Annotated in this window: 63 protein-coding genes and 1 tRNA gene (1 of these 64 only partly in view); 21 read left to right on the top strand and 43 right to left on the bottom strand. The window is 55.8% G+C overall.

What is annotated here, in order from left to right; all coding sequences use genetic code 11:
• On the bottom strand, positions 1–358 hold the 5' portion of the coding sequence (locus VQ830_RS19490; RefSeq protein WP_337269807.1) for a DUF2059 domain-containing protein. It extends 212 nt beyond the left edge of the window; the window shows 358 of its 570 coding nt (coding positions 1–358); its start codon is at positions 356–358; its stop codon lies off the left edge, out of view.
• 17 nt (positions 359–375) lie between these two features.
• Positions 376–1,074, bottom strand: a complete 699-nt coding sequence (gene rpiA / locus VQ830_RS19495) for a ribose-5-phosphate isomerase RpiA (protein ID WP_337269808.1) — start codon at positions 1,072–1,074, stop codon at positions 376–378.
• Between the two features lie 137 nt (positions 1,075–1,211).
• On the opposite strand from rpiA, the gene VQ830_RS19500 reads away from it, so the two are divergent.
• The gene (locus tag VQ830_RS19500) at positions 1,212–1,898 is read left to right on the top strand and encodes an HAD family hydrolase (RefSeq protein WP_337269809.1); all 687 of its coding nucleotides are present in this window, start codon (positions 1,212–1,214) and stop codon (positions 1,896–1,898) included.
• A 46-nt stretch (positions 1,899–1,944) separates the two neighbouring features.
• Here VQ830_RS19500 and VQ830_RS19505 read toward each other — a convergent pair whose 3' ends face one another.
• Together VQ830_RS19505 and VQ830_RS19510 are read right to left on the bottom strand one after the other, a co-directional pair.
• A complete protein-coding gene (locus tag VQ830_RS19505) occupies positions 1,945–2,472 on the bottom strand; it encodes a BA14K family protein (RefSeq protein ID WP_337269810.1) in 528 nt (175 codons plus the stop codon).
• Positions 2,473–2,544: 72 nt separating this feature from the next.
• Entirely contained in the window at positions 2,545–2,832 is a 288-nt protein-coding gene (locus VQ830_RS19510; RefSeq protein ID WP_337269811.1) for a hypothetical protein, read from the bottom strand.
• Positions 2,833–2,951: 119 nt separating this feature from the next.
• Between VQ830_RS19510 and VQ830_RS19515 the strand changes: the two genes are divergently transcribed.
• The 7 genes from VQ830_RS19515 to mobA all read left to right on the top strand — a co-directional run bounded on the left by VQ830_RS19515 (position 2,952) and on the right by mobA (position 8,752).
• Positions 2,952–3,026, top strand: a tRNA-Asn gene (locus VQ830_RS19515).
• Between the two features lie 482 nt (positions 3,027–3,508).
• Entirely contained in the window at positions 3,509–3,988 is a 480-nt protein-coding gene (locus tag VQ830_RS19520) for a hypothetical protein (protein WP_337269812.1), read from the top strand.
• 341 nt (positions 3,989–4,329) lie between these two features.
• On the top strand, positions 4,330–4,707 hold the full coding sequence (locus tag VQ830_RS19525; RefSeq protein WP_337269813.1) for a hypothetical protein: 378 nt from the start codon (positions 4,330–4,332) through the stop codon (positions 4,705–4,707).
• 148 nt (positions 4,708–4,855) lie between these two features.
• The gene (locus VQ830_RS19530; protein ID WP_337269814.1) at positions 4,856–5,887 is read left to right on the top strand and encodes a GGDEF domain-containing protein; all 1,032 of its coding nucleotides are present in this window, start codon (positions 4,856–4,858) and stop codon (positions 5,885–5,887) included.
• A gap of 75 nt (positions 5,888–5,962) precedes the next feature.
• On the top strand, positions 5,963–6,988 hold the full coding sequence (gene moaA, locus VQ830_RS19535) for a GTP 3',8-cyclase MoaA (RefSeq protein ID WP_337269872.1): 1,026 nt from the start codon (positions 5,963–5,965) through the stop codon (positions 6,986–6,988).
• 222 nt (positions 6,989–7,210) lie between these two features.
• Positions 7,211–8,125 carry a DMT family transporter gene (locus VQ830_RS19540; RefSeq protein ID WP_337269815.1) on the top strand — a complete coding sequence of 305 codons (915 nt, stop codon included), beginning with the start codon at positions 7,211–7,213 and terminating at the stop codon, positions 8,123–8,125.
• 9 nt (positions 8,126–8,134) lie between these two features.
• Positions 8,135–8,752, top strand: a complete 618-nt coding sequence (gene mobA, locus VQ830_RS19545; protein WP_337269816.1) for a molybdenum cofactor guanylyltransferase MobA — start codon at positions 8,135–8,137, stop codon at positions 8,750–8,752.
• Between the two features lie 37 nt (positions 8,753–8,789).
• On the opposite strand, the gene VQ830_RS19550 is transcribed toward mobA, so the two are convergent.
• A complete protein-coding gene (locus VQ830_RS19550; RefSeq protein WP_337269817.1) occupies positions 8,790–11,114 on the bottom strand; it encodes an OmpA family protein in 2,325 nt (774 codons plus the stop codon).
• A 337-nt stretch (positions 11,115–11,451) separates the two neighbouring features.
• On the opposite strand from VQ830_RS19550, the gene VQ830_RS19555 reads away from it, so the two are divergent.
• From VQ830_RS19555 to VQ830_RS19575, 5 genes are all read left to right on the top strand, one after another.
• Entirely contained in the window at positions 11,452–12,225 is a 774-nt protein-coding gene (locus tag VQ830_RS19555; protein WP_337269818.1) for a transporter substrate-binding domain-containing protein, read from the top strand.
• A 162-nt stretch (positions 12,226–12,387) separates the two neighbouring features.
• Positions 12,388–13,191 carry an ABC transporter permease gene (locus VQ830_RS19560; protein ID WP_337269819.1) on the top strand — a complete coding sequence of 268 codons (804 nt, stop codon included), beginning with the start codon at positions 12,388–12,390 and terminating at the stop codon, positions 13,189–13,191.
• Positions 13,188–14,018, top strand: a complete 831-nt coding sequence (locus tag VQ830_RS19565) for an ABC transporter permease (RefSeq protein WP_337269820.1) — start codon at positions 13,188–13,190, stop codon at positions 14,016–14,018. The genes VQ830_RS19560 and VQ830_RS19565 overlap by 4 nt, the downstream gene beginning before the upstream one ends.
• Before the next feature lie 191 nt (positions 14,019–14,209).
• Entirely contained in the window at positions 14,210–14,476 is a 267-nt protein-coding gene (locus VQ830_RS19570; RefSeq protein ID WP_337269821.1) for an usg protein, read from the top strand.
• Positions 14,477–14,515: 39 nt separating this feature from the next.
• On the top strand, positions 14,516–15,334 hold the full coding sequence (locus tag VQ830_RS19575) for a class I SAM-dependent methyltransferase (RefSeq protein WP_337269822.1): 819 nt from the start codon (positions 14,516–14,518) through the stop codon (positions 15,332–15,334).
• A 92-nt stretch (positions 15,335–15,426) separates the two neighbouring features.
• On the opposite strand, the gene VQ830_RS19580 is transcribed toward VQ830_RS19575, so the two are convergent.
• The 4 genes from VQ830_RS19580 to VQ830_RS19595 form a co-directional block, all read right to left on the bottom strand.
• The gene (locus VQ830_RS19580) at positions 15,427–16,245 is read right to left on the bottom strand and encodes an ATP-binding cassette domain-containing protein (protein ID WP_337269823.1); all 819 of its coding nucleotides are present in this window, start codon (positions 16,243–16,245) and stop codon (positions 15,427–15,429) included.
• A 15-nt stretch (positions 16,246–16,260) separates the two neighbouring features.
• Positions 16,261–17,094 carry an aliphatic sulfonate ABC transporter permease SsuC gene (gene ssuC / locus VQ830_RS19585; protein ID WP_337269824.1) on the bottom strand — a complete coding sequence of 278 codons (834 nt, stop codon included), beginning with the start codon at positions 17,092–17,094 and terminating at the stop codon, positions 16,261–16,263.
• Positions 17,095–17,198: 104 nt separating this feature from the next.
• Positions 17,199–18,371, bottom strand: coding sequence for an FMNH2-dependent alkanesulfonate monooxygenase (gene ssuD, locus VQ830_RS19590; protein ID WP_337269825.1), 1,173 nt, complete (start codon positions 18,369–18,371; stop codon positions 17,199–17,201).
• A 19-nt stretch (positions 18,372–18,390) separates the two neighbouring features.
• On the bottom strand, positions 18,391–19,356 hold the full coding sequence (locus tag VQ830_RS19595) for an aliphatic sulfonate ABC transporter substrate-binding protein (RefSeq protein WP_337269826.1): 966 nt from the start codon (positions 19,354–19,356) through the stop codon (positions 18,391–18,393).
• 241 nt (positions 19,357–19,597) lie between these two features.
• Between VQ830_RS19595 and VQ830_RS19600 the strand changes: the two genes are divergently transcribed.
• Positions 19,598–20,476 (top strand): NAD(P)-dependent oxidoreductase, encoded by an 879-nt coding sequence (locus VQ830_RS19600; protein ID WP_337269873.1) that lies wholly within the window; start codon positions 19,598–19,600, stop codon positions 20,474–20,476.
• 75 nt (positions 20,477–20,551) lie between these two features.
• Here VQ830_RS19600 and VQ830_RS19605 read toward each other — a convergent pair whose 3' ends face one another.
• From VQ830_RS19605 to VQ830_RS19615, 3 genes are all read right to left on the bottom strand, one after another.
• A complete protein-coding gene (locus tag VQ830_RS19605; RefSeq protein ID WP_337269827.1) occupies positions 20,552–21,040 on the bottom strand; it encodes an Lrp/AsnC family transcriptional regulator in 489 nt (162 codons plus the stop codon).
• 68 nt (positions 21,041–21,108) lie between these two features.
• The gene (locus VQ830_RS19610; protein ID WP_337269828.1) at positions 21,109–21,750 is read right to left on the bottom strand and encodes a uracil-DNA glycosylase family protein; all 642 of its coding nucleotides are present in this window, start codon (positions 21,748–21,750) and stop codon (positions 21,109–21,111) included.
• Positions 21,741–22,283, bottom strand: coding sequence for a thermonuclease family protein (locus VQ830_RS19615; RefSeq protein ID WP_337269829.1), 543 nt, complete (start codon positions 22,281–22,283; stop codon positions 21,741–21,743). The genes VQ830_RS19610 and VQ830_RS19615 overlap by 10 nt, the downstream gene beginning before the upstream one ends.
• Before the next feature lie 105 nt (positions 22,284–22,388).
• On the opposite strand from VQ830_RS19615, the gene VQ830_RS19620 reads away from it, so the two are divergent.
• Positions 22,389–23,924, top strand: coding sequence for a sensor histidine kinase (locus VQ830_RS19620; RefSeq protein ID WP_337269874.1), 1,536 nt, complete (start codon positions 22,389–22,391; stop codon positions 23,922–23,924).
• On the opposite strand, the gene VQ830_RS19625 is transcribed toward VQ830_RS19620, so the two are convergent.
• Together VQ830_RS19625 and cobT are read right to left on the bottom strand one after the other, a co-directional pair.
• Positions 23,921–24,358 carry a diacylglycerol kinase gene (locus VQ830_RS19625; RefSeq protein WP_337269875.1) on the bottom strand — a complete coding sequence of 146 codons (438 nt, stop codon included), beginning with the start codon at positions 24,356–24,358 and terminating at the stop codon, positions 23,921–23,923. The two genes, VQ830_RS19620 and VQ830_RS19625, sit on opposite strands and share 4 nt — an antisense overlap.
• Before the next feature lie 97 nt (positions 24,359–24,455).
• Complete coding sequence (cobT, locus tag VQ830_RS19630; protein WP_337269830.1) at positions 24,456–25,472, bottom strand: nicotinate-nucleotide--dimethylbenzimidazole phosphoribosyltransferase; 1,017 nt, start codon at positions 25,470–25,472, stop codon at positions 24,456–24,458.
• Between the two features lie 117 nt (positions 25,473–25,589).
• Here cobT and VQ830_RS19635 point away from each other — a divergent pair, with 117 nt between their 5' ends.
• The 4 genes from VQ830_RS19635 (at position 25,590) to VQ830_RS19650 (ending at position 27,859) form a co-directional block, all read left to right on the top strand.
• Positions 25,590–26,375 carry an adenosylcobinamide-GDP ribazoletransferase gene (locus tag VQ830_RS19635; RefSeq protein WP_337269831.1) on the top strand — a complete coding sequence of 262 codons (786 nt, stop codon included), beginning with the start codon at positions 25,590–25,592 and terminating at the stop codon, positions 26,373–26,375.
• A gap of 18 nt (positions 26,376–26,393) precedes the next feature.
• A complete protein-coding gene (locus VQ830_RS19640; protein WP_337269832.1) occupies positions 26,394–26,597 on the top strand; it encodes a DUF1289 domain-containing protein in 204 nt (67 codons plus the stop codon).
• On the top strand, positions 26,594–27,295 hold the full coding sequence (locus VQ830_RS19645; protein WP_337269833.1) for a TIGR02281 family clan AA aspartic protease: 702 nt from the start codon (positions 26,594–26,596) through the stop codon (positions 27,293–27,295). Before VQ830_RS19640 ends, VQ830_RS19645 begins: the two co-directional genes overlap by 4 nt.
• Positions 27,296–27,538: 243 nt before the next feature.
• The gene (locus tag VQ830_RS19650; protein ID WP_337269876.1) at positions 27,539–27,859 is read left to right on the top strand and encodes a lysozyme inhibitor LprI family protein; all 321 of its coding nucleotides are present in this window, start codon (positions 27,539–27,541) and stop codon (positions 27,857–27,859) included.
• Between the two features lie 61 nt (positions 27,860–27,920).
• Here VQ830_RS19650 and ilvD read toward each other — a convergent pair whose 3' ends face one another.
• Positions 27,921–29,756 carry a dihydroxy-acid dehydratase gene (gene ilvD / locus VQ830_RS19655; RefSeq protein WP_337269834.1) on the bottom strand — a complete coding sequence of 612 codons (1,836 nt, stop codon included), beginning with the start codon at positions 29,754–29,756 and terminating at the stop codon, positions 27,921–27,923.
• 288 nt (positions 29,757–30,044) lie between these two features.
• Here ilvD and msrP point away from each other — a divergent pair, with 288 nt between their 5' ends.
• Together msrP and msrQ are read left to right on the top strand one after the other, a co-directional pair.
• The gene (gene msrP / locus VQ830_RS19660) at positions 30,045–30,992 is read left to right on the top strand and encodes a protein-methionine-sulfoxide reductase catalytic subunit MsrP (protein ID WP_337269835.1); all 948 of its coding nucleotides are present in this window, start codon (positions 30,045–30,047) and stop codon (positions 30,990–30,992) included.
• Positions 30,992–31,630, top strand: coding sequence for a protein-methionine-sulfoxide reductase heme-binding subunit MsrQ (msrQ, locus tag VQ830_RS19665; protein ID WP_337269836.1), 639 nt, complete (start codon positions 30,992–30,994; stop codon positions 31,628–31,630). Before msrP ends, msrQ begins: the two co-directional genes overlap by 1 nt.
• A 73-nt stretch (positions 31,631–31,703) precedes the next feature.
• Here the strand turns inward: msrQ and VQ830_RS19670 are convergent, their stop codons facing one another.
• The 28 genes from VQ830_RS19670 to rpsJ form a co-directional block, all read right to left on the bottom strand.
• Positions 31,704–32,147, bottom strand: coding sequence for a ribosomal maturation YjgA family protein (locus VQ830_RS19670; protein ID WP_337269837.1), 444 nt, complete (start codon positions 32,145–32,147; stop codon positions 31,704–31,706).
• Positions 32,148–32,584: 437 nt separating this feature from the next.
• Positions 32,585–33,007, bottom strand: coding sequence for a 50S ribosomal protein L17 (rplQ, locus tag VQ830_RS19675; protein ID WP_337269838.1), 423 nt, complete (start codon positions 33,005–33,007; stop codon positions 32,585–32,587).
• Between the two features lie 127 nt (positions 33,008–33,134).
• Positions 33,135–34,145 (bottom strand): DNA-directed RNA polymerase subunit alpha, encoded by a 1,011-nt coding sequence (locus VQ830_RS19680; RefSeq protein ID WP_337269839.1) that lies wholly within the window; start codon positions 34,143–34,145, stop codon positions 33,135–33,137.
• A gap of 97 nt (positions 34,146–34,242) precedes the next feature.
• Positions 34,243–34,632, bottom strand: coding sequence for a 30S ribosomal protein S11 (gene rpsK / locus VQ830_RS19685; RefSeq protein ID WP_003547577.1), 390 nt, complete (start codon positions 34,630–34,632; stop codon positions 34,243–34,245).
• Between the two features lie 128 nt (positions 34,633–34,760).
• The gene (gene rpsM / locus VQ830_RS19690) at positions 34,761–35,129 is read right to left on the bottom strand and encodes a 30S ribosomal protein S13 (protein ID WP_029620145.1); all 369 of its coding nucleotides are present in this window, start codon (positions 35,127–35,129) and stop codon (positions 34,761–34,763) included.
• Positions 35,130–35,387: 258 nt separating this feature from the next.
• Positions 35,388–36,038: an adenylate kinase gene (locus VQ830_RS19695; RefSeq protein WP_337269840.1), complete on the bottom strand. Its 651-nt coding sequence runs from the start codon at positions 36,036–36,038 to the stop codon at positions 35,388–35,390.
• Positions 36,035–37,375, bottom strand: coding sequence for a preprotein translocase subunit SecY (gene secY / locus VQ830_RS19700; protein WP_337269841.1), 1,341 nt, complete (start codon positions 37,373–37,375; stop codon positions 36,035–36,037). Before secY ends, VQ830_RS19695 begins: the two co-directional genes overlap by 4 nt.
• Before the next feature lie 223 nt (positions 37,376–37,598).
• A complete protein-coding gene (rplO, locus tag VQ830_RS19705) occupies positions 37,599–38,072 on the bottom strand; it encodes a 50S ribosomal protein L15 (protein ID WP_337269842.1) in 474 nt (157 codons plus the stop codon).
• A 16-nt stretch (positions 38,073–38,088) separates the two neighbouring features.
• Positions 38,089–38,298 carry a 50S ribosomal protein L30 gene (gene rpmD, locus VQ830_RS19710; protein WP_337269843.1) on the bottom strand — a complete coding sequence of 70 codons (210 nt, stop codon included), beginning with the start codon at positions 38,296–38,298 and terminating at the stop codon, positions 38,089–38,091.
• A gap of 15 nt (positions 38,299–38,313) precedes the next feature.
• Positions 38,314–38,883, bottom strand: a complete 570-nt coding sequence (gene rpsE, locus VQ830_RS19715) for a 30S ribosomal protein S5 (RefSeq protein ID WP_337269844.1) — start codon at positions 38,881–38,883, stop codon at positions 38,314–38,316.
• A gap of 132 nt (positions 38,884–39,015) precedes the next feature.
• On the bottom strand, positions 39,016–39,378 hold the full coding sequence (gene rplR, locus VQ830_RS19720) for a 50S ribosomal protein L18 (protein WP_337269845.1): 363 nt from the start codon (positions 39,376–39,378) through the stop codon (positions 39,016–39,018).
• A gap of 12 nt (positions 39,379–39,390) precedes the next feature.
• Positions 39,391–39,924: a 50S ribosomal protein L6 gene (gene rplF, locus VQ830_RS19725; protein ID WP_337269846.1), complete on the bottom strand. Its 534-nt coding sequence runs from the start codon at positions 39,922–39,924 to the stop codon at positions 39,391–39,393.
• 40 nt (positions 39,925–39,964) lie between these two features.
• Positions 39,965–40,363 (bottom strand): 30S ribosomal protein S8, encoded by a 399-nt coding sequence (gene rpsH, locus VQ830_RS19730; RefSeq protein WP_337269847.1) that lies wholly within the window; start codon positions 40,361–40,363, stop codon positions 39,965–39,967.
• Between the two features lie 12 nt (positions 40,364–40,375).
• A complete protein-coding gene (rpsN, locus tag VQ830_RS19735) occupies positions 40,376–40,681 on the bottom strand; it encodes a 30S ribosomal protein S14 (RefSeq protein WP_337269848.1) in 306 nt (101 codons plus the stop codon).
• Positions 40,682–40,713: 32 nt separating this feature from the next.
• Positions 40,714–41,271 (bottom strand): 50S ribosomal protein L5, encoded by a 558-nt coding sequence (rplE, locus tag VQ830_RS19740; protein ID WP_337269849.1) that lies wholly within the window; start codon positions 41,269–41,271, stop codon positions 40,714–40,716.
• The gene (rplX, locus tag VQ830_RS19745; protein WP_337269850.1) at positions 41,264–41,572 is read right to left on the bottom strand and encodes a 50S ribosomal protein L24; all 309 of its coding nucleotides are present in this window, start codon (positions 41,570–41,572) and stop codon (positions 41,264–41,266) included. The genes rplE and rplX overlap by 8 nt, the downstream gene beginning before the upstream one ends.
• 12 nt (positions 41,573–41,584) lie before the next feature.
• Positions 41,585–41,953 carry a 50S ribosomal protein L14 gene (gene rplN / locus VQ830_RS19750; protein WP_003573790.1) on the bottom strand — a complete coding sequence of 123 codons (369 nt, stop codon included), beginning with the start codon at positions 41,951–41,953 and terminating at the stop codon, positions 41,585–41,587.
• Between the two features lie 268 nt (positions 41,954–42,221).
• Positions 42,222–42,461, bottom strand: coding sequence for a 30S ribosomal protein S17 (gene rpsQ, locus VQ830_RS19755; protein ID WP_337269851.1), 240 nt, complete (start codon positions 42,459–42,461; stop codon positions 42,222–42,224).
• Between the two features lie 12 nt (positions 42,462–42,473).
• A complete protein-coding gene (gene rpmC / locus VQ830_RS19760) occupies positions 42,474–42,674 on the bottom strand; it encodes a 50S ribosomal protein L29 (protein WP_337269852.1) in 201 nt (66 codons plus the stop codon).
• 11 nt (positions 42,675–42,685) lie between these two features.
• Positions 42,686–43,099: a 50S ribosomal protein L16 gene (gene rplP, locus VQ830_RS19765; RefSeq protein WP_004118395.1), complete on the bottom strand. Its 414-nt coding sequence runs from the start codon at positions 43,097–43,099 to the stop codon at positions 42,686–42,688.
• Positions 43,100–43,134: 35 nt separating this feature from the next.
• Positions 43,135–43,989 (bottom strand): 30S ribosomal protein S3, encoded by an 855-nt coding sequence (gene rpsC / locus VQ830_RS28830; RefSeq protein ID WP_438618292.1) that lies wholly within the window; start codon positions 43,987–43,989, stop codon positions 43,135–43,137.
• Positions 43,989–44,378 carry a 50S ribosomal protein L22 gene (gene rplV / locus VQ830_RS19780; RefSeq protein WP_337269853.1) on the bottom strand — a complete coding sequence of 130 codons (390 nt, stop codon included), beginning with the start codon at positions 44,376–44,378 and terminating at the stop codon, positions 43,989–43,991. The genes rpsC and rplV overlap by 1 nt, the downstream gene beginning before the upstream one ends.
• 1 nt (position 44,379) lies before the next feature.
• Positions 44,380–44,658 carry a 30S ribosomal protein S19 gene (gene rpsS, locus VQ830_RS19785; protein ID WP_337269854.1) on the bottom strand — a complete coding sequence of 93 codons (279 nt, stop codon included), beginning with the start codon at positions 44,656–44,658 and terminating at the stop codon, positions 44,380–44,382.
• A gap of 15 nt (positions 44,659–44,673) precedes the next feature.
• A complete protein-coding gene (rplB, locus tag VQ830_RS19790; RefSeq protein ID WP_337269855.1) occupies positions 44,674–45,510 on the bottom strand; it encodes a 50S ribosomal protein L2 in 837 nt (278 codons plus the stop codon).
• Between the two features lie 11 nt (positions 45,511–45,521).
• The gene (locus tag VQ830_RS19795; RefSeq protein ID WP_097593483.1) at positions 45,522–45,815 is read right to left on the bottom strand and encodes a 50S ribosomal protein L23; all 294 of its coding nucleotides are present in this window, start codon (positions 45,813–45,815) and stop codon (positions 45,522–45,524) included.
• Positions 45,812–46,432 carry a 50S ribosomal protein L4 gene (rplD, locus tag VQ830_RS19800; protein ID WP_337269856.1) on the bottom strand — a complete coding sequence of 207 codons (621 nt, stop codon included), beginning with the start codon at positions 46,430–46,432 and terminating at the stop codon, positions 45,812–45,814. The genes VQ830_RS19795 and rplD overlap by 4 nt, the downstream gene beginning before the upstream one ends.
• A gap of 13 nt (positions 46,433–46,445) precedes the next feature.
• On the bottom strand, positions 46,446–47,087 hold the full coding sequence (gene rplC, locus VQ830_RS19805; protein ID WP_337269857.1) for a 50S ribosomal protein L3: 642 nt from the start codon (positions 47,085–47,087) through the stop codon (positions 46,446–46,448).
• Positions 47,088–47,121: 34 nt separating this feature from the next.
• On the bottom strand, positions 47,122–47,323 hold a 202-nt coding region (gene rpsJ, locus VQ830_RS19810), incomplete at its 5' end, for a 30S ribosomal protein S10 (RefSeq protein ID WP_337269858.1).

Here is a 47,323-nt window from a genome sequence, read left to right on the forward strand (position 1 = left end):
AGAAATCTGCGATTTGCTTCAGCTCATCCTCGGAGAAGGCCTTGGCATAGGTTAGCGCGGCTTCCTTTTCTAGGTCGGCACGGCGCGAGGCAAGGGCAAGAGCCTGCTTATCAACCGTCGCGATGATCACGTCTTCGTAGTTCGGAGAATCCTGAATCAGGCCGGACTTCAACCGATCTGCCAGTCCCGGAAGAATGTTGTCGAACTGGTTCGTGGCACCAATCGCCTCAATGGCAGCACGCGCAGCCTTCAAATGCGACTCGGTTATTTCCTGAGCGAATGCAAAACTACCCATTGAAAGGCTTGAAAAAATAACTGTCGCAGCGGCGATGCGGCCAAAGCCTGCAAATCTCATCATATGTGTCATTGCTCCTGTCAAATGTTCGCCCTTAGCATACGCGCGCCGGTAGGACCTGCAGCGATCGCCATTGAGGCCATGTGGATGAAAAGCCCGTGCTCTACGACACCGGGTATCGCATTCAGCGCGTTTGAAAGCGCCTCTGCATCAGGAATGCGGCCAAAAGATGCATCGAGGATATAGTGGCCACCGTCTGTCGTGAAAGTTTCACTGTTGGATTGGCGCAAAACCAGATCGCCGGTTAATCCGAGGTGAGCGGCCTTCTGTTCAACGGAGTGCCGTGTTGCGACGAGACCAAAAGGATTCACCTCGATTGGCAGGGGAAAAGCGCCAAGCGTATCGACAAGTTTGGATTCATCGACGATCACGAGCATGCGCGCCGCGGCCGCAGCCACGATCTTCTCACGCAGCAAAGCGCCCCCGCCACCCTTAATCAGATTCAAATCGGGATCGACTTCATCTGCGCCATCGATGACGAGATCTAGTTCGGGCAATTCGTCAAGCGACCTAAGGGGAACACCGAGCTCGACGCAAAGCCGTGCTGTGCGCTCTGAAGTCGGCACGCCCTCAATTCGCAAACCATCGGCTACTTTTTCGGCTAAAAGATGGACAAAAGCCTCAGCTGTGCTGCCGGTGCCGATGCCAAGCCGCATTCCATCTTCGACGTAAGCGAGGGCCGCAGCTGCCGCCATCGACTTTAACTCGCGGGCATCCATGCTCCGCCTTCTCCCTGATTTAACTGGCTGCTGTTTACACGTCTCCCAGCATAAACGAAAGCCAAAATAAGGCGCATTGCTTTCATTCCATCAATCACATAAGCCAAAATCGACACCATCAATGAAGGCGAAACGACGTGATCCCTACCCTTGTAGTTTTCGATCTGGATGGAACCTTGCTCGATACGCATGTCGATCTTGTCGACAGCCTCAACCATACCATTAAGGCTCTCGAGCTGCCTCCTGTCACCTACGACGACCTCACGCATCTCGTCGGCCACGGTGCAAAGGTGATGATCGAGCGGGCCTGCGCGCTCAGCGGCTACAAGCTGGAGGCGGACCAGCTGCCCATGCTTCTGGACCGATTCATCAAACATTATAAAGGCAACATGCCGGGCGAAACGAGGCCATATCCTGGTCTTATCAATGCAATGGACCGGCTGCGCGCACATGGAATGGAACTTGCTGTCTGCACCAATAAAATGGAAGGACTGGCTGTTCCGTTGATCAGCGGCCTGAAGCTATCCGGCTATTTCAAAGCCATCACCGGAGGCGATACCTTCGAGGTTCGAAAACCGGATGCGCGCCACCTGCTTGGTACTGTGGAAAAAGCAGGCGGAAGTGCCGAGCGTTGCGTCATGATTGGTGACAGCGTCAATGATATCTTGGTCGCTAAAAATGCAGGCGTTCCGTCGATTGCCGTATCGTTCGGCTACTCCGATGTTCCGGTGACGAACCTCGAGCCGTCCGTGATCATCGACCACTTCGATGAACTAAGGCCGGAGCTTGTTGAAGAGCTGCTCGCTAGGGAAAAGGCCATGTAAAAAGCGGCGCTCAAAAGCGCCGCCTCCTGACTTCATGTATACTTTTTCAGTACGGCGAGACACACTGACGACGTGGCCCGCTATTCGGCTGAAACGTGTTATCGGACGCACGATAGCTTCTGTAGCGGTTGTAGCACCAGCTCGTGTGACTATTGACTGGCGGACGATAGCTCGGGCGAGCGGATAGAGCGCCGCCAATGATTGCACCGGCTGCTAGGCCGCCAATGATGGCGCCGGCATTGTTGTGGTGACGGTAGCGGTAGTAGTCGCGGTCCCGATAGTAGCGGCGACCATGCCAATCGCCTCGCCCGCGCCAGTCGCCGCGATCTCGCCATCCATGGCCTCGCCATCCTCGATCACCGTTCCAGCCGCCATTTTGCTGATTCTCGCGAAGGTACTTCGGCTTCGGCAGGCACGGGCCGTTACAATAAACTTTCGTGACGTCACCACTAGCCGCACTCGGCACATCGGACGCGGTAGAACCAACGGCGTTGACGAAACCCGGGCCAGCATATGCAGGAATACTCGTGAACGCAGTTAGAGCAGACAGCGCAATGATCGCAATCTTTTTCATTTCCTCACCTTCATCTTGTTATAGCGGTGTAACGCAGGAAATGCGTTCACGTTCCGTATCGTTCGAACGCAGCTAGCGTCGACGGCGATGCCACCAGATCGTTGAACGGCGGCGCCACCTTCTTGCGATGGCCAGATCGTAAGAAAGAACGATGAAACCGAGTGGCAGCATCCAAAATCCGAGGATTGGGAGAAAGCCCAACATTCCCCCGAAGACCAACCCACCCCCCAGCGCAATACGTCCTGCCTTGGAACGAGGCATTGGGATCCGAAGAGAGCCCATGACCAGATGTCCGGTGCGATGGTCGATACCAAACCGGGCGCTGCGCGGCGTTTGTGAAGATGTTTGGGTCTGTGTCATGTTGTCCGAGATGGGGATAAACATAAAGATTGCAAGCGAATGTAATTTTTTTGAAAAAATCGCTTGGCAAATCGAGGCAGCATTTGTATTAGGCCACTCACGCCGCAGCGAGCGGCTGATCCCTGGTAGCTCAGCGGTAGAGCATTCGACTGTTAATCGACAGGTCGCCGGTTCGAATCCGGCCCGGGGAGCCAGTTTCAAGGGGTTCGCTTTTATCGGCGGACCCCTTTTCGTATCAAGCTATCAGCTTCGTCTGTGCAGCCATGCCGCCTCGAGCATGCCATTGAGCGAATTCTTCGTCCACCTCTCTCGTTGTTTCCACCTCTGCCCTGCTGTATGGGGAACGTGACTTCCACCGGTTTCAAAGGACAAACATGCCCCGCGAAGAAATGAAAATCACGCTTACCTGTTCAACGTGCGGCTCTACGGACATTGCTAACTTGACTGGTCCCGATGATGCGATCGTAACTTGCAATGGCTGTCAGAGAAAATTCGGCACATCTGCCGAAGTTCGGGAGAAGGTGGCAGCAGGCGCCAGGGCGCGGATGAGACAGATCCGAAGCGCTGGCGCGCGGAAGGCCAAAACGCTCCAATAGAATATGTGATCATTCTGGGTTTCTTGAATTGATCAGTCCGCATGCGCACTTGATCGCAAAGAGTCAAAAGGTATGATCGGTTGCGCAGAAATTGGCTGATATCCCTCGTCACATTGCCGCTTCGCATCGTCATTATTGCGGTGTCGATCATCGACTTGATTTTGCGGCCCCTTTATCGGCCCTTCATTCGAGCCGTCCTTTCACTCAGAATTTTTGCACAGGCGGAAAGATGGATCGCAGGGTTACCGCGCCTTGCGATCTTGGTCCTCTTCGCTCTGCCATTTGCCATCGCCGAGCCCATGAAAGTCGCCGCTTTTGTGATCATGGCAAAAGGCTATTTGAAGGCAGGCGTCGTTCTGCTTGTGATCGCCCACCTCGTCACATTTCTTGTCGTGGAGCGGATTTATCATGCTGGGAAAAGTAAGCTTCTGACCTATCCCTGGTTTGCCTGGGTCATGGGGTATGTGGCAAAAGCAGAAGCCTATTTTCAGCATGCGAAAGAAGTCGTGCTAGGGCCTGCTAAAGCATTCTTTTTATGGCTGCGGCGCTTGGCGGAATAGGACGATCCGCGGACACTTGGCGAAACGTCTCTGCGCAAACACTGTGATCATGATGTGCGTTCGCACGCGGTGTGGCGACATGCTGTTCCCTCCCCGGCGGCTGGAACTCAGGCCGTGTGTTGGGAATTGAGAGAAATGGCGTTTGTTTCGGATGCCATATGCCGGTCTTCAGGATGTGTGGGGGTGCAGACCGATTGATCTGCCAATGACTTATTTGTGCAAACATGTTTGACGGAAATGAAACCGCCTCTTCAGGGATGCCGACAATATCCTGGTAAAAATCTAATTATGCCGTTGAAAGCGTGACGCTCGGTGTGAACTAGATAGGGCGCCTCTACCGGATGGGTGACGCGCTGGAAAGGTTGATCGACATGGATGATGTTCTCAAAATCGATGGCAGGCAACTGGCTGCAGCGCGTGCTCTGCTAGGCTTGAGTCAAGCCGATGTGGCGGCCCACACGGGCGTCCCGGTCTCTGTCGTGCAAGAACTGGAAGTTGCTGGAGAACCGGCAAACCAACCCTCAGGCAGCCTTGAAGCAGTTCTTGCAGCCTTAGAAGACATGGGCGTCTTGTTTTTTGACGGCAATTATTCCGGGGCTGGAGGTCCGGGCCTGCGATTGAAGCAACCCAAGACCAGCTCGCTGGATGTCAACGAACAAGAGACAGTTCAATATCGCGAGTTTCTTGAGAACGATGCGCCTCCCGGTGCCGGCGGCTGAAATGGGACAAGGTAAGGTATCTGAGACCTCCTCCTCCTTCATTTCTATTCCTCTCCACACCATCTTCAATGACAGGAAAACGGCCTTGCCAGGATCTATCCGGTGAGGAAAATAGAACTCAAAGAATTGACGTGAGAGAAAATCGATTATGACCATCAATGAGGCTGAGCGGATTATCGCGGTCCGCTCACTCGGGACATTAGGTTCTGGCCCAACGGAAGAGCTGGCTGCGATCGCAGATTTGGCTCGGGAACTTCTGAAGATCCCGCGAGCCGCTGTGCATATTGTCGATGAGGATTGGCTAAGAATTGCCGTGCAGGCCGGAATTCAGGTCGATGAGTGCAGCCGTGACAAATCGATCTGCACGAGGGTTGTAGAAACGGGGAAAATCCTGGTCATAGAGGATCTGAAAAGCGACGTTCAGCTTTGCAGCCTGCCCTATGTCGCCGGCACACCGGGCTTTCGCTTCTATGCTGGTGTTCCCCTTGAACTTGAGCCCGGCCTGATTGTCGCAACCTTCTGCGTTCTCGACGTTGTGCCGCGCAGTTTCTCGGATGACGAACGCCGCCTTTTGCAGAAATTCGGGAAGGTCGCCAATGGTCTGCTGCGGCTGCAACGCTCGAACTCGTTGATGAGCCTTAACGAGCGTAATTTGCGCGAGGCGGTTCAGACAGATCCCTTGACGTTAACATATAACCGTTTTGCTTTGGACGGCATGGTGCCGGAAAGGCTCTACGAGGCACTCGAACAGAAGAAGCTTTTTGGGGCCCTTTTAATCGATCTTGACCGGTTCAAATCAATCAACGACACACATGGCCACGCCATTGGTGACGCCATTCTTCAGGAGGCTGCACATCGGTTTCGCTGCTTGACCGAGGAGAGCGACATCATTGTGCGGATCGGCGGTGACGAATTTGCGATTTTCATGCCGGACATCGAAGACGATGCGGACCTGGCGAAGCGGGCAGGATCTCTCGTGGACGCGTTTCGCGCACCCATCAAGCTCAGCAGTGAGAAAGCGCTCCCCTTGACGCTCAGCATTGGCGGTGCGCTTGCTTCTCAGGGCGAAGAGCCCATATTGGATTTACTCGCGCGTGCTGACAAAGCGCTTTACGAAGCCAAGGCAGGCGGGCGAAATCGTTTTGTTCTTGATGATACATCTGAGCTGGTCAAAAACTGATCGGGTGTTCCTCAGGAAGCATGCTCCGCTAGCCGGATAAAGATCGGATACGTCTTGAACACCATCATCCGCCCAATGGCAGAATCAAAGCCTCTTCAAGGTTCCGTCGGACCGATGGTCGACCCCTTCGGCCGGAGCATCGATTACTTGAGGGTTTCCGTCACCGATCGATGTGATTTCCGCTGCACCTACTGCATGTCGGAACACATGACCTTCATGCCCAAGCAGGATCTGCTGACGCTTGAAGAGCTTGCTCGTCTCTGTTCCGCCTTCATTGAAAAAGGCGTGAAACGAATCCGGCTTACGGGCGGAGAGCCGCTTGTGCGCAAGAATATCATGTTTCTGGTCGAACGGCTTGGCGAACGGATCGGGCGCGGCCTCAACGAATTGACGCTTACCACCAACGGATCGCAGCTCGCGCGCTATGCGAAAGAGCTTTATGCGGCGGGCGTGCGCCGCATCAACGTTTCGCTCGACACGCTCGATCCAGACCGCTTTCGCGCTATCACGCGCTGGGGCGATTTCGATAAGGTGATGAGCGGTATTTCAGCTGCGCAGGATGCCGGACTGAAGATCAAATTGAACACAGTCGCCCTCAAGGACTTCAACGAAAGCGAAATTCCGTCAATGATCCGGTTCGCACATGGTCGCGGTATGGACCTGACCTTGATCGAGACCATGCCGATGGGGGAAATCGAAGAAGACAGGACGGATCAATACCTGCCATTGTCGCAACTGAGGACCCGGCTGGAAAGCGAGTTCAGCCTGAAGGATCTTCCTTTCAGAACTGGCGGTCCGGCGCGCTATGTCGAAGTCTTGGAAACTGGCGGAAAGCTCGGCTTTATCACGCCAATGACGCATAATTTTTGCGAGAGCTGCAACCGCGTTCGGCTTACGTGCTCCGGCACGCTCTATATGTGCCTCGGCCAGGAAGATGCAGCTGATCTGAGATCTGTCTTAAGGGCGTCTGATGAGGACGATCTGCTTTTTAAGGCTATTGATGAGGCGATCCTGCGCAAACCCAAGGGCCATGACTTCATTATCGACCGCCAGCACCGGCGTCCGGCGGTCGGCCGCCATATGAGCGTCACGGGCGGCTAGTGAAGTCTTGCCCTGGTGCATTCACTGAGCACAGCTGAGCTATCGAAAGTTCCTGACGGAAAACTGGTTTCGCAACAGGCCAGAGAATCCGCACGCCATCATCCTGCTCTAAACCTTGTCCAAAGCCCCTCTAATGCTCCGATGCGTACCAATTTGCGAGAATGTCGCTCCCGCCCTCAACTTTGATGATCTACAACATCGTTGAGCGAATCGGGGGGAGACATGTCGCTGTCACGGAATACACAGGGCAGCCTTTACATGTGCATGGCCATGGCTGGCTTCTCCTGCGGAGACGCATTGTCAAAATCAGTGGTTCAAACAATCAATGCGGGCGAACTGATTTTCGTCCGCGGCCTTTTCATTAGCATCTTTGTCTGGATCCTGGCGTGGCGCCTCGGCGCGCTAAAAGACTGGCGAAAGCTTTTCTCAATGCCCGTCCTCGTCCGTGTCTTGGGAGAAGGAGCGGCGGCGGTCACCTACATCACAGCGCTTGGTCTCATGCCGATTGCGAACGCTTCGGCGATCTTTCAGGTCCTGCCCCTAATGATCACCCTCGGCGCCGCGTTGTTCTTTAACGAACCGGTCGGCTGGAAACGCTGGACGGCCATCTTCGTTGGCCTCACCGGCGTTTTGATCATCATCCGGCCCGGCACCGACGGCTTTACCCTCGGCGCGCTTTTGTGCGTTCTCGGTGTTCTTGCCACGACGGCGCGCGACCTCGCCACGCGCAAGGTCGATCCCAGTGTGCCTTCCTTGGCAGTCACCGCGGTCAACGCACCCATCGTTGCAATCTTCGGAGCTGCTTTTACGCCGGTTCTCGGTGAGTGGAAGCCAATCCCTCTAGCAGATATTGTGCAATTGCTGGCAGCGGCCCTGGTTGTCTTTGCCGGGTACCAGTGCTCGATCATGGCGATGCGACACGGCGAAATTTCCTTTGTTGCGCCCTTCCGCTATACGAGCCTGATCTTTTCCGCGACTTTCGGATTGATTTTCTTTTCTGAAGTCCCCGATCATTGGGCAGTGGTCGGCGCTGCGATCGTTGTTGCTTCAGGCATTTACACATTCTACCGGGAAGCCAAGCGGCGGGTAGAACCGCTGGCGAGCACGAGCCCGCTCGGCACTGGCACGAGTATTTGAGAACGGACCATGACTGGATTTAACTCCGAAACTATCCCCGGCGTGGTTCTGGCAGCAGGGCGTTCGTCTCGAATGGGGCAGGACAAAGCGACGATCCTCCTTCGCGGTATAACGCTTTTGGACCATGTGATCGGCCGCCTGCGTCCACAGGTCAGCCACATAGCGATCAACAGCGATGTCGCGCCAGCGCTACCGCATGTCCCTGATATCATTGCTGGCAAGCTTGGCCCTCTGGCAGGTATCCACGCGGCGATGACGCATGGACAATCGGTTGCAGGTGTCACGCACGTCGCCACCGTTCCGGTGGACACGCCTTTTTTCCCCTCGGATCTCGTGTCCTGGCTCTCGGGCGCAATCAAAGGAGAAACCGGGATGGCTGTGGCAGCATCAGAAAGCGGCCCTCACCCGGTATTTGGACTATGGCCGGTTGGCTTGGCAGACGATCTTTCGCATTGGATGCAAGCGGATGATAAACGAAGGGTTCGCGACTTTTTGAAACGACATGATGCAGCAGTCGTGCGCTTTCCCCTTCAGCCGACAAGAGCGACTCTTCTCGATCCCTTCTTCAACATCAACACACCAGACGATCTCGCCGAAGCAGAACGCTGGATCGCGATGCTGACCTGAAAAGGGCCGCGTCATCCGCGGCCCTTTTCATCAGTCCTTACTGGTTTGAAGCCATCGGGCGTACGAGCGGAGTGATACGGCGAATTGTGACACGCCGGTTCTCCTGGTTGGGACCAGACGTATTCACCTTTAGGTATTGCTCGCCATAACCTTGCGTCACCATGTTTTCAGCCGGAATGCTGTAAGCATCCGTCAGAACGCGGGCCACCGATTCAGCGCGACGATCTGATAGAACAAGGTTGCTCTGAGCGCTTCCCACTGCATCCGTGTGACCTTCGATCAGGAAGCTCTCACTCGGATTCTTCTTGAGCAGCTCGTTCATCGCATCTGCAACGCGGCGCAGCGTGCTCGCCTCGTTCATAGGGATTTCCCAGCTGCCGGTGGCAAAGGTCAGTGTATCAAGGTCGATACGCCGAACTTTGTCTCGCAAGCGAGCGGAATAGCGAACCTCATTCAACGAATAGACGCGCTCCACAGGCTCTACCGGCGGTTCACTCAAGAACTGGTAGTAATCACGGTCCGGATCGCTGCTTGTGTCGATGATGTAGTCGTTCAGCGGAACGCGCAGATGCATGGGTGGCAAATCGTCGCCGGGATCACGGAAATAGTTCTGATCCGGGTTTTCGGCCAAATCCGGCGAATAGAACAGAACGTATTCGCGGCCGCTGCGATCGACACGCGAACGCTGGATGATGTCACCATAGCGGTTGCGGATCGTGACGATTCGCCAGCCGTCCGGACGCTCGATCACTTCACGATAACGGTCATCCGGCAGACGGTCATAAGTTGGGCGATACCCATCATCAATAAAGCGGACGTCGTCATCGTGGCGGACGTAGACGTTATCGCCAAACTGAATCACTACGCGGTTACCGTCATCGCGGCTTGGACCTTCATCGACCCTTACACCGTCATACTGATCGAAGCGCGGACGCCCATCCAATCGCTCCCCTCGCTCCCGGCTGAGGGCTTGGTAATCAAGCGGTGGCGGGAAGTTACGGTCGCGCGGCATGCGCTGCGCGTCGGCATCCGACTTTGGCATGACGTAGTTGTTGATCTGCACGTTTGTCTGAGGCGCAGGTGGCGGAGGTACCTGCTCCCCGGCAGCACGAAGCCGGTAGGCCCGCTTGTCGCTGTCGAGAACTGGCGCGCCATTTTCAACGGGCAGAACGATGGTCTGGTTCTTGGCTTTCGCCGGATCTTCCGCAAGCTTCTGACGCTGCTCCAGCTCCTGCTTCGTCACCTTTTCCGGTGGAGGAAGAACCTCGGCGGGCGCCTGACCCGGTGTAGCTGGCTGGGCGGCCTGCTGAGGCGCGGCGCCATTTGGCGCGGGTGCGATAGGCTGCGCCTGGTTCACACCTGGTTGGGCTGGCTGGCCTGGTTTTGGCGGCTGCGGTGCACCCGGCTGTGGCTGCGCTGGCTGTGCTACGTTGCCGGGCTCTTCCGGTTGACCTGGCTTCGGTGGTTTTGGCACAACGCGTTGCGGCTCTGCAGCATTCGGCTGCGCGGCCTGTCCCTGAGGAGCGGCTTGCTGGCGTAAATTCTGCGGCTCAGCTTGATTTTGTCCAGCGGGAGCGGGCGTAGCGGGTTTCGTCGTGGGAGCCGGAGCAGGCTCGTTGCCTTGCTGCGGCTGCGCCTGACGATTGCGTTCGCCGGCCGGCGGAACTGGCTTCCCTTGTTTTGGCGCTTCAGTTTCCGCCTTTGGCTGCGCGGGTTCCTGATTGGCGGGCGCAGGTGGTGCCTTGGGCTCAGCAGAAGGCTCAGCACGCGGCGCAGGCGCGGCAGGCTTCACCTCCTCGGTCGCCGGATTTTGGTGTTTCGGCGCTTTTCCAGGCGCTGGTTCGCCCGCAGGTGGCCGTGGCTGCTCGGGTTCAGGCTGCTGAGCCTGCTGCTTCCTGTTCTGCTCCGGCTTTGGCTGTTCAGCCTGTGGCGCTTCCTGTGCTGACGGCGCACGCGCACCGCCCTTTCCAGGGCGTGGCTGCCCTTCCTCTGGCTGGGCAGCTTCAGGATTTTGACGCTGAGGCTTCGGAGCCGGTTCCATTCCAGGCTCTGCGCCGCGCGGCTTGCCGGCCGGTGCTTCACCTTCCGCTGGCGGACGCTTGCGCTCACCTGGCGCCTGTTCGCGGCCTGGCTCAGGTGCGCGCATTTCGCCTTCCGCAGCGCCTGGCTTTCTCTTTTTCAGCTCTTCGTCGTCCGGCGCAGCATTCTGGGCAACTTCAAAGCTTCCCGAAACGACAACAGATGCATCTGGCGACGTCGTTTTTTGTTCAAATTGCACGGCAAATGCGTGATTGGGTAAAACTAAAGAAATGGAAAGCAAAGGAAATGCGGCACTGGCAAAAAGTCTAGATCTCGTGCTCATTGGGTTCCTCGGGTTGTTCTCGTTCTTCTCAAGTGCCGCGAGCGGCACATGCGGTGTTTGTAGGCGCTACCCCGCCGGGACCAGAAATGTCCCGCCCATCGTTTTGTTCCATCGAGACTTTTTAAAGGTCGGCCGGTGAACTTGCCGTGAATGATCGATTCAACTGCGCTTCATCTTTGTTCTTTGTGCGCTGCGCAAAGTCATTTCTCAATTCCAGTTGCATTTCGGAAAAAAAAGGTTTGATTATCTGCGCAAGATGCCGGCTGGGCTGCCGCGCGTCCCCCGCCGACGGAAAACTGAAAAGACATCCAGCGGTTTACCAACAGAGAGGATCAATATGCGTATCTCAACCCGGTTCATCGCCGCAGCATCGTTAGCAGCGATGGCATTGTTCGCCGGTTCCGCCATGGCCGACGGCGAAAAATATGTCATCGGCACAGACTCTACTTACCCGCCTTTCGAATATGTTGACGCGAGTGGCCAGTTTCTCGGATTTGACATGGACATTGCACGCGCCCTCTGCGTCGAGATGAAGGCCGAGTGCACGATCGTCAGCAACGACTTTGACGGCATTATTCCTGCCCTGCAGGCGAAGAAGTTCGACATGATCGTTTCGTCCATGTCGATCACGCCGGAGCGCGAAAAGCTCGTCGATTTTACCAATAAATACTACAACACGCCTCCGGCTATCGCCGTTCCGAAGGATTCAAAGGTTACCGACGTCGCCGGCCTCAAAGGCAAGACGATCGGCGCTCAAAGCTCCACGACGCACGCAAACTATGCCGGAAAGCATCTTCCAGACACCGAGCTGAAGCTTTATCCGACCGCTGATGAGTATAAGCTGGATATCTCCAACGGGCGTATCGATGCAGTTATCGATGACGTCGTCGTGCTCTCCGAATGGGTCAAGTCTGATGCTGGTTCATGCTGCAAAATCTTGACCACCCTGCCCGTCGACAAGGAAATCAACGGCGTAGGGGCCGGTATTGCAGTTCGCAAGGGCGATCCACTGAAGGACAAGCTGAACAAGGCGATCGCAGCGATCCGCGCGAACGGCACCTATAAGAAGATTCAGGACAAGTATTTCGACTTCGACGTTTACGGCGACTAAGAAACGCGTTAAAGCGCGCCGCATTGAACTTATGCGGCGCGCTTGCGCTTTATCCTGTCTATTGTACAGGGAAAGCAGCCCGGCCAAACGTCTCGCTGCATGACGACTGTCGGATAACAATAAAGAAAGCTAAGCGGCGAAGCCGCACGGGGAAAAATCAGTATGGGCGGATTGTTTTCCGCACTAGGCTCTTTTGTAGCCTGGCTTGGATATGTCTTCGACCCACTATGCGGTCCTGCAGGTGTTTTCACTTGGTTTGCGAATTCCACCGTGCTCGCCTGTGGCGACACGGGATGGGGCGATAAGATCGGCGACGGCCTCAAGATTACGGTTGCCGTGTCTCTGGCGACGCTGCCCGTGGGACTTTTCATCGGTTTCATGGTAGCGCTTGCACAGCAGTCGAGTGAAAAGACGCTCCGTTTGGCAGCCGGAATTTACACGACGATCTTTCGCGGTCTGCCGGAACTTCTCACACTTTTCATCATCTATTACGGCGCGCAGATCCTGATCCAATCGGTTTTCGCTTCCGTTGGCTATGACGAGCGTATTGAAATCAATGCCTTCGTCGCTGGGATGATTGCTCTTTCGATCGTCTTTTCGTCTTACTGCGCTGAGGTGCTCCTCTCGGCGTTCCGTGCGATTCCCCGTGGACAATACGAAGCGGGAGATGCCCTTGGCTTGAGCCGGGCAAGAACCATGGTTCTGATCATCTTGCCGCAACTCGTGCGCATTGCGCTTCCCGGCTTGGTCAATCTCTGGATGATCCTCCTGAAGGACTCTTCTTATGTCTCGGTCATCGGGCTTGCCGATATTCTGCGTCAGACGAACGTCGCCGTCAGAGTGACGAAAGAGCCTTTCCTTTTTTACGGACTTGCCTGCATCCTTTATCTTGGGCTGGCGATATTGACCTCCCTGCTCCTTCGCTATGTTGAACGTTGGGCCAAGCGCTCAGAGGTCGTCCGATGAGCATATCCGAAACGCTCATTCCTCCTCAGCCTGCCCCGCGTGAAACGGCAAAGGGGATAACAAAGGCCAAAGCTCTCGGCATCGGTCTTCTGACCCTATGGGCTCTGCTCGCCGCGGGTCTTGCAACCTTGATGATCACGGGCTGGGATCAATCGAAATTCGTGACATACGGTCCACGCTATCTCCACGGGCTGTGGACAACGCTCAGTCTCGTTCTGCTCTCTCTCGCGTGCGGAGCCGTTCTTTCGCTGCCCCTGGCGTTCGCACGGATGTCAAAACGAAAGATCATCAGCTGGCCTGCCTATTGTTACGTCTATGTGTTCCGTGGCACGCCTTTGTTGGCACAGCTCTTTCTGATCTATTATGGACTGGGCTCCTTCCGTCCGCAGCTTGAGGCTGTCGATCTCTGGTGGTTTTTCCGTGAAGCTTGGTATTGCGGACTATTCTCCCTGACGATCAACACGGCTGCCTATCAAGCAGAAATTCTTCGTGGCGCCATCCAAAGTGTCCCATTCGGGCAACGAGAAGCCTCCGCTTCCCTCGGTTTGCCGCGCGGCGTCACGTTCTGGAAGATCATCCTTCCGCAAGCCCTTATTGTTGCGCTTCGCCCCTACGGGAATGAAATCATCTTGATGATCAAGGGATCTGCCGTCGTCTCCATCGTCACGGTGTTGGATCTGATGGGGGAAACTCGTTTCGCGTTCTCCCGCACATTCGATTACCAAAGCTATTTGTGGGCGGCGATTTTTTACCTTTCCATGGTCGAGGCGCTGAGACACCTCTGGGGCTGGATCGAGCGCAGGCTCACTCGCCATCTGGTGCGATGAGAGAGGAAGCATCTGGCAGCACTCCTGCTGCCTTGCTGCTAATAACTTGAAATATATTGTCTTTTCCTGCCACCGCTGCTTTTGGAAAGCTTCGGTTAACCCTGTCATGTTTCCATCATAAAGCGGCACTCAGACGACTTTGTATGTGCTCCGACGTTTGCCGCAAGGGAAACAAGAACGGGGAATAGCGCATGCATATTGATATGGAAAAGCAGTTGAAGGGTTACGGCCTGACCACTGCGCAGATCCTGTATCGCCTACCGGACCATCCGGCGATCCTGCAAACCTATATTTGGCAAGACTACGATCTTGCTCCCGATTTTCCAGAGATGACGGGATTTCTGAATTTCTGGAAGGAGAAGCTCGATGGCCCTCTGCACTCCGTTCGGTACACCCACAGACGGTTGATATCGGCAACAGAGTGGCGTGCTTTGAAGGGCGAGTTCATACTTCATTGATGGGGTTGCGCAATTGCAGCCTCAGCACTAAAAGGCCACATGAGCAAAAAGATCGACGAAGAAGCCCTTGCCGAGGCCTATAATCGTGCTCTGTCGCTTGAAAAGGCCGGCGAGATCGACGCCGCTGTGAAGGCGTATGACGAGGTTTTGGCAATCGATCCCGATGACCATGGCGGCGCCAGCGTGCGCATCGCATCGTTGGGGCGCGGTGAAACGCCGACCAAAGCGCCCGATGCCTATGTCGAAACATTGTTCGACCAGCATGCTGAGATGTTCGAGGATGTTCTTGTCGACCAGCTTGGCTACCATGTGCCGATGCTCGTGCGTCAGCGCTTGCAGGCGTTGGAGTTGGGACCCTTCAAGAGATTGCTTGATCTTGGCTGTGGTACTGGGTTGACGGGTGGCGCCTTGCGCGACATGTGCAAGGATATGACCGGCATCGACCTGTCGGAAAACATGGTCGAAATCGCTCACGAAAAAGATCTCTATGAGACGCTGTTCGTCGCGGAGGTCGAAGATTTTCTGGATGATAATGACGAGGATCCGTTCGATCTCATCGCGGCAACGGATGTTCTACCTTATCTTGGCGCGCTGGAGCCGCTGTTCTTCGGTACTGCCGAAAACATGGTCGAAGGCGGCATTTTCGTCTTTTCCTCGGAAACGCTTCCCGATGAGAGCTTTGCAGGAAGACCCTATATGGTCGGCCCACATCAACGCTTTGCCCATGCACAAAGCTACATCCAGGAACGCTTGGCTGATACTGGTTTTGAGCTGATCGAATTCAGCGACATCAACGTCAGGATGGAAGAAGGCCAACCCACCCCAGGCCATCTTGTGATTGCTCGCTACCGAGGATGAACGAAAGCCTGCGTTCAAAAGCGAATGCAGGGCTGTTACCAGGTCCGACCGCACGGAAGTGGGAACAAGATATGTACGCCCCTGGTCGGGTCTTAATTCGCACACTGTCCCCCTAATATGGCGGCGAGGAGCTGAGCTTCCAAGGAAGCAAGGTCCGCGTCACCATAACGGCGTGGATGCGGCTCGCGGACGGCCAAATCGAGCGCGACTTTTCCTTGGTCGAGAACGATGACGCGATCGGCAAGATGAACGGCTTCGCCGACATCATGGGTGACGAGGACGGTTGTAAAGCCAAGTTCACGCCACACTCTGCTGACGAGTTCTTGCATACCAATGCGCGTCAAGGCATCGAGCGCGCCTAGTGGTTCGTCGAGCGCCAAGACGCCCGGACGGCTGACCAGCGCCCTCGCCAGGGATACCCTCTGGCGCTGGCCGCCTGAGAGGTTCGCCGGCCATGCCGAGGCCTTGTCAGCAAGCTGGACATCTTTGAGCGCGACTTCGCTTTCTCGTCTAGCGTCGTCCGCACGTACCCCCTCGCCCAACCCTACGCCAACGTTATCAATTACGGAAAGCCATGGCAGCAGCCGCGGCTCCTGGAACACGATCCGCGTATTAGGAACAATGTCAGCGTTGTTCTCATCATGAAAGCGCATCTGGCCCGAATCTGCCGTCTCAAGACCGAGGAGAATGCGCAGCAACGTGCTCTTGCCGCATCCACTTTTCCCGATGATGGCAACGAACTGGCCAGCCGGAATATGAAGATCAATGCCGCGTAGCACGCGGTTCGTGCCGAAGCTCTTTTCAATAGATTTTAGAGTGATGGCAGCAGGCTGCGCAGCATAACTCAGCGGCTGCGGCGAATTCCGTGAAGGCGACGTTTCTTTAAATCGGGTTCTCAGGGCGGCAATCATGAAGCTTCTCCTGGATTATCTCTGATAAACGGGGTTCCAGCGAAGCGCGCGACGCTCGAGAGCTCGAGCGACGATGTCAGCGAGCTTGCCAAGCACAGCGTAAAGAACGAGCGACAGGACAACCACGTCGGTCATCATAAATTCACGCGCATTATTCGCCATATAACCAATGCCAGACGATGCCGCGATCGATTCAGACACGATCAATGTGAGCCACATGATGCCAAGGGCGTACCGCAAACCGACAAAAATCGAAGGTAGTGCACCGGGAAAAATAACTTTGCGGAAAAGTGTCCAGCGGCTCATTCCGTAAACGCGGCCCATTTCGAGCAAACCAGGGTCGACATTTCGTACGCCATGGTAGGTGTTCAAATAAACCGGGAAGAGCACACCCAGCGACGTCAAAAAGAGTTTGGCTTCTTCTCCAATTCCGAACCAGAGGATTACCAGAGGAATCATCGCAAGGTGCGGGATGGTTCGAATCATTTGCAGCGTAGTGTCAGTCAGTTGCTCGGAGAGACGCGACACACCATTAGCAACGCCAAGAAGGAAACCAATCAGTCCGCCAATCAAAAGACCAGAAAACGCGCGCGCAGCACTGACGCCAAGGTTTCGCCAGAGGTCACCGGTTGATGACTCAGCCCAGAATGCCCGAAGCACCGCAAGCGGTGACGGCATTACGCGATCTGAAATGAGACCGAAAGACGAGCCGACCTGCCAGGAAAGGACGATCAGGATCGGAACGAGGAATGGCACAAAGTGCACCTTTTTCAACTGCGGGAGGTGAAATTGTATCTGGCGGCGCTCGCCTAGTTCGGCTTTTGAAGACCGCAACTCCACAACTGCCATGATATTTCCTTTCCCTGTCGGCCATGTCGGTGGGCAGCCTTTCTAGGCTCGACCAAAAGATGGAGGAGGCTGCTCGGTTTGAAGCTCCAATCCGATGATTCAGCCTACGAAGTTGCGGCTACCTTCAATGTCTGATGGCCGCCACCGCCAAAGAGCCGCTTGCCAGCCACTTCCGTCTGGAAGGTCGAGCGCTGTTCCGTTTGAGCAATGCCAAGTTCAGGGAACAGGAGTTCGGCCACTCGATAGGCTTCCTCGAGGTGCGGATATCCTGATCCGATTACGGTCTCGATGCCAAGATCCTGGTACTCCCTGAGACGAGCGGCGATTGTCTTTGGCGACCCCACCAGGGCGGTACCGGCGCCGGATCGAACAAGGCCGATGCCTGCCCACAAGTTCGGCGAAACCTCGAGTTTATCGCGCCGTCCACCATGCAGCGCTGCCATTCTCTGCTGACCGACAGAGTCCGATTGCGAGGTGAGGTGCTCCTGCGCTTTTGCTATAGTATCGTCCGAAAGTCGCGAGATCAGGCGTTCTGCTGCCTCCCAAGCTTCGTCGTCCGTTTCGCGAACAATAAAGTGCAGGCGAATACCAAAAGAGACATCCCTTCCCTTGGCTGCGGCCGCCTTCTTGACCTTTTCAATTTTCTCCGCGACCTGCGCCGGAGGCTCACCCCAGGTCAGATATTTGTCGGCCCGGCCTGTTGCGAAATCGATCCCAGCATCCGACGAGCCGCCAAAGTAGAGCGGAGGCCTGGGCGCCTGAATGGACGGGAAGCCGAGCTTGGCACCTTTGGCTTGGATATACTTTCCATCAAGCGAGGCTTCTCCCTTTGTAAGAAGCTCTTCAAAAACGTCGAAGAACTCCTCAGCATGGCTATAGCGCTCGTCATGAGGCAGGAATATTCCATCGCCCGCCAACTCAGCTGGATTTCCACCAACCACAATGTTGAGGAGCAATCGGCCGTTGGAAATGCGGTCAAGCGTTGTGGCAAGACGCGCATAGTAGGCGGGTGAAGCCGTGCCAGGACGGATCGCCACGAGGAAACGAAGCTTATCCGTAAAAGGCGCCAGTGAGGCAGCCGTCACGAAACTTTCCTCGCAAGAGACGCCCGTCGGAAGTAAGACGCCGGAATAGCCCAGCCGGTCGACGGCCACTGCAATTTCCCGCAGATAGCGATTATCAGGCGCACGATTAAGATCGGAGGCGCCGAGATAGGCTCCGTCACCACTGGTTGGTATAAACCATAGAAAATCGATTGGTTTATTGAGATTGCTCATCGGACGATCCTTTTTCTTATCAGCTTGCTTTGGCGCGCCAGACGATGTCGCTGACAGCGAGTTTCCGCGGCAAAATCTTCAGGTCGTAAAACTCGTCGGCAAGCGCCTGCTGGTAAGCAACAGCGTCATCCGAAATGGCGGCGACGTCGCCGAGGTCGAAGCCTTTGCGCGTCAAGGTGACACGCGTAATGTCTTCCGGCACGCCGGTGATCTTCGCAAGCGCCGGAACCGTCGCGTCAAGATCGGCCTGAGCCGCTTTCCCGGCCTTTGCTAATTGCTGCAAGAACTCAGGAATGAGATCTGCGTTATCTGCGGCAAAATTTCCGTTGGCGAGGAAGTAACTCCAGGAATCGACAATCCCCTCAGCGGTCGTCAGTATCCGTGTCTGCGGGTCAGCCTCCGCAACAGCTGTATAGGGATCCCAGATCGACCAGGCATCAATGCTCCCATTTTTAAATGCGGCCGCAGCATCGGGGGGCGAAAGATCAACCAAGGTCACTTCAGACAACGCAATCCCCGCCTTGCGTAATGCCTTGACCGCAACGTTATGCGCGCTCGATCCTCGCTTGAAGGCGAGCTTTTTGCCCTTCAAATCCTCGAGTTTTTGAATGAGCGATTCTTTTCGAACGAGGATTGCCGATCCTTCCGAACTGCCCTTGTAGGTGCCGACGTAGAGAATGTTGCCACGCGCTGCCTGTGCGAAGAGCGGTGGGACGTCTCCAGTCGGCCCAAGATCGAGGGCACCGGATCCCAAAGCTTCAAGAAGCGGTGGGCCGGATGAAAACTCAGCCCAGGTAAGCTTTATCCCTTTTGCGTCGAAATACCGGTCCAGCGAGCCATTGCTTTTGGCAAGCGCCAGGACGCCGCCTTTCTGCCAACCTATCCGCAGCTGACCTACCGCCGCATGCGCGCGCCGAACAGATGGCAGCGCCATTGCTACAGCGCCGGCCGCAAGAAATCCCAAAGTCTGTCTGCGCGTTACCATGAGCTTTCCTTCTCGTAGGCCGTTCAAGGCCTTCTTCGATTGGTAAACTCTTCCACGTCGGATAAAATCTATAAACAAAGTAGAATTCTATTTTCTGCGAGTTGAGAGAGAATTCGTTTTTAAAATTGAAGCGCAGCGCAATATTCATCCGGTCGCAGATACCTGATGCATTGAAGATGAAATGTCAGTGCTTGGCCCATCCGCTTGTTTGTTCTAATCCTGCAGCGGACAGCAGCAGGAGATATCAATGGCAAAAGTGGCGTTCATCGGTCTCGGGGTCATGGGCTTTCCCATGGCCGGCCATCTCAAGAATAAGGGCGGACATGACGTAACGGTCTTCAACCGCACGACAAAGAAAGCAGAGGAATGGGTCGAGCAGCACGCGGGTGCGATGGCCAAGACACCGGCAGAGGCCGTTCGCGATGCCGATTATGTTTTCGTCTGCGTCGGCAATGACGATGATCTGCGATCTGTAACGATCGCAGAAACCGGCGTTTTTTCAGGTATGAAAAAAGGCGCCATGCTCATCGATCACACGACGGCGAGTGCGGAAGTTGCCCGTGAGCTTGACGACATCGCACAGGAAAGAGGATTTCGCTTCATGGATGCACCTGTGTCCGGCGGCCAGGCCGGTGCTGAAAACGGTGTATTGACTGTGATGTGCGGGGGGGAACAAGCCGACTTCACTGAGGCAAAACCTGTTATCGAGTCCTACGCGCGGATGGTGGGATTGATGGGACCGGTCGGATCAGGCCAATTGACGAAAATGATGAACCAGATCTGCATAGCCGGCGTGGTGCAAGGCCTCGCAGAAGCCGTTCACTTCGGCAAAAAGGCCGGTCTCGACATAGAGCGCGTCATCGAGGTGATTTCGAAAGGCGCGGCGGGTTCGTGGCAGATGGAAAACCGGCATAAGACCATGGCTGCCGGCAAGTATGACTTTGGCTTTGCGGTCGATTGGATGCGCAAGGATCTCGATATCGTCCTGACTGAAGCGCGCCGTAACGGAGCAAACTTGCCCCTCACCGCACTCGTCGATCAATTCTACGGCGAGGTCCAGAAACTTGGTGGCAATCGGTGGGATACGTCCTCGCTGCTGGCGAGGCTTGAAGCCAAATAACGCGCGTAAAAAAGCCGGCGCTCTTTGCTAACAGAGCGCCAGCGCAACGATATGCAACCATCTGGCCGCTAATTCTCAGTCCTCGTTGGACTTGGCGTTTTCCAAAATCATGTAATCGAGGGGAAGCTGTGTCGTGTACTTGATTTGCTCCATGGCGAAGGCCGAGGAGACGTCACGAATTTCGATCTTGGCAATCAGACGTTTATAGAACGCATCGTATGCCGCAATATCGGGAACCACGACGCGCAATAAATAATCCACATCGCCGCTCATGCGATAAAATTCCACAACCTCTGGAAACTCGGAAACAACTTCCGAGAAGCGGCGCAGCCACTCGATCGAATGGGACGAAGTCCGGACGGAAACGAAGACTGTCACCTTGGTATTGATCTTAGCTGGATCAAGGATGGCGACACGGCGTTTGATCACGCCATCCTCTTCCATTTTTTGAATTCGGCGCCAGCAAGGTGTCGTCGAAAGACCCACTTTCTTTGCCAGATCTGCGACCGCTAAAGTCGAATCCTCCTGCAGGAGGCGCAAAATTTTCCGATCGAGACGATCCATGCCTTACATACCCTTTGAAACTATATTCCCTCTATAGTCTGATTCCAGCGCTCAGGAAAAATTTTGTTTCACGATATCAGCAGTTTTATGCGCGACTGCAAGACAGGCAGCAGGTCTCTTTCAAAAAATGGATTGCGCTTCAACCAGCTTGAGTTGCGCCAGCTGGGATGTGGCAGCGGCAATAATTTCGGCGACGCGGACGCATCGAGAATAGAACGCCAGTCTGCAACCGTCTCCGTCATGCTGCGGACCGCACCATTTCCGAAATGCCATTTTTGGGCAAAAGAGCCAATGGTCAGAATAAGCTGCACCTGCGGCATGAGACTGAGCGCCCTCTCCCGCCATGCCGGAGCGCATTCGCGCCGCGGCGCCATATCCGAACCATGAGCATCATAGCCGGGGAAACAAAACCCCATGGGTAGAATGGCAAAATTGCGCGGATTGTAGAAAGTATCCCAATCGACGCCGAGCCATTCACGCAGTCTTACGCCCGACGCGTCGTCAAAAGGCACTCCACTTTTATGCGCGCGCATACCTGGAGCCTGACTTGCAATGAGAACACGCGCCTGATCGGAGAGCACCGCGATGGGGTGAGGTTCGTGCGGCAGCGATGCACTTCCGGGCCGAGGACAGTCACGACAGATACGGCAATCGGCAATCTCTTGAGCAAGCTCGTGAATTGCACCAGCTCCCGACCAAGTCACCACCATGGGACAATATCCCTGAGCCAACGCGCTGCCTGTCCGTTGTGCCTTTCCTCGCGCACATCTTGAGGATATTCAAAACTTCCAGCCCATATGCCGCGATGCGCGCTACGCGCGGCGCCCTCCTCCGCTTTGTAGCCACCATAAGCGACGGCCATTCCCTCCTTGACCATAGTGGCGTTGATATCTTCGTCTCCCTTGCGGCAAACGACCAGCAACCGCTTGTAACGATCCGGCTGCGCGCCGGAACATTGAACGGTCTGGCTGGATACCAAGCTTGCGAGGAAATCGCGTGCCTCGCGTCCGCACGACCATTCCTGTTCGTTTCGCCTGCAAGTCTGCGTCAGCTCCGGTGCATCGATGCCCTTCATGCGCAGTCTCGTACCATCAATTGTAAGACTATCACCGTCGATAACCCGGAAGCGGCCGCTGAAATGAGTCTCGTTTTGACGGTTCAACCCTTCGCCAAACAGCAAGAAGACGCCGAACAAGGCCAAGACCAGAAGGCCGTCGCGAATGTGCTGCGGATTTCGCCTCACGATTTTGCCTTCTTCAAAAACAATTGGTTGGGAAAAATGGCAAACACCTTCTTAAGGTTTGGCAGGTACGGTGCTGAAATCCGCGGATCAAGCATCAACTACAAAATGAAGAGCGTCGCCAGCAACTCGACCGACAAAAATATCGTTGATAAGTCTCGCAGCCATCGTAACCGACCCGTTTCGAAGGCCGTTCGGCAGACCCGCGACCGCTTGCAAAACGGACATGCGTCGAACCTTATCTTCGACAGAGATGGCTTGCGCTCCTATATAGACGCTGTCATCCACGGCGCTTCGATCGCTCCTATCTTCATCATCGCTGTTACGGTCATTGGCGTTTATTTCACTGCCGAGACCTGGCTCATCCTTTGGGCACCGTTGATGCTTCTTGCGCACGCCATCAATATAGGCGTTGCACGCCATGCCCCCAAGGACCAGTTGAACGCGGAAAGCGTGCGCAAGTGGAGACGCATCTTTTTGTGTATCCAGGTGGTGATCGGCTGCATCTGGGCAATGTTCGCCATGCAAGGCTGTGTCGCCTGCGCACCCTCGATCTTTGTCTTCTATAAGGGCGCAGTGCTGCTAGTTGCCTTGTCGGTTACGGCAATGTCCGGCTTCATGCTGGCGCGATCGGTTCTGGTAACCTTCGGCCCAGTGACGATGGCCCTCGCCCTGAACGCCTCCTTGTCGCATAACGTTCTCGATATCGGGCTGATGGGGGTCTTTACGTCAACCCTGATCTTCTTCCATTACATCAGCGACCGTCTTCTTCGTTCGAACCTAACCATCTTTTCCTACCAATCGGAGAAGGATGATCTGATTGCGGAGCTGGAAGTTGCGAAGTCGATGTCGGACGAAGCCCGGCGACGCGCCGAAGAAGCGAACTTGGCGAAGTCACGTTTTCTCGCTTCCATGTCGCATGAACTGAGGACGCCCTTGAATGCTATCCTCGGGTTTTCGGAAGTGATGGCATCGGAGGTGATGGGGCCTCTCAATAATCCGGCCTACAAGGAATATGTCGGCGATATTCACCGCTCAGGCCAACATCTTCTTAATCTGATCAATGAGATCCTCGACCTTTCCCGCATCGAAGCCGGGAAATACGATCTTCACGAAGAGGCTGTTTCACTGCCAGATGTCGTTGAAGATTGCATTGGCATGGTGCAGTTGCGGGCACGTTCGAAGAATATCAGCATCGCCTCGCAAGTCGAACAGAAGCTTCCGGCTGTCTGGGTCGATGAAAAGGCTATTCGACAGGTCATTTTGAACCTTCTCTCCAACGCCGTGAAATTCACGCCTCAGAATGGGGATGTCATGATCAAGGTTGGCTGGACAGCAGGTGGCGGCCAGTATGTGTCCATAAAAGACAACGGACCTGGCATACCGCAAGAAGAAATACCAATCGTTCTTTCAGCCTTCGGCCAAGGGTCGGTGGCAATAAAGAGCGCCGAACAGGGGACCGGTCTTGGCCTGCCGATCGTGCAGGCCTTGCTGTCTCAGCACGACGGTCAATTCGTCTTGAGGTCGCAGTTGCGTGAAGGCACCGAGGTCATTGCCATCCTCCCTGCGACGCGCGTTTTGGAACCAGTAACCCCGGTCAAACCGTCCGACGCTTCTCCAAGAAAACGCCGAAGCTTTGCTTAAACGAGCAAGGGTGCGTGACGGATCGCCACCACGAGCATGTAAAGACCACAAGCACACAACATGCAAAAGACGGCAAACGACCCGAGATCTTTTGCGTGTTTCCCAACCGATGATATTTCAGGCGAAATGCGGTCGATGACCTCTTCGACGGCAGTATTCAATGCTTCGATCGCAAAGAGCGCCAGGAACAGAATGCCCCCCGTGATGAATTCATCGATGCTCGCTCCCAACACGGCAAACAAACCAGCGGCAGCGCCGCACATCAGCAATTCGTGACGAAAGGCTGCCTCTTGCAGGAGGCGCCGAAAACCCGCCCACGAATAACTCGTTGCTGCGAACAAATGGCGCAGTCCCGTGTGTTTCGTGACGACAGGTTTCGTCTGGCTTCCTCTGGATCGCGTTTCGGCGCCTACGGGGCCCTTGGTGTGCTTCATACGTGTCTTGCCCAAACGGATCCAACTAGCCGACATGCATTAGCGCCTTGGCAGATGCACAACAAGTCGGCTCAGCAAAATGACGTCCCTTACGGGACTAGTTTCCCTTCGAAACGCCGGCCTGTTCAAAAGTCGCCATGCCTGAATGGCAAGCAGCGGCTGCTTTGACGATGCCGGCCGCGAGCGCTGCACCCGTGCCTTCGCCAAGCCGCATCCCAAGGGCAAGAAGCGGCATCTTTCCAAGTTTCTCGATCGCCTTTAGATGCGCGGGCTCGGCGGAAACATGCCCGATCAGGCAATGATCCAAAGCCGATGGGTTCGCTGCTTTGAGGATCGCCGCAGCTGCCGTCGTAACGTAACCATCGATAAGAACCGGAATACGCTCCACTCTCGCCGCCAAAATTGCACCTGCCATAGCAGCGATCTCGCGGCCACCAAGGCGACGCATGATTTCAAGTGGATCTGACAGATGTGCGGCATGGAGTTCCACTGCCTTCTGCACGACAGCAATCTTTCTTTCCAGCATATCGCCGGCCGATCCTGTTCCCGGCCCTACCCAATCACTTGCATCGCCGCCGTAAAGGGCAAGATTGATGGCAGCGGCAATGGTCGTGTTTCCGATGCCCATTTCGCCAATGGCGAGGAGATCTGTACCTCCTGCAATCGCTTCCATGCCGAAAGCCATGGTTGCCGCGCAGTCGCGCTCAGAGAGCGCCGGCTCTTCAGTTATATCGGCGGTGGGGAAATCCAGAGCCAGGTCGAAGACCTTCAAGCCAAGATCATAAGCCACGCAGATCTGATTGATGGCCGCTCCGCCGGCCGCGAAATTTTCGACCATCTGCTGCGTCACGCTCGGTGGAAACGGCGTAATGCCTTGACGCGCAACGCCGTGATTGCCTGCGAAGATCGCAACCAGCGGCCGATTGACAGCAGGAACACGTCCCGTCCAGGCGGCCAGCCAAAAAGCAATCTCTTCTAGTCGTCCCAGAGAACCAGGAGGCTTCGTCAATTGTGCATCCCGCTCTCGCGCTGCTGCCAGCGCGCTGCTATCTGGTCCCGGCAAATCGCGAAGGAGGGTGCGAAAATCGTCGAACGGCATTCCTGAAACGCTCATGAAGCGGCTTCCTTGTCTTTTCTGTGCAAATCGCTTTGTCTTGGCGACATTCTCTTAATCGCAGAGGATAAGAGGAACAACGCCAAAAGAGCCTTATAAGACGGGAGAGCAGCGGAAGTGGGAACGCCTGTCGAGATTTTGACCCATCTGGCGCGGACGATGGGGTTCCTGAGCCGAATTCCAATGCCGGCAGCGGCATTTAAGAACGACGACGGCAAAGTATCAAAGCTGGCGCACTACTTTCCTATAGCAGGCCTTCTCCTTGGTCTGGCCCCCGCACTAGTTTTCTCCATCCTGCTCGCCTTGCATACTGATGCGCTGATGGCAGCCCTCATCGCCCTGCTCGTCCTCACGCTACAGACGGGGGCACTTCACGAAGATGGCCTTGCCGATGTTGCGGACGGAATTGGCGGCGGAAGCTCACGCGAGAAGCGCCTCGCCATCATGAAAGACAGTCGGATCGGAACCTATGGCGCGCTCGCGCTGATCCTTTCCCTTGCCCTACGCGCTGCAGCCTTGGCTGCTATCGCGCGCGAAACATTTCCCTTTCTCGCCGCAGCAGCTTTTCCTGCCGCAGCATGCCTTAGCCGCGCGGCGCTCGTCTGGCATTGGCAAAGGCTGCCGGCCGCCAAGCCTGAAGGCGTTGCTGCTTCGGTCGGTCAACCTGACGAAAAATCCTTGCATGCCGGTCTTTTGTCCGCCTGCCTTCTCGCAGCGTTTCTCCTATGGCCCAGCCTTGGCCTCCAGGCTCTGGTTTCGAGTGTCATTACCGTGGGAATCGTCGCGATCGTGTTCACACGCTACATCCGCGCGCGACTTTCCGGTCACACCGGCGATACGCTTGGTGCATGTCAACAGATTTGCGAAACGGCCTGCCTTTGCGCTCTTGCCATGTCTGTGTGAAGCATCGATATAAGCAGCATGCTCACACCTTGCATTCAAATCTGCTCCATCCAACCCGAGACGGGTCTTTGCATCGGATGCAAAAGAAGCCTTTCAGAAATCGCGGCCTGGAGCAGCTATAGTGATCTCGAGCGTCAGCATATCATGGATCTTCTGGAACTGCGCGCCAGGCCGGAAGAGACCGCAGTAAATGAGGCCTCGTCGATGGAATTGGCCCTATGAGCCGTGGCCTTATCTGTCTGCTGATACTCGCAATCGGCCTTGCCGTTTTGCTTTCAACAGGTGAGAATCAGCATATCCTTGGCATGCCCAAGGACGATTTCGCAGATTTGGTTTATCTGGTTCCGATCGCACTCCTGCTATCGGCGGGCATATGGCGAAGCCGCCATCGAGTGAGTCAGTCCATCCGTTATCTTCTGACTTGGACGATCATTATCCTGGGATTGGCTTCGGCCTACATTTATCGCAATGACTTCGCATCGGTCGGAAACCGCGTCTTTGCCGGCCTTGTTCCTGGTCACGCAGTGGTGACAACCGCCAGTGACGGCCAGCAAGAGGTTATCCTGCAAAAAGCGCGAGGCGGCCATTTCCAGGCGACCGTGAACGTCAATGGCGTTCCGATCCCGATGATGGTCGATACTGGCGCAAGCTTGATCGCTCTATCAAGAGAAGACGCGAGAACGATCGGTATCGATCTCGATAATCTGCAGTATACGATGTCCGTGCTAACAGCGAACGGCCGAACTATGGTTGCGCCGGTCCGGTTGGCGGAAGTCTCCGTTGGGCCGATCATACGCAAGGATGTCCAGGGCTCTGTGGCCATGGACGATTCTCTTGACGGTAGCTTGCTTGGGATGAGCTACCTTGGCACGCTTGGATCATTGCAGATGCAAACAGACGAGCTCAGGCTCCGGAATTGACGAGGCGACGCTTTTGTCGCTCACATGTGCTCGACGTTATCCGGCCTGCCTTAAACTCACGACTATCGGTTCAGTCTCTCCTCTGTCGCTCGCGGCTTCAGGATCAACGCCTAGGCGCCGCATTGTGCGGTCGACATCTTGGAAAGAGCGAGCGCTGTATCAGTTATAGGTTCGACAATCGCTTCGCTTTCACGAGGACTTTGCATGAGAAGAACATCTTGCTTGATCGCCGTTTGCCTAACTATGGTCGGGCTGCTGCCGCTAACGACGCTAAAGGCGCATGCAGCCAGTTTCGATTGCGATGCAAAAGAGCTGAAGCCGGACGAAAAGGCAATTTGTGACAACAGAGCCTTGAACGATGCCGATGTGAAGATGGTGACCACCTTCGACCTGTTGAGTGGATTGATGGCGATGGGCGCCCGAGGCGATCTTCAGGAGGCGCAAGCTGCGTGGTTGAAGAAAAGGCAAAGCTGCAATGGTGACGTCGCTTGCCTGAAGGCGGCGTATGAAGAGCGTCTCGCGCAATTGGCCGAGAGTTACAAAAACATCAACCGGCCGCTTTAGACGCTATTCGTTTTTGTCTGCGCGGCCACAAGTGCCGCGCAGAGTGACACGCATCACGCTGCTATTCCGGGAGAATGCGCACCGCGCCCTTGTCAGCTGATGTTGCAAAGGCCGCGTAGGCCTTTAAGGCGGTCGTCACATTTCGCTTCCGCGGCTGCGCAGGCTTCCAGCCTGCGACATCCTGCTCGGCGCGACGTGTTGCAAGCTCCTCGTCTGAAACGGCAAGCGTGATCGTCCTGTTCGGGATGTCGATCTCAATCGTATCGCCCTCCTTCACCAAGCCAATCGTTCCTCCATTGGCCGCCTCCGGCGAAACGTGGCCGATAGACAAGCCCGATGTGCCGCCGGAGAAACGCCCGTCGGTAATCAAAGCGCAAGCCTTTCCAAGTCCTTTCGACTTAAGATAGCTCGTGGGATAAAGCATTTCCTGCATTCCGGGCCCGCCTTTCGGCCCTTCGTAGCGGATCACGACAACATCGCCCGCCTTCACCTCATTGCCTAGGATTGCCTTGACCGCCGCGTCCTGGCTCTCGAAAACGCGGGCCGGCCCCGTGAACTTCAAGATGGACTCATCGACGCCAGCCGTTTTGACGATACAACCGTCAACGGCGATATTGCCGGTCAGAACAGCCAATCCGCCATCCTTGGAAAACGGATTTTTGACCGACCGGATCACGCCGTTTTCCCGGTCGGTGTCCAAGTCATCCCACCTGGCTTCCTGGCTGAAGGCAACCTGAGTGGGCACGCCGCCGGGGGCCGCGCGGAAAAACGTCCGAACTGTTTCGGAGTTGGTCCGGGTGATGTCCCAGCGGTCGATAGCCTCTCCAATCGTGGCGGCGTGAACAGTGGGGCAATCGCGATTGATAAGGCCTCCACGCTCCAGCTCGCCCAGAATGCGCATGATGCCGCCTGCCCGGTGAACGTCTTCCATGTGAACGTCGCTCTTTGCAGGAGCCACTTTCGACAGGCACGGCACCTTTCGAGACAGGCAATCGATATCATCCATCGTAAAATCGATGCCGCCCTCATAGGCAGCAGCAAGGATATGAAGCACGGTATTGGTGGAGCCACCCATCGCGATATCTAGTGCCATGGCATTTTCAAAGGCGGGCTTCGCAGCGATCGATCGTGGAAGGACAGAAGCATCCTCCTGCTCATAATAGCGGCGCGCAAGATCGACGATCAGATGACCAGCCTCGACAAACAACCGCTTGCGGTCTGCATGGGTTGCCAGCGTGGAACCGTTGCCTGGAAGTGAAAGTCCAAGCGCTTCGGTCAGACAGTTCATGGAATTGGCCGTGAACATACCCGAACAGGACCCGCAGGTCGGGCAAGCAGACCGCTCGATAACCTGGACTTCCTCGTCGGAAACCTTGTCATCGGCAGCGGCAACCATTGCATCGACAAGGTCCAGCGCATGCTTCTTGCCATTGAGAACGACCTTGCCGGCCTCCATCGGTCCGCCGGACACGAAGACGGCCGGGATATTGAGGCGCAAAGCAGCCATCAACATGCCGGGCGTGATCTTGTCGCAGTTCGAAATGCAGACCATTGCGTCCGCACAATGAGCGTTGACCATGTATTCGACGGAGTCGGCGATGATCTCGCGCGATGGCAGCGAATAGAGCATCCCGTCGTGGCCCATGGCAATACCATCGTCGACAGCGATCGTGTTGAACTCCTTGGCAACACCACCGGCGGCTTCGATCTCGCGCGCGACGAGTTGACCAAGGTCCTTGAGATGCACATGGCCAGGCACGAATTGCGTGAACGAGTTCACCACCGCAATGATGGGTTTACCGAAATCGCCGTCTTTCATGCCGGTGGCGCGCCAAAGCCCGCGGGCGCCGGCCATGTTGCGGCCATGAGTGGTAGTTCTGGAACGATATGCGGGCATCGTGTTCTTCCTCGGTAGAATGGGAATAACAAAGTGGAGGTGGCAGCAATCTCGGTGCCACGGCTCGCTTTGTTTCCAATTGTCCTAAATCAATCGTCTGATGCTGTCACTACCATAGCATAGCAAAGTGGTACGCCTGCGTTCAGCCGCCAATGAGGCTTTGGTAAGGACGAAAGCAGAACACAAAAAGTTGCCTTTTCGGATTTACTCAATAAGGCATAGTTTTAATCCATACCAAGCTACCCTACGTAGACGTCATCACTGAAATTTACTGACAGAAGGTTTGCCATGCCGGCCTATCGTCCTCCAAAGATCGCATCTTCCGAAATTACGCCGCTGTCGGCCTATCAAAGCAGACGGCAATTCCTTGCGGGCGCGGCGGGAGCGGGTCTTGCCGCACTCTCTTTCGGTCAGGCGCAGGCAGCCACGCTATCAACAGTGGATTCAAAGTATAAGGTCGACGATAAGCCTACCGCTTTGAAGGACGTTACATCTTACAACAACTTCTATGAGTTCGGCCTGGACAAGTCAGACCCCGCAGCCTTGTCAGACAAGTTCAAGCCCTTGCCCTGGACAATCCAGGTCGATGGGATGGTCAACAAGCCCGGTACGTTTGACATCGAAGCACTGATGAAGGGCTTCCCGATCGAGAACCGAGTCTATCGCATGCGCTGCGTCGAGGCCTGGTCCATGGTCATCCCTTGGGACGGCTTTCCGCTTGCCTCGCTTTTGGACAAGGTCGAACCGCTCGGGAGTGCCAAGTACGTCGCATTCGAAACGGTGGTTCGCCCTTCCGAGATGCCTGGACAATCCGGCACGTTTCAGTCGCTTAACTGGCCCTATGTCGAAGGTCTGCGACTGGATGAGGCTCGTCATCCTCTCACGCTCCTGGCAGTTGGCCTTTATGGAGAAACGCTTCCCAACCAGAATGGGGCACCGGTTCGTCTGGTTGTGCCTTGGAAATACGGGTTCAAGGGAATCAAGTCCATCGTCAAGATTACGCTGACGGACAAGCAACCAGTGAACACTTGGCAAGCCACAAATCCACAGGAGTATGGCTTCTACGCCAATGTGAATCCAGAGGTCGACCACCCTCGCTGGAGCCAGGCTACAGAACGGAGAATTGGCGAAGGCGGTTTCTTCGGGGGAAGCCGTCATAAGACATTGATGTTCAATGGCTACGCCGATGAAGTGGCCAGCCTCTACTCCGGAATGGATCTCAGGAAGAATTTCTGATGGCGACGACCGGTTTGGCCAAACGCTGGCAATCCTCATCCGTTTGGCTTCTTTACGCCGTGGGTCTCGTTCCTGCGGCGTGGACATTCTATCTCGGCGTGTCGGACCAGCTTGGTGCTGACCCCGTCAAGACCTTCGAGCTCTTCTTGGGAACCTGGACGATCCGGTTTCTCATCATAACATTGATGATCAGCCCTTTGCGCGAACTTCTCGGGGTCAACCTTATTCGCTACCGCCGTGCCCTTGGCTTGCTGACATTCTATTACGCCGTCATGCACTTCACGGTCTACCTAGTGCTTGATCAAGCCATGGATATTAATGCCGTCATAGAGGACGTTTTAAAGCGGCCGTTCATCATGTTTGGTATGGCAGGGTTGGTTCTCCTGATACCCCTCGCTGTGACGTCTAACAGCTTTGCGATCCGGCGTTTGGGCGGCAAATGGAACCAGCTCCATCGACTGACTTATCTCGTGGCGGCTCTCGGAGTTGTTCATTACGCCCTCTCGACAAAAGTCTTTGGCCTCGAGCAGTCGATCTACATCCTCATGCTGATTGCCTTGATCCTCTACCGGTCCTATCGCCCAATCGCGAAAAGTCGAAAGAGGTCACGAGGCCGTTTACAGGCAAGAACGGCTTAGAAACGGAGCGCAGCGCGGATCCGCGTTGACAAGATCTGCATTTTCAAGACGGATAGCGACCGCTTAGAGGGTCCTATTGCGGGGTGTTGCTTGCGCGGACTTCCACCTCGGCGCTGGATTGATTTGAATTGTACCCTGTGCTTGACGAAGACGGAAACACCAGCCGGTCAAAACCGGCTGCCACGACGATGCCAGCCGTATAGGCGAGCAGATTCCACGGCGAGAACACGCGTCCGAGCAAAAGCGCCCCTGTGGTCGTCAGTCTAAAACTGTCCAATCCCGGCGTGTGATATAGCCTGCTGAACTCTACAAGGCAGGCAAGCGCTATTGCCATGAGCACGACATGCGATCTCCTCCACCCCAACACGATGCTGGCGAGCAGAAAGTAAACCATCGAGCCCCATAGAACAGAGCCGCCATATTTAACGACGGGAAACGTCAGACCCAGTCGATAACCAACCGCGCGCAAGCCAAGGCCCAAAAAGATGACGGTAATCGCTATAATGACCAGAGCCACGCGTGGTCTGGCATGAGCTTTTGTATGAGAAGCTTTATAGCTTCGCGTTGAACGTCCTTGATCTACCATAAATATAGCCTATCCAATGGTGACCATGGCTTAAGGATGAAGACATGTCCTCCGGCTGTCATGACAGGACGACGATCTCCTGCGCACTCGGTGCCTTCATCACAGTGCGCCGACGCTGCGTATCGTTACCCTGATTGCTCTTCTCATCACAATCGCAGACGGATCACTCTACTTTGCGTCTCGCCCCGAGCCAAACCAATTATGGCTATAGGCACGCCAGCTTCGGCAGATGGAGCGCTTTCTTGTTGTTTCCGCCCAGCCTGATCTTCGAACTATCAAGACACAGATAAAGCCGCGGCCTTAAATGCAACAAACGAAAAAAGCCGAGCACATGATGCCCGGCTTTTGTCGATACTCCCAAAGTCGACTTAAGCGGCTTCAGCAGTCGCCTCAGCTTCAACGCGAGCCTTGTCGCCTGCGCCCTTTGCATGAACGTCGCGATCAACGAACTCGATAACGGCAAGCGCTGCATTGTCGCCCTGGCGGAAACCAGCCTTCATGATACGCAGATAGCCGCCGTTGCGCGTTGCGTAACGCGATGCGATCGTATCGAACAGCTTGGACACAACAGACGCGTCACGAACCTGTGCAATTGCCTGACGACGCGCATGCAGATCGCCGCGCTTGCCAAGCGTTACAAGCTTCTCGACGATCGGACGCAGGTCCTTCGCCTTCGGCAGAGTCGTAACGATCTGCTCGTGGGTGATCAGGGATGCAGCCATGTTCGCAAACATTGCCTTGCGGTGGCTTGCAGTTCTATTCAGCTTGCGGCCGGACTTTCCGTGGCGCATTGCTACTCTCCTTCACTTGCAGGCATTCGCCCACAGTTTGACTGGAGCGCATGTCCTCGCAGGATGGGAAGGACATACGCAGTTAAAGGTATGAGGCTGGCGGCTCCTTTGGAACCCTCTATCAGCCTCAATACTGGTCTTCGTAACGCTTTGCGAGATCTTCGATGTTTTCAGGCGGCCATGCAGGCACTTCCATCCCCAGATGGAGCCCCATGGAAGCGAGAACTTCCTTGATCTCGTTAAGCGACTTGCGACCGAAATTCGGCGTACGAAGCATTTCTGCTTCGGTCTTCTGGATCAGGTCGCCAATGTAGACGATATTGTCGTTCTTCAGGCAGTTTGCCGAGCGAACAGACAGTTCGAGTTCGTCCACCTTCTTGAGAAGTGCCGGGTTGAAGGCGAGTTCCGTAACGGCCTCTTCCTCGGCTTCCTTCTGGGGCTCCTCGAAGTTCACAAAAACGCCGAGCTGATCCTGAAGGATACGCGCAGCGAACGCTACCGCATCTTCACCAGAAATCGAGCCGTCCGTTTCAATGGTCATCGACAGCTTATCGTAGTCGAGAACCTGACCTTCGCGGGTATTTTCAACCTTGTAGGACACCTTCTTAACCGGCGAATAGAGGCTATCGACCGGTATAAGACCGATCGGCGCATCTTCCGCACGGTTACGCTCGGCCGGGACATAGCCCTTGCCGTTGTTCACAGTGAACTCCATGCGGATCTCGGCACCCTCGTCGAGCGTGCAGATGACATGCTCGGGGTTGAGGATTTCGATGTCGCCGACCGTCTGAATGTCGCCTGCCGTTACAACGCCAGGGCCCTGCTTGCGCACGACCATACGCTTGGCATCATCACCATCCATCTTGATGGCGATTTCCTTGATATTGAGCACAATATCGGTGACGTCTTCGCGAACGCCAGGGATAGAGGAAAACTCATGCAACACGCCGTCAATCTGCACGGCGGTGACAGCAGCACCGCGCAGCGAGGACAACAATACGCGCCGCAGCGCATTGCCGAGCGTCAGGCCGAAGCCGCGCTCCAAGGGTTCTGCAACGAGCGTCGCCTTTGTACGGGAGCTCGAAGAAAACTCGACCTTGTTTGGCTTGATCAGTTCCTGCCAGTTCTTCTGAATCATTTCTTTGCCTTCCGTTCGTTACCACTATCCAATCGTGGCAACCGAGCCTGAAAAACGCCGGTGCAACGAAGCGCCGACGTCCGTTTCGTGGCGATGATCAGACGCGGCGCTTCTTGCGCGGACGGCAACCATTGTGCGGGATCGGCGTAACGTCACGGATCGACGTAATCATGAAGCCAGCAGCCTGAAGCGCGCGCAGAGCCGATTCACGGCCGGAGCCCGGACCGCAGACTTCTACTTCGAGCGACTTCATGCCATGTTCTTGCGCCTTCTTCGCGCAATCTTCAGCGGCAATCTGCGCTGCGAAAGGCGTAGACTTGCGCGAACCCTTGAAGCCCTTAGCACCGGCGGAGGACCAAGCAATTGCATTGCCCTGCGCGTCCGTGATGGTGATCATCGTATTATTGAAGGTCGAGTTTACGTGAGCAACACCCGACGAAATATTCTTACGCTCGCGACGACGAACGCGTACGGCTTCCTTAGCCATGGTATCCCTTTCATTGATCTCTGCACCGCCGTAACACCAGCGGCTACACCTTCGAGCCAATAAGACTTAGGCAGTAGGCAATAGGAGGACCCTAGCGCCTACTGCCCATAGACTTACAGTCTCAAAAATTACTTCTTCTTACCTGCGATCGCCTTTGCAGGACCCTTACGGGTACGAGCATTAGTGTGCGTGCGCTGACCGCGAACCGGCAGACCGCGGCGATGACGAAGGCCACGATAGCAGCCAAGGTCCATCAAACGCTTGATGTTCATTGAGGTCTCGCGGCGAAGATCACCCTCAACCTGATAATCGCGGTCGATCGTTTCGCGGATCTGCAGAACCTCGGCATCCGTCAGCTGGTGAACGCGGCGCTCAGCCGGAATACCAACCTTCTCAACGATTTCCTGTGCAAACTTTGGTCCGATCCCGTGGATGTAGGTCAGCGCAATAACAACGCGCTTTGCCGTCGGGATGTTGACGCCAGCAATACGTGCCACGCCTATTCTCCTTGCGTTCCTGTTGCCGTCCGGCAAGAGGCTTTTCGTTATGCGGCCAAATCGGCCACTCGTTCAAGTTCCCGTTCACAACATGTCAAAACGATCGAACACGGAACTCCGTTCAGGAAGTCCGCGCCGATCGCTTAAATGTCGCGAGTTGGCGCGGTCTTTAGCGGAATCACGGGTGAAATGCAACCGTTCAGCCACGTTTTTCTTTCCCACCAGACGGCAGGAAACCAGACAGCGAAGCTGCCTATTTCAAAGGCCGGCAAGGATCCTATCGACCTCAGCCGAAACCTTATCAATGTCGGCCATGCCATCGACCGTCTTCAGCTTTCCCTTGGCGTAATAGTAGCCAATCAAAGGTGATGTCTCACGGTAATAAGCAGACAATCTCGTCACCACGGTCTCACGCGTATCGTCAGGACGCCGCTTGAAATGGGTCGAACCGCAGCGATCGCAAACGCCTTCCACCTTCGGCTTCAGGTTCACGTCATGATAGCCCGCGCCACAATTGGCACATGTATAACGACCGGACACGCGATCGGCGAGAATCTTGTCATCGACTTCGATCGATATGACGGCCGAAAGGTCGATTCCCTTTTCTTTCATCATAGCTTCGGTCGCATCCGCCTGGATCAGCGTCCTTGGAAAGCCGTCGAGGATAAAGCCGCCTTTGCAATCATCGGCGTCGAGACGCTCCGAGATAATGGCGTTCACAACCGAATCAGGGACAAGCTTTCCGTCCCGCATCAAAGCTTCCGCCTTTAGGCCAACTTCCGTCTTCGCAGCAACTGCCGCCCTCAACATATCGCCGGTAGACAATTGTGGAATTCCGTACTTCTCCACAATCCTCTGGGCCTGGGTCCCCTTACCCGCTCCTGGCGGCCCCAACAGTATGAGTCTCATCTCCCCCTCTTTCCTCCGCGCAACTTCGATTTCTTGATCAGACCCTCATATTGCTGAGCAATGAGATGGCCCTGGATCTGAGCGACCGTGTCTAGCGTTACGCTAACCACGATCAAAAGCGAAGTACCACCAAGGGATAATGGGATACCTGTTTCGGAGACCAGAATTTCAGGAAGGATACAGACAAACACCAAGTAAATCGCGCCAATGACGGTGATGCGCGTCAACACGAAGTCTATATATTCCGCCGTCCGCTCGCCCGGGCGAATACCAGGAATAAACCCGCCATGCTTCTTCAGATTGTCGGCCGTGTCCTTCGGATTGAAAACGATCGCGGTGTAGAAGAAGGCAAAGAACGCGATAAGCAAGGCGTACAGAACCATGTAGAGCGGCTGGCCATGACCGAGCGCTGCCACGATAGATGTAGCCCAGGCAGGCATCGACTGATTATTGGCAAATCCCGCAAGGGTCGCTGGCAAGAGCAGCAGAGACGATGCAAAGATGGCCGGGATAACGCCCGATGTATTGAGTTTCAACGGCAAGTGAGATGTGTCGCCCTGGAACATCCGGTTGCCGACCTGGCGCTTAGGATACTGGATCAGAAGACGACGCTGCGCGCGCTCAACGAACACGATGAGTGCGATGACGCCGATCGCGACAACAATAACAGTCAGGATCAATGCTGTGGATAAGTCGCCTGTCCGACCCAGCTCCAGCGTGTTGCCGACGGCAGAGGGAAGACCCGCAGCGATCCCGGAGAAGATAATCAGGGAGATTCCGTTACCGATGCCGCGCGACGTGATCTGCTCACCAAGCCACATCAGGAACATCGTGCCGCCGAGCAGCGTGACAACCGTCGAAATCCGGAAGAACCAACCTTGATCGACGACAAGCCCGTTGCCGCTTTCGAGGCCAACCGAGATTCCATAAGCCTGAAGCAGACCAAGAATCACTGTTCCGTAGCGCGTATATTGGTTGATGATCTTGCGCCCCTGCTCACCTTCCTTCTTGAGATTTTCAAGAGAGGGAACGACTGACGTCATCAACTGAACGATAATCGACGCGGAGATATAGGGCATGATTCCCAGAGCAAAGATCGCCATTCGCTGAACGGCGCCGCCTGAGAACATGTTAAACAGACCGAGAATACCGCCTGCTTGCCCGCGAAACGCTTGCGCATAAGCTTCGGGATTAAGACCCGGAAGAGGAATATGGGTTCCAAGGCGATAAACAAGGAGAGCAGCCAGTGTAAACCACAAGCGCTTCTTAAGATCCTCGGCTTTCGCAAAGGTGGAAAAATTCAGGTTGGACGCCAACTGTTCCGCAGCAGAAGCCATTCTTAACTCCGCTACCGATTCGCCTCGCTCGGGAAGAGCCGGCCGAATGCGGTATTTTGATATTCATTAAACGGGGCTTTGGAACGATTGCGGATGCAACTCATGCCTCACCCTGTTTCCCTTTACCGCCAACCCGCTGTGCGCGTCTAGGCAGCTTTTCGTGAGGCCCACATATGCGAGCAAAATCGCCCGGTGTGAAGCACCCCGGGCGATTTATTATCAGTTATTCTGCGGAAGGAGCCGCTGGTACCGTGATGGAACCGCCAGCCTTTTCGATCTTCTCGATGGCTGCCTTGGAAGCCCCGGCAACATCAAGCTTGACCTTTGCCTTCAGCTCACCGTCGGAAAGGATACGAACGCCATCCTTGATACGGCGGATAACGCCAGCAGCCTTCAGAGCGGATGCATCGACCGTCGCACCGGCATCGAGCTTTCCAGCGTCGATGGCGGTCTGGATGCGTCCGAGCGATACCGTTACGAAATCCGACGCGAAGATGTTGTTGAAGCCACGCTTAGGAAGACGACGGTAGATGGGCATCTGACCGCCTTCAAAACCGTTGATCGCAACGCCCGAACGGGACTTCTGCCCCTTCACACCGCGACCGCCGGTCTTGCCCGAGCCGGAGCCGATACCGCGGCCAAGGCGCTTGCGCGAATGCGTTGCGCCTTCATTGTCTTTAATTTCGTTGAGTTTCATGAACCTGTCCTCCGGCTTACTTCTCGTCGACGACGCGAACGAGATGTTGCACAGCGCGGATCATGCCACGAACAGCCGGAGTATCTTCCAGCGTGCGGCGCTTGTGCATCTTGTTGAGACCCAAGCCGATCAGCGTGCTGCGCTGAACGCCAGGGCGGCGGATGGGGCTGCCGATCTGCTCGACGGTAACCGTCTTTGCTTCAGCCTTCTTAGTAGCCTTTGCCATCTAGTCAGACTCCTCTTATTCTTCCGAGGCGTTACCAGAAGCGGCACGGCGCGCCTGCAGCGTTGCGTACTTAATGCCGCGCTGAGATGCGATGTCCTTCGGGTGAACCTGGTGCTTCAGGGCGTCGAACGTGGCGCGAACCATGTTGTATGGGTTCGAGGAACCGGTCGACTTTGCGACGACGTCGTGAACGCCGAGCGTTTCGAAAACAGCGCGCATCGGGCCGCCGGCGATGATACCGGTACCGACCTTTGCAGAGCGCAGAAGAACCTTGCCGGCGCCGTGGCGGCCATGAACGTCATGGTGCAGCGTACGTCCGTCACGCAAGGGAACGAAAATCAGGTCGCGCTTGGCAGCTTCCGTTGCCTTACGGATGGCTTCCGGCACTTCACGCGCCTTGCCATGACCAAAGCCAACGCGGCCCTTCTGGTCGCCTACAACAACGAGAGCAGCGAAGCCGAAGCGACGGCCACCCTTCACAACTTTCGCGACGCGGTTGATCGCGACCAGCTTGTCGACGAATTCGCTATCACGCTCTTCACGGCTCTGACGCTCTTCGCGCTGGCCTCTTCTTTCCTGTGCCATTGTCCTCTTCCTTTTTCTTTTCCGGGTGCAATCGGCAAACAAAACGAGGACCGCAAAGGCATTGCGTCAGCAAAACCTGCGGCCCAGTGAAATTCCGGCTGGAGAAGTCTCCAACTCCAGCCGGAAATCTTCTTAGAAGTTCAGACCACCTTCGCGGGCGGCATCGGCAAGAGCCTTTACACGACCGTGATAGATGAAGGCGCCACGATCGAACACCACTTCCTTGACGCCGGCCTTAGCCGCACGCTCTGCTACGAGCTTGCCTACGGCAGCGGCCGCGGCGGTATCGGCACCGGTCTTCAGCGAACCGCGCAGGTCCTTCTCGAGCGTGGAAGCAGCAGCCAAAGTCTTGCCCCCCACATCATCGATAACCTGAGCATAGATGTTCTTCGAAGAGCGATGAACCGACAGGCGCGGACGACCGTTGGCCACCGACTTGATCTGGCGACGCACGCGGTTGGCGCGACGCGCAAGTGCTTCTTTCCTGCTAGCCATTTCGCGTGATCCTTACTTCTTCTTGCCTTCTTTGCGGACGATCCGCTCTTCGGCATACTTAACGCCCTTGCCCTTGTAAGGCTCAGGACCGCGATATTCGCGGATTTCTGCAGCTACCTGCCCGACCTGCTGCTTATTGATACCCGAGATGACGATTTCCGTCGGCTTCGGAACAGCGATCGTGATGCCCTGAGGCGGCTCGTAAACCACGTCATGCGAAAAGCCGAGAGCAAGCTGCAGGTTTTTGCCCTGCATGGCAGCGCGGTAACCAACGCCGTTGATCTCGAGCTTACGCTCGTAGCCGTCCTTGACGCCTTTCAGGATGTTTTCGATCATCGTGCGGGACATGCCCCACTTCGAACGAGCATCCTTCGTCTGTGCGCGAGGCTCAACGTGCACAGCATTATCTTCGAACTTCACGCTGATTTCGTCGTTAGCAACGAAAAACAGCTCACCCTTAGGACCCTTCACGGCAACCTTCTGGCCTTCGACCGATGCGGTCACTCCAGCAGGCACCTGAATGGGCTTCTTACCGATACGAGACATTGTTTTACCTGTCTGTTCGCTATGGAGATCTCTGTCGGCCTTAGAAGACCGAGCAGAGAACCTCACCACCAACATTCTGTTCGCGAGCTTGGTGATCGGCCATTACGCCCTTCGGTGTCGAAAGGATCGTGATGCCGAGGCCGTTCGCGACCTGCGGGATGGACTTAACCGAGACATAAACTCGGCGGCCCGGCTTGGAAACGCGTCCGATCTCACGGATCACAGGCGCGCCTTCGTAATACTTCAGCTCGATGTTGATCTCGGACTTGCCATTGCCAAAATCGACTACGGAGTAGCCGCGAATGTAGCCCTCAGACTGCAGAACATCGAGAACGCGCTCACGAAGCTTCGAAGCCGGCGTCGAAACCGACGACTTACGACGCGAAACACCGTTGCGGATGCGGGTGAGCATATCACCCAATGGATCACTCATTGCCATCAGAACGCTCCCTTACCAGCTGGACTTGACGACGCCCGGCACTTTGCCGAGGTTGCCCAGTTCGCGAAGCGCGATACGCGACATACGCAGTTTACGGTAATAGGCGCGCGGACGACCGGTGACTTCGCAACGGTTGCGGATGCGCGTCTTCGATCCATCACGGGACATAGAAGCCAGCTTAATTGTGGCCTTGAACCGCTCTTCGATCGGAAGCTCCTGGTTCATAATGATCGCCTTCAATGCAGCGCGCTTGGCTGCATGGGTGGCGACCGTTTTACGGCGGCGCTTGTTCTTTTCAACTGCGCTTGTCTTCGCCATGTCAGGTTCCTTTTCTACGCTCGTCGTTACGGTTACTGACGGAACGGGAAGTTGAACTCTTTCAAGAGAGCTCGAGCTTCGTCGTCGGTCTTAGCCGTCGTGCAAACGATGATGTCCATGCCCCACATCTGATCAACCTTATCGTAGTTGACCTCAGGGAACACAATGTGCTCCTTGATGCCCATGGCGAAATTGCCACGGCCGTCAAAGCTCTTCGGGTTCAGACCACGGAAGTCGCGAACGCGCGGAAGCGCGATGTTGACCAAACGGTCCAAGAACTCGTACATGCGCGCGCCGCGAAGAGTAACCTTTGCGCCGATCGGCATGTTTTCGCGGACCTTGAAGCCAGCGATCGAATTACGAGCGCGCGTGATAACCGGCTTCTGGCCAGCAATCGCAGCAAGGTCGGCAGCAGCAACAGTCGGCTTCTTCGAGTCAGCCGTTGCTTCGCCTACGCCCATATTGATCACGATCTTGTCGAGCTTCGGGATCTGCATTTCGTTGGCGTAAGAAAACTTCTCCTGCATCGCCTGGCGAATGCGAGAGACATATTCCTTCTTAAGCCGCGGTTCGTACTTTGCCTCAGCCATCGATCACATCCCCCGAACGCTTGGCCACGCGGACCTTCTTGCCGTCAACGACCTTAAAACCAACACGTGTCGGCTTGCCATCTTTGTCGACAATCGCAACGTTAGACAGATGAACAGGAGCTTCCTTGCTAATGATGCCGGCTTCCTGGCTCTGCGTCTGGCGCTGGTGGCGCTTTACAACATTGACGCCGCGGATGACGGCGCGATCTTCCTTTGGCAGGACCTGGAGGACTTCGCCGGTACGGCCCTTGTCCTTGCCTGCAAGCATGACGACCTTGTCGCCCTTACGAATCTTTTGCATCTTTCCCGCTCCTTACAGCACTTCCGGAGCCAGCGAGATGATCTTCATGTGGTTCTTGGCGCGAAGTTCGCGCGGAACCGGTCCGAAGATACGGGTGCCGATCGGCTCTTTCTTGTTGTCGATAAGAACTGCTGCATTGGTGTCGAAGCGGATGACAGAGCCATCCGGACGGCGAATATCCTTGGCGGTGCGAACAACAACCGCCTTCATCACGTCGCCCTTCTTGACGCGGCCGCGCGGGATAGCTTCCTTGATCGAAACAACGATAACGTCGCCGATGGATGCATATTTGCGCTTCGAGCCGCCCAGAACCTTGATGCACATGACACGACGTGCGCCGGAATTGTCCGCCACGTCGAGGTTTGTTTGCATCTGAATCATATCAGGTCGCCTTCTTGTTATAACCGAGATGGTTGGGCTGACGCCCCCTATCCCGGCCTATGAAAATGTCAGCCGCCCTGCCCGCCCATCATAAACGGACGCGAGAGCGGCAATAGCTTGAATAGCGCGGGATCGATCGTGCCAGGGTGGTTTCCCAAACGGGACCTTCCATGCGCTCAAAGCAAAAAGAACGCTCGAACTGGCGAGCGTTCCGACGCTGCTAAATACAGGATTCTCCGCGGGACGCAAGACCCCGCAGAAAAATCTCTTAGTTACCCTGGGCGGCGACAACCGTCCAACGCTTGTCCTTGGAAATCGGCGCGCACTCCTCGATGGAGACGACATCGCCGACCTTGTATTGATTGTTTTCGTCGTGGGCCTTGTATTTCTTGGAACGACGGACTGTCTTCTGGAGAAGCGGATGAGCGAAACGACGCTCAACGCGAACTACAACAGTCTTTTCGTTCTTATCGGAAACCACGACGCCCTGCAGAATGCGCTTCGGCATGTTATTCTTCCTTTACGCCTTTGCTTCTGCCGCCTTCTGGCGGGCAATGGTTTTCACGCGAGCGATATCCTTACGGACTTCGTTGATGCGCGAAGACTTCTCGAGCTGACCGGTGGCCTTCTGAAAGCGCAGGTTGAACTGCTCCTTCTTGAGGTCTGCCAGCTTGTCCTTGAGCTGATCGGCCGTCAGGCCGCGTACATCATCGGCTTTCATCTTGCCTCTCCTTACTCTGCGATACGCTGAACGAAGCGCGTCTTGACCGAGAGCTTGGCTGCACCGAGACGAAGCGCTTCACGAGCAATTTCCTCAGAAACACCGTCGATCTCGAACATCATACGGCCGGGCTTTACCTTGCAAGCCCAGTATTCGACTGAGCCCTTACCCTTACCCATACGAACTTCGGTCGGCTTTGCGGTTACCGGAACGTCCGGGAACACGCGGATCCACACGCGGCCTGCACGCTTCATGTAACGTGTGATCGCGCGGCGAGCCGCTTCGATTTCACGCGCATTCACGCGATTGGGCTCTTGGGACTTCAGGCCGAATTCGCCGAAGGCAAGGTCTGAACCGCCCTTGGCAACGCCCTTAATGCGTCCCTTAAATTGCTTGCGGTACTTAGTACGCTTTGGCTGCAACATTTTCTATTCTCCGAACTTCTGTGCCACCAACGCAATTAAGCGTTGTCGCGGCGACGGTCCCGATCGCGGTCACGGCTAGCCGGACCCTGGGCGTCACCCTCGAGTGCGCGGCGCTCGGAGGCCATCGGATCGTGCTCAAGGATTTCGCCCTTGAAGATCCAGACCTTGATGCCGCAGATGCCGAAAGCGGTTTCGGCTTCAGCCGTACCGTAATCGATGTCGGCGCGCAGCGTATGAAGCGGAACGCGTCCTTCACGATACCATTCGGTACGAGCAATTTCAGCACCGCCAAGACGGCCGGCGCAGGTGATCTTGATGCCTTCGGCACCAAGACGCATAGCCGACTNGTCGGCGCGCAGCGTATGAAGCGGAACGCGTCCTTCACGATACCATTCGGTACGAGCAATTTCAGCACCGCCAAGACGGCCGGCGCAGGTGATCTTGATGCCTTCGGCACCAAGACGCATAGCCGACTGAACAGCGCGCTTCATTGCGCGGCGGAAAGCCACACGACGCTCGAGCTGCTGTGCGATCGACTGAGCAACCAGCGTTGCGTCGACTTCTGGCTTACGCACTTCAACAATGTTGAGGTGCGTTTCGGAGTTGGTCATATCAGACAGCTTCTTGCGAAGCTTGTCGATGTCAGCGCCCTTCTTGCCGATGATCAGACCCGGACGAGCCGAGTGAATAGTCACACGGCACTTCTTGTGTGGGCGCTCGATCACGACCTTCGAAATACCTGCCTGCTTCAGTTCGCCCATGACGAACTTACGCATCTTCAGATCTTCGTGGAGCAGCTTGCCGTATTCAGCATTGTCTGCAAACCAACGGCTGTCCCAAGTGCGGTTGATACCAAGACGGAAACCGATTGGATTAATTTTCTGACCCATTACGCGGCCTCCTCTTGAGCCTGCACTTCGCGCACGACGATTGTCAGGTGAGCGAATGGCTTTTCAACACGCGATGCACGACCGCGACCGCGGGCATGGAAGCGCTTCATGACAATCGACTTGCCCACGAAGGCTTCAGCAACGACGAGCGAGTCAACATCGAGATCATGGTTGTTCTCGGCGTTGGCAATTGCAGATTCAAGCGTCTTCTTAACAGCGCCGGCAATCCGCTTGCGCGAGAACTCAAGTTCTGCGAGTGCCCGATCGACCTTCTTGCCACGGATCAGCGCAGCAACGAGGTTGAGCTTCTGTGGGCTGACGCGGAGCGTACGCGCAACTGCTTGCGCCTCGTTATCCTTCAGCCGGCGTTCGGCTTTTGCCTTACCCATTTTACTTCCTCTTTGCCTTCTTGTCCGCACCGTGACCATAGTAGGTACGGGTCGGAGAGAATTCACCGAACTTGTGGCCGACCATGTCTTCGTTGACGCTGACCGGAATATGCTTGCTGCCGTTGTAGACGCCGAAGGTCAATCCGACGAACTGCGGCAAGATCGTGGAGCGACGGCTCCAGATCTTGATTACTTCATTGCGACCGCTCTCGCGTACCTTCTCAGCCTTCTTGAGAAGATAGCCGTCAACGAACGGGCCTTTCCAAACTGAACGAGCCATTATCGACTTCCTCTCTTACTTCTTGCGATCGTGGCGCGAGCGCATGATGAACTTGTCGGTCGCCTTGTTGGAGCGAGTCCGCTTGCCCTTCGTGGGCTTGCCCCACGGAGTCACCGGATGGCGACCACCAGAGGTGCGGCCTTCGCCACCACCGTGTGGGTGGTCGACGGGGTTCATCACGACACCGCGATTGTGCGGCTTCTTGCCGCGCCACCGCGAACGGCCAGCCTTACCATCATTGATGTTGGCGTGGTCCGGGTTTGACACAGCGCCGATGCTTGCAAGGCAGGTTCCCTGAACCAGGCGCTGTTCACCTGAGTTCAGACGAAGGATTGCCATGCCCTGGTCGCGGCCGACGAGCTGTGCATAGGAACCAGCGGAGCGAGCGATCTGCCCACCCTTGCCTGGCTTCATTTCAACGTTGTGAATGATGGAGCCGACTGGGATGTACTGCAGCGGCATCGTGTTGCCGGGCTTTACGTCGACAGCTTTCTCGGAAGCGATGACCTTATCGCCAGCAGCAAGGCGCTGCGGAGCGATGATGTAGGCCTGCTCACCATCCGTATACGTTACGAGAGCGATAAACGCCGTACGGTTTGGGTCGTATTCAAGTCGTTCTACAGTGCCTTCGACGTCGAACTTGCGACGCTTGAAGTCCACGAGACGATAGCTGCGCTTGTGACCGCCGCCCTGGAAACGGACCGTGATACGGCCGAGGTTGTTACGGCCACCCTTGGAGGTCAGGCCTTCCGTCAGCGTCTTGACCGGCTTGCCCTTCCACAGGCCCGAACGGTCGACGATAACCAGCTGACGCTGGCTCGGGGTCGTCGGATTGAATGTTTTCAATGCCATGTTTTTATTCCTCAGAGACCGGTGGAGACGTCGATCGTCTGGCCTTCAGCCAACGTCACGACAGCCTTCTTCACGTCCTTCTGCTTGCCGGCAAAACCGCGGAACCGCTTGGTCTTGCCCTTGCGCAGCAGGGTGTTGACAGCTGTAACCTTAACGCCGAACAGCGCTTCGACTGCAGCCTTGATTTCCGGCTTCGTCGCCTGCTTGGCGACATTGAAAACAACTTGGTTGTTCTCCGATACCAGAGTCGACTTTTCCGTGATCGCTGGCGAAACGATCACATCATAATGGCGAAGATCGGTCACTTGAAACGCTCCTCTAGAGCTTCGACAGCTGCCTTCGACAAGACAAGCTTGCCGCGGCGTACGATGTCGTAAACGTTGATGCCCTGGATCGGCAGAACATCAATATTTGGGATGTTCTGAGCAGCAAGCTTGAAGTTGCCATCAAGCTCGGCACCGCCGATGAAGAGAGCGTTTGTCAGGCCGAGCGTCGCGAAAGTGGACGCGAGAGCCTTGGTCTTTGCTTCGGTTGCAACGAGATCGTCGATGATGATCACGTCTTCAGCCTTGAACTTTGCAGACAGGGCGTGACGCAGGCCAAGCGCACGAACCTTCTTCGGAAGGTCATGCTCGTGGCTACGGCTAACCGGGCCGTGAGCCTTACCACCGCCGCGAAACTGCGGTGCACGTGCGGAATGGTGACGAGCGCGGCCCGTGCCCTTCTGCTTGTACATCTTAGCGCCGGTGCGTGCGACGTCGGCACGGCCCTTTGCCTGGTGAGTACCCTGCTGCTTCTTGGCAAGCTGCCAACGAATAACGCGAGCGAGAATATCTTCGCGCGGCTCGAGACCGAAAATAGCGTCAGAAAGAGAAACCTTCCCGGCGTCCTTTCCCTCGAGGGTCTTGACGTTCAATTCCATTGATCCGGCTCCCTTACTTCGCTGCCGACTTGACGGCGTCGCGCACGATGATCCAAGAGCCCTTGGAGCCGGGTACGGCGCCCTTGACCAGGATCAGACCGCGATCTTCATCGGTGGAAACCACCTCGAGGTTCTGCGTCGTGACACGAACCTGGCCCATATGACCAGCCATCTTCTTATTCTTGAAAACCTTGCCCGGGTCCTGACGCGAACCGGTCGAACCATGCGAACGATGCGACACGGAAACACCGTGTGTCGCACGCAGACCGCCGAAACCGTGGCGCTTCATAGCACCAGCAAAACCCTTACCGATGGACGTACCGGTAACGTCGACAAGCTGACCGGCTTCAAAGTGGCCAGCCTTCAGCTCAGTGCCAACATCAAGGAGGTTATCCTCAGACACGCGGAATTCCGCGAGCTTTGCCTTCGGCTCTACGTTAGCGATCGCAAAGTTCTGACGCATCGCCTTGGAGGTGTTCTTCACCTTAGCAGCGCCAGCACCCAGCTGGAGAGCCGTGTAGCCATTCTTCTCGACGGTCCGCTGCGCAACAACCTGGCAGCTTTCCATACGCAATACTGTAACTGGGACATGTTCGCCGGCGTCGTTATAGACGCGGGTCATACCCACCTTTTGTGCAATTACACCTGAACGCATCGGTTCAATCCTTCCAAATCCGCTCGAGCAAGGCTCAGAGCTTGATCTCAACGTCGACACCGGCGGCAAGATCGAGCTTCATCAGCGCGTCTACCGTCTGAGGTGTCGGGTCTACGATGTCGAGAAGGCGCTTATGCGTGCGCATCTCGAACTGCTCGCGGCTTTTCTTGTCGATGTGGGGGGACCGGTTGACCGTAAACTTCTCGATGCGGGTCGGAAGCGGAACGGGGCCCCGG

This window comes from Oryzifoliimicrobium ureilyticum, from assembly GCF_037199735.1.
GTDB classification, from domain to species: domain Bacteria; phylum Pseudomonadota; class Alphaproteobacteria; order Rhizobiales; family Rhizobiaceae; genus Rhizobium; species Rhizobium ureilyticus.

Coding starts and splice junctions, on each gene's coding strand:
- rpiA (WP_337269808.1), bottom strand. CDS start 1,074: ATGGATGCCCGCGAGTTAAAGTCGATGGCGGCAGCTGCGGCCCTCGCT.
- rplR (WP_337269845.1), bottom strand. CDS start 39,378: ATGGCTAGCAGGAAAGAAGCACTTGCGCGTCGCGCCAACCGCGTGCGT.
- VQ830_RS19640 (WP_337269832.1), top strand. CDS start 26,394: ATGCTCACACCTTGCATTCAAATCTGCTCCATCCAACCCGAGACGGGT.
- secY (WP_337269841.1), bottom strand. CDS start 37,375: ATGGCTTCTGCTGCGGAACAGTTGGCGTCCAACCTGAATTTTTCCACC.
- VQ830_RS19560 (WP_337269819.1), top strand. CDS start 12,388: ATGGGCGGATTGTTTTCCGCACTAGGCTCTTTTGTAGCCTGGCTTGGA.
- rpsH (WP_337269847.1), bottom strand. CDS start 40,363: ATGGCAATGAGTGATCCATTGGGTGATATGCTCACCCGCATCCGCAAC.
- VQ830_RS19570 (WP_337269821.1), top strand. CDS start 14,210: ATGCATATTGATATGGAAAAGCAGTTGAAGGGTTACGGCCTGACCACT.
- rpmC (WP_337269852.1), bottom strand. CDS start 42,674: ATGAAAGCCGATGATGTACGCGGCCTGACGGCCGATCAGCTCAAGGAC.
- rplE (WP_337269849.1), bottom strand. CDS start 41,271: ATGGCTGAGGCAAAGTACGAACCGCGGCTTAAGAAGGAATATGTCTCT.
- rplN (WP_003573790.1), bottom strand. CDS start 41,953: ATGATTCAGATGCAAACAAACCTCGACGTGGCGGACAATTCCGGCGCA.
- rplC (WP_337269857.1), bottom strand. CDS start 47,087: ATGCGTTCAGGTGTAATTGCACAAAAGGTGGGTATGACCCGCGTCTAT.
- ssuC (WP_337269824.1), bottom strand. CDS start 17,094: ATGGCAGTTGTGGAGTTGCGGTCTTCAAAAGCCGAACTAGGCGAGCGC.
- VQ830_RS19595 (WP_337269826.1), bottom strand. CDS start 19,356: ATGGTAACGCGCAGACAGACTTTGGGATTTCTTGCGGCCGGCGCTGTA.
- rplV (WP_337269853.1), bottom strand. CDS start 44,378: ATGGGTAAGGCAAAAGCCGAACGCCGGCTGAAGGATAACGAGGCGCAA.
- rplX (WP_337269850.1), bottom strand. CDS start 41,572: ATGCAAAAGATTCGTAAGGGCGACAAGGTCGTCATGCTTGCAGGCAAG.
- VQ830_RS19610 (WP_337269828.1), bottom strand. CDS start 21,750: ATGGTGGTGACTTGGTCGGGAGCTGGTGCAATTCACGAGCTTGCTCAA.
- rpsQ (WP_337269851.1), bottom strand. CDS start 42,461: ATGCCGAAGCGCATTCTGCAGGGCGTCGTGGTTTCCGATAAGAACGAA.
- VQ830_RS19550 (WP_337269817.1), bottom strand. CDS start 11,114: ATGAGCACGAGATCTAGACTTTTTGCCAGTGCCGCATTTCCTTTGCTT.
- rplP (WP_004118395.1), bottom strand. CDS start 43,099: ATGTTGCAGCCAAAGCGTACTAAGTACCGCAAGCAATTTAAGGGACGC.
- VQ830_RS19525 (WP_337269813.1), top strand. CDS start 4,330: ATGGGTGACGCGCTGGAAAGGTTGATCGACATGGATGATGTTCTCAAA.
- rpsK (WP_003547577.1), bottom strand. CDS start 34,632: ATGGCTAAGGAAGCCGTACGCGTTCGTCGTCGCGAGCGTAAGAATATT.
- rplB (WP_337269855.1), bottom strand. CDS start 45,510: ATGGCATTGAAAACATTCAATCCGACGACCCCGAGCCAGCGTCAGCTG.
- mobA (WP_337269816.1), top strand. CDS start 8,135: ATGACTGGATTTAACTCCGAAACTATCCCCGGCGTGGTTCTGGCAGCA.
- VQ830_RS19540 (WP_337269815.1), top strand. CDS start 7,211: ATGTCGCTGTCACGGAATACACAGGGCAGCCTTTACATGTGCATGGCC.
- cobT (WP_337269830.1), bottom strand. CDS start 25,472: ATGAGCGTTTCAGGAATGCCGTTCGACGATTTTCGCACCCTCCTTCGC.
- VQ830_RS19605 (WP_337269827.1), bottom strand. CDS start 21,040: ATGGATCGTCTCGATCGGAAAATTTTGCGCCTCCTGCAGGAGGATTCG.
- VQ830_RS19510 (WP_337269811.1), bottom strand. CDS start 2,832: ATGACACAGACCCAAACATCTTCACAAACGCCGCGCAGCGCCCGGTTT.
- VQ830_RS19530 (WP_337269814.1), top strand. CDS start 4,856: ATGACCATCAATGAGGCTGAGCGGATTATCGCGGTCCGCTCACTCGGG.
- VQ830_RS19575 (WP_337269822.1), top strand. CDS start 14,516: ATGAGCAAAAAGATCGACGAAGAAGCCCTTGCCGAGGCCTATAATCGT.
- rplF (WP_337269846.1), bottom strand. CDS start 39,924: ATGTCTCGTATCGGTAAGAAGCCCATTCAGGTGCCTGCTGGAGTGACC.
- VQ830_RS19580 (WP_337269823.1), bottom strand. CDS start 16,245: ATGATTGCCGCCCTGAGAACCCGATTTAAAGAAACGTCGCCTTCACGG.
- ilvD (WP_337269834.1), bottom strand. CDS start 29,756: ATGCCCGCATATCGTTCCAGAACTACCACTCATGGCCGCAACATGGCC.
- VQ830_RS19650 (WP_337269876.1), top strand. CDS start 27,539: ATGGTCGGGCTGCTGCCGCTAACGACGCTAAAGGCGCATGCAGCCAGT.
- rpmD (WP_337269843.1), bottom strand. CDS start 38,298: ATGGCAAAGGCTACTAAGAAGGCTGAAGCAAAGACGGTTACCGTCGAG.
- msrP (WP_337269835.1), top strand. CDS start 30,045: ATGCCGGCCTATCGTCCTCCAAAGATCGCATCTTCCGAAATTACGCCG.
- VQ830_RS19565 (WP_337269820.1), top strand. CDS start 13,188: ATGAGCATATCCGAAACGCTCATTCCTCCTCAGCCTGCCCCGCGTGAA.
- VQ830_RS19695 (WP_337269840.1), bottom strand. CDS start 36,038: ATGAGACTCATACTGTTGGGGCCGCCAGGAGCGGGTAAGGGGACCCAG.
- VQ830_RS19620 (WP_337269874.1), top strand. CDS start 22,389: ATGAAGAGCGTCGCCAGCAACTCGACCGACAAAAATATCGTTGATAAG.
- msrQ (WP_337269836.1), top strand. CDS start 30,992: ATGGCGACGACCGGTTTGGCCAAACGCTGGCAATCCTCATCCGTTTGG.
- rplD (WP_337269856.1), bottom strand. CDS start 46,432: ATGGAATTGAACGTCAAGACCCTCGAGGGAAAGGACGCCGGGAAGGTT.
- VQ830_RS19555 (WP_337269818.1), top strand. CDS start 11,452: ATGCGTATCTCAACCCGGTTCATCGCCGCAGCATCGTTAGCAGCGATG.
- rpsN (WP_337269848.1), bottom strand. CDS start 40,681: ATGGCGAAGACAAGCGCAGTTGAAAAGAACAAGCGCCGCCGTAAAACG.
- VQ830_RS19680 (WP_337269839.1), bottom strand. CDS start 34,145: ATGATTCAGAAGAACTGGCAGGAACTGATCAAGCCAAACAAGGTCGAG.
- rpsE (WP_337269844.1), bottom strand. CDS start 38,883: ATGGCACAGGAAAGAAGAGGCCAGCGCGAAGAGCGTCAGAGCCGTGAA.
- rplO (WP_337269842.1), bottom strand. CDS start 38,072: ATGAAACTCAACGAAATTAAAGACAATGAAGGCGCAACGCATTCGCGC.
- VQ830_RS19505 (WP_337269810.1), bottom strand. CDS start 2,472: ATGAAAAAGATTGCGATCATTGCGCTGTCTGCTCTAACTGCGTTCACG.
- rplQ (WP_337269838.1), bottom strand. CDS start 33,007: ATGCGCCACGGAAAGTCCGGCCGCAAGCTGAATAGAACTGCAAGCCAC.
- ssuD (WP_337269825.1), bottom strand. CDS start 18,371: ATGAGCAATCTCAATAAACCAATCGATTTTCTATGGTTTATACCAACC.
- VQ830_RS19645 (WP_337269833.1), top strand. CDS start 26,594: ATGAGCCGTGGCCTTATCTGTCTGCTGATACTCGCAATCGGCCTTGCC.
- moaA (WP_337269872.1), top strand. CDS start 5,963: ATGGCAGAATCAAAGCCTCTTCAAGGTTCCGTCGGACCGATGGTCGAC.
- VQ830_RS19625 (WP_337269875.1), bottom strand. CDS start 24,358: ATGAAGCACACCAAGGGCCCCGTAGGCGCCGAAACGCGATCCAGAGGA.
- rpsS (WP_337269854.1), bottom strand. CDS start 44,658: ATGGCTCGTTCAGTTTGGAAAGGCCCGTTCGTTGACGGCTATCTTCTC.